The sequence below is a fragment of the Clostridium sp. Cult2 genome, assembly GCF_021655075.1.
Classification (GTDB): domain Bacteria; phylum Bacillota; class Clostridia; order Tissierellales; family Tepidimicrobiaceae; genus Schnuerera.
This window is the reverse complement of record NZ_PPXX01000021.1, coordinates 1-42,554: the sequence shown is the minus strand read 5'-3', so window position 1 is coordinate 42,554 and position 42,554 is coordinate 1. Positions and strand designations below refer to the sequence as shown.

Below are 42,554 nucleotides of genomic sequence, written 5' to 3'. Positions count from 1 at the left end.
TGGTTTATTAGGTGTGCATTTTTTTATTATTAGTTTTTCAAAAAATATTTAATATTATTTTGCTAAAATCTATTGACTTTAATTAGCTGGTCTTATTTTAAATATTTTAATCTAAAATTATTTAAAACCTAAAACCAACATTAAAATCACATGAACAACCATTAATGCTAAAGCAACAGGAACTTGTGATTTTATAACCTTTCTTTCATCCTTCATTTCCAAAAGGGTAGCTGGTACAATATTGAAATTAGCTGCCATAGGAGTAAGTAATGTACCACAATAACCTGCAGTCATAGCAAGTGCTGCTATTACTCCTGGATTTCCACCTTGACTCAATACAAAAGGTCCACCAACCCCTGCTGTAATCACAGCAAAAGCTGCAAATGCATTACCCATTATCATTGTAAATACTACCATTCCAATAACATAGGCTATAACACCTAAGACTATATTACCCATTGGAACAACACTAGATATTCCTTTAGCTATAACCTCTCCAACTCCTGCAGCATTAAACAATGCACCAAGGGCTGCCAAAGTTGGTGGTAATAGACAAGGAGAACCCATTTGTTGTAATAGCCTTCCTCCTGCTCCAATAGCTTCTATTGGCTTTGCTTTTGTCATTATTAACCCAGTTATAAGTGCAGCTGTAGCTCCTATACCTACACCTACAAGTCCTCCTAAATCAGTAAATTGGGCAATAATAAATGCAAATACAGCTATCATTAGAGCTGGAATAAATATGAAATTACCTATTTCTTCAGATTTTTTCTGTTTAAATTCGTCAGACTTTCCTTTAATAGATCCTGCCTTTACCTTATCTATTGCCGTAATAATTGACATTAAAATTAGTATAATCCCTACTATATTTGCTGGTATATATTCGCCAAATATAAGTATTAATGCTAAAAAGCCCCAAAACATAGTAGTTCCTACACGTGCAGGATGTTTCTTATCCTTAAATGATAGAATAGCTGTGGCAGAAGCAATCAATCCGCATAATATATATAAAATTTTTAATAGTATATCACCCATTATTATAACCTCCTCTAGTTTTTAGTCTTTTCCATTTTCCTCGCTTCAAACCTTTTATCCAATTTCTTATCAAACATTAAAAATTGTATTATTGCAAATATTGTTGCCACAAAAGCTATTGGTATTGCACCTTTAGAAACTTCTAGAGCTGTTGTTTCATAGCCTAATTCATTAAGAGTTCCTACCATGAGTAAAACTCCACTAGATGCAATAAATACATTTTGTGCATAGAAGTTCCCGTAATTTTCAACTGCTGCTGATAAACCCTTAATATCTTCCCTATCCTTCTCTGTCAGTTCACCATATTTATTCTCTGCTGCTCCTTCTGCCATTGGATTGATAAGTGGCCTAATAAACTGTACATGGCCTCCAAGACGTAAAGAAAAAGCTGCTGCAAATGCTCTAATTACCATATAAACAGATAATAATTTCCCCGTTGTTGCATTTTTAATATTACCAATAAGAGATGCAGATCGTTCCCTTAAACCGTTATCTTCAAGTAATCCGATAACTGGTAAACTGGCTAAAAACACTAGCATATTCCTGTTTTTTACAAATGCTTCTCCTAGTGTTGTCAGTATCTCATTAAAAGACAGTCCACCAACAAAACCTGTAACAACCCCTGCTACAGTTACTACTGCAATTGTGTCTAGCTTAAGCATGAACCCTATAACTACTATTAACACGCCTATTAGTTTAATCATTTTCATCCTCCTCTTGTTGTTTTAAATTATATAAAGATTGATTTCTCCCATTTTTAAATTATTGTATATATATTAACAAAGTTTTATTTAAAAAGAAAGAAACCAATGCTTATCACTAAGCTGATATTTTTTGCCAATCCCCTGTAACTATATGTTCAGGCTCGTATATATCCATATTTTTAATATTTATAAAAATATAGGCATATGCTTTTTCTCTCTCTCCATTTTCCATGAAAACATTGACTTCTTTTCGTTCATACATTACTTCATTACTGTTTTCAAAATATTTTTCCATATCATCTAATTCTTTTAGAAAAGTAAGATTCTCATCATCATTAAACTCTATTAATTGCCCCCATACCTTCTCATTCCCTTCTACTAAGGCCGGGCAGTCTTTTTTATTTAAATGGTATAGTACTCCTTTTGTATAGGCTTTTCTTATATTAATCACATTAGCTTTTTCAAAATATTTTTTATAGTTTCTATATCCCTTCATTAAAGTTCCATATACAAATAATTTAACTTTTGCCATATCCTACCCTCCAATTGCTGTTCTAAATATTAATGTCCTCATTTTCCATGCAGACTCTATTTTTCTCTTAATTCTACACAAACTTTAGCAAGTATAGAAATAGGGTCTACACATTTTTTTGATACACCTATCTTTTCAGCTAATACAGGTAGCTCAGTACATCCCAATATTGCAGGTATATCTTCGCCTCCGACATACTTGTTTATTAGGGATTCGAATTCCATTAATGATACATCAAATTCTGAAGATTTTACCCCATATATCCATTTCATAACTATTTCTTTATCTGTTTTATCAGGTTCTATTATATTTAAATCATATTTTTCGAATACCTTCTTATAAATTCCAGACATATAAGTGCCTTCAGTTGCCAAAAGTAAATAATCCTTGTTCCTTCCATATTTCTTACTTAGATAAAAGGCAGTTTCATCTATCATATGAATTATTGGTACTTTAACATATTGGCTAATATCATCATAAAAATAATGTGCAGTATTACAAGGTATAGCTATATAATCCACTCCCATTGTTTCTAGTTTAATTGCGGATCTTACCATTTCTATTTTTGGGTTTTCCCCATTACCAATAATACATTCTGTCCTATCTGGTATTTGCGCATTGCTATCAATAACAATATGCAAATGCTCCTGATCTTTAGTTGCTGGAGTAAATTGAATTATTTTTTCATATAAATTACAAGTTGCTGCAGGACCCATACCTCCAATTATTCCTAGAATCATCACATATCATCTCCGTAAACTAATATTTCTTAATCTTAAGTTTTGATTTATATATAATCTTTTAATGTCTCCCTCATTCTACCTTCAGTACCTATCACCTTTTCAGATGTAATCATAGAATTTAAAACCGCTTCCTCTTCACATTCTGCTACTGCTCTGAATACTATATTAATCTCATCTTCATTCATAATCTTCATATCAATTATTCCTTCATTTTCATTATGCTTAATTCTATTCGACGTAGAAAAGGCAATAGTTATTTCTCCACTCCCATGACCAATATAAGAGCCCAATCTTGCCAAGCCCACTCCTGTTCTCTTACATATCCTTCCTAGCTGTCTACTACTCATAGGTATATCAGTTGCTATAATCGATATTATAGAACCACTATCTGCCTCAGTTTTCATTTCTAATTCTTTAGAAATTGTACTTCCTATATTCTTACCACCAATAGTTAGGTCCTCTAATAATCCATAATTTGATAAAACTAAAACCCCTAAAGTATAAGGTTTTCCATCTATAGTCACTATACGAGATGAAGAACCAATACCACCTTTAAGCTGGTGGCAACTCATTCCTTTTCCTGCCCCTATATCTCCTTCTCTAAAATCCTCTTTAGCATCTTCAATAGCTTTATATACATGTTCCTTTTGTACAGCCCTTGACTGAATATTATTTAGGTAACTGTCATTACACTCACAGATTACTGGATTGAATGTTTTTAATTGGAAATTTTCTTTATTACATTCATTTATCATATATTCTACAACTGCATCGTGAACCAATCCAACATTGAGAGTATTTGTTAAAGCTATAATAGATTCAATGTTACCAAGTTCTTCAATCTGTACAAGTCCTGCTGTTTTCCCAAAGCCATTTAATACATAAGAGGCTGAAACTAGTTTATTCATATAAATATTATCTTCCATAGGAAGTATTACAGTTACGCCTGTCTTGTTCTCTTCAGTATCAATTGTACAATGACCTACTTTAACCCCTTTCACATCGGTTATTTTATTGAGTTTACCTTTGGGTAATCTACCAATTTTAATTCCATAATCCTCTATTCTTTTTTGTTTTATCATTCTAGTCTAAAATACCTCCTCTCTTTGAATTACTACTATTAATAGGTTCTGTTAATATATACTTGCAAATTACGTGCCATGTATATAATCCCTGTAATTAGTTCTTTTAAAAAAGTCCTTTATATAATCGGGCAATATTTTATCCCTTTTCTAACCTGTTTTGCCCGTTCCTATCTTTTAGATAATATGCTATAGCCTTTTCTCGTCAATACACTGCCCTTTCTTCCAGTATTAGGTTCAACAAAACCAAGGGATTGAGCATTTTCCAATAATCCCCTAATCTCCCCTTCGGTTAATTGTATTCCTTCTTCCTTAGCATATTCTGCTAAATAACGTCTTCCTAAACCATTTGAATTCATCAGTTTTTCAAGAACCCATAGCATATCCTTTCCCAATATATCTACCAATATGGAATCATTAGTTTCTTTAAAACTATCAATAATATATTCAGGAAGATCCATTCTATTTAATTTTTTTGTGCCTCTCCATAAACATACAATATACTCCATGGCATTTTCTAATTGTCTAACATTTCCTGGCCAATCATAGCTATACAGCGTCCTAATAGCCTCTTCGTCTAAAATTTCCTCCGCCCTAGTAATCCTACCTTTGCTATATTTATTAAGAAAGAAGTTTGCTAAAAGTAAAATATCCGCCCTTCTTTCCCTTAAACTGGGCACTCTAATAGGCAAAACATTAAGCCTATAATATAAATCCGATCTAAAATTCTCTTTTTTAATTTCCTCTACTAAATCTTTGTTTGTTGCAGCAATTATCCTTACATCTATGGGAATCTCTTTAAATGCACCAATTCTTCTCACCCGTCTCTCCTGAATAACTCTCAATAATGTACATTGGAATTCTAAAGGTGCATCCCCTATTTCATCAAGAAAAATCGTTCCATTATGGGCTTCTTCAAAAAGCCCTCTTTTACCACCCTTTGTTGCACCTGTAAATGAACCCTCTTCATAACCAAAAAGTTCACTTTCAATTAAACTCATTGGAACAGCTGGAAAGTTTACAGGTACAAAAGGCTCTGAGACCCTTTTAGACGCTGAATGAATGGCCTGAGCAAACAGTTCCTTACCTGTACCACTTTCCCCCTGTATTAAGATTGTAGAATCCGTATTAGCAAAGGTTTTAACTTTATCTATTAATCTACTCATAGTTTCGCTTTCATAGATAATGTCATCAAAGGTATAATAATTTTTTCTAACAGCTTTTGTCGTTCTTCTACGAATCTCATGCTCGTTCTTTTCAATTTGATCCGTCTCTTCAAAAGTATATATAATTCCATCTTCGCTACCCCTACCCCTAATAACATTGGCAGTAACGAATACCTTTCTACCCTGTATTAAGATAATATCTACACTATCGTAATTACTCTCAGTAGCTATTTCTGGCAATACATCTTTAATGTTTTTCCCAATTATCTCCTTGTCTGGAATTTCCAAAAGATTATACATTTCTTTATTGCTAACTATGATATTCCTATTTTTATCAACATACATAATTGCTTTTGATATACAGTTAGCAACAGTCTCTAACCTATTGCTCATGATTTTTATATTCTTAGCACTATCATTTATTGTCTTAAGTAATTCAATTATATCCTGAATGTATTTAGAAGAAAGGCTATCCCCTAACTTGTCCATTAATTCAAGTTTTTCAGCTATATCAGATAATGTAGTAATATCGATTTGACGAGTTCCAATATCGATTACTCTATTAAATCCATAGGGAATAAGTTCTGGTTCTCCTACCGTCACAGCAATATCAATTTGTGGATAGGTCATTTGCCCAGGATAATAGGGATAATATTTTATATGATTTATTCCTAAAGCTTGTAATTGGGCTATGGCTTCATGTGCTGTTCTAGCTCTATCATTTATCAGTAATACTTCAGTCCCCTTTGGAAGATTCAATAGTTCAGAAATATTTATATGATTTATTACCCTTCGTGCCACTACATAGCCTGTACAATCTTTAATTATATTTTTAATTCTTTTGTCTATTATTTCAGAAGATGATAAAACAATGATTGAATCCGTAACATCAAAATTCAAATCATCCTCTAAACAATAACCTTCAACTTTTACGTAATTACCAAAATTTTTTTCAAGCTGAGAAGCCAAACTAACAGACGTTGTTCTTCCACGACTAATCAATATGAGTTTTGTCATTTGTTTACCACCTTTCTAAACTATTAACTTTTATGAAAATACTTAATAGTAGTGCTAGCAAAAATTGAATATGGCATAACTATAGACCCTATGATAATTATTAATTGACAAAAACATTCGCCAAATGGGGGTCAAAATTATGCCTATTACTATTGTAGATTACATGGAAGAGATAATCAACTTTTTATAGAACACAATTTATGGAACTAAAAAAAGAACCAATCCCGAAGGACTAGTTCCTTAATAAGTTAGTGCCTGGCTTGGATACTTTCTTCCTTTCTTCTGCTCCTTGGTGTATATTTGGGTACCTTCCCTATAAGCAGCCATCTATTTTCTAAAGTTCCAATTAATAGCACAAATACAAATGTTAGACCTAAACCCAGTCCACATATTAGTATTAATGATGATACTCTACTATATCCTATGTGTCGAGAAAAGTTTCCTATTAGATGTCTTTTTATCTCTTCTAATATTAATGGATGGGAAAAATATATTCCAAAGGAATAGGTACCAAATATCTTTAAACTACTATGTTTCCCAATCATCTTTCTTGTTAACCAAATGAGTACAGGCATGGTAAATAGAGCATAAATCATAGTATGAGGCCTAATGGAACCAAATTTACCATAGTAGTCTCTACCACCATTAATCCAAATATTATAATATACTTGTCCAACATAAAGACTAGTTACAACAATGTATCCAATGAATATACTCTTTATATTCTTCTCAATAAAATCTACCAGTCTTCTATAATGCATACCCATTAGCCCACCAGTTATAAAATAGAAAGACCAGCTAAACAAAGTCTTCCAATAATATCGATTAAATATTCTTAATATCCCTGTTGCATTAGGGTTTTTGAAATAATATCCATATGTAAGAATCATACCTTGAAAAATAATGAAAAAGGCAAATACCCTAAAGGGCTTCTCTTCCATTGGTTTTGTCAGATATTTGATTAATAAAGGTAATATTATGTAGAATTGAAATATTAAAAATATGAAATATAGATGGGAAAAACTCTCCCCTAATAACAATGCTTTCCCAAAACCTAATAATCTTTCACCGTTTATTGGTAACTTATATACACTGGAATTATATAAAAAATAAATAGCAGACCAAAGGATATAGGGTATTAGGATAAATTTTATCTTCTTCTTATAAAATCTACTAGTATCAAATTCATCCATAGACCTATAATTATAAAATAATACTAATCCTGAAATCATCATGAAAATAGGGCTACCAAATCTAAAAAACTGATTCAAAAATATACCTAAATACATTGCCTTAGAGCCATATTCCGAGTTAACTGCAAATCCGCCAGTAGCATGAATGATTAGTATCCCCATGGCAGCAATTGCTCTTATGTAATATAGTTCCTTTATTTCATCACGTTTCGCCATTTGAATTCACCTTCTATCGTTTTTTATATATTATATCATGGATACTATACCTAATGTAAAAAAGAACCCCATAAGTATCTCTACCTATGAAGTTCTTATTTTCACTAATAAGTTAGTGCCGGGCTTGAATATTTAAGTTAGTGTTGAGGCTGATATTTTCATTATGTATAGTATCATCTTTTCTGTATGTAGGGACTATTGTTTCTAAGTAGCTTTTTATGTCTTCTTCATTTCCGTTCTTTATCACTTCTTTTAGACTATCTATGGATTTTAATAATAGTTTGTAATCAAAGAATGTGGGTTTACCTATGAATATTTTATCGTGTTCAGTTTGGCTTATGCCTTCTTCGTCTAATAATAGTTCTTCAAATAGTTTTTCTCCTGGTCTAAGGCCAATAATTTTTATTGGAATATCTGCATTAGGTTCGAAACCTGAAAGTCTTATTAATTCCTTAGCCAAATCTATTATCTTAACAGGCTCTCCCATGTCTAATATGAAAATTTCTCCACCTTTAGCCATAGCTCCTGCTTGGATAACCAGTCTAACCGCCTCAGGAATGGTCATAAAATACCTTACAACCTCTGGATGGGTTACAGTAACGGGACCTCCTTCTTCTATTTGCTTCTTAAATAGAGGAATTACACTTCCATTACTACCAAGCACATTCCCAAACCTTACTGCCACAAACTCAGTATTGCTTATCTCGTTTATGGACTGAATAATCATCTCACAGATTCGTTTAGAAGCCCCCATTACATTAGTAGGATTTACAGCCTTATCCGTGGATATCATGACAAACCTTTTTACTCCATATTTATCTGCTAATTGGGCTAGGTTTAATGTTCCAAATACATTATTCTTGATAGCTTCTCCTGGACAATTTTCCATAAGAGGTACATGCTTATGAGCTGCAGCATGGAATATTACATGGGGTTTTTCCTCTTTCATGATTCTTTCTATTCTCTTTTTATCCCTAATGGAAGCTATAACCACCTTTAAATTTAAATCCTTATAATTCATTAAAAGTTCATTTTGAATATCATAAGCATTATTCTCATAAATATCTAATATTATAAGTTCCTTGGGTTTAAATCTAGCGATCTGTCTACACAGTTCGGAACCAATAGAACCTCCCCCACCCGTAACTAATACTACCTTATCCTTTAAATAAGTGCTAATTTCATCTACATTAAGCCTTATCTCTTCTCGTCCTAGTAAATCTTCTATTTGTACATCCCTAATCTTTTTAATACTTACCTGTCCATCTATTAATTCATACATTCCCGGGAGTATTTTTAATTTACATTTGGTTTTTCTACATACATCAACTATATCTCTTATGTCTTTCCTACCTGCTGATGGTATAGCAATAACTATTTCATCAATTCCCATTTCCTCTGCTAGTCTAGGAATCTCCTCTCTTTTCCCTAATACTGGTACTCCTCTAATTATTTGACCTTGCTTTTTTTCATCATCATCTACTATAACTACAGGTTTACTATTTAATTGAGTATGGTTATTGTATTCCCTAATAACCATAGCCCCTGCATCTCCACCACCAATTATCATTATTTTCCTATATCCATTTCTAGTAGGAACAATACTGCCATTTTTAATCCTACGTAAAGCCCTAATGCTAAACCTTGTCCCACCAATGAATATAATGTCTATCATAGTTGCTATTATGTACACAGATCTAGGCAGATGAGCTTGTCTAATAAATAGGTAACTTAAAGCACCAGCATTAGCCATAATACATGCTGCAATTATATTGATTAACTCACCTACACTAGCATATCGCCATACACTTCTATATAGTTTAAAATAATAAAAGGCTACTAATTTTATAACTGTCAACATTAGAGTATTATCCATATATACGGTTAAATATTTAATCTCAATATTCCCATCAAACCTTAGATATAAGGCTAATAGATAGGATAGGTTTATTAATATAATATCTAGAAAGAATAATAATATTGATTTTTTTCTATTTTTCATAATAAGAACTCCCCTGTATTAAATATTCTCCTTCCCTGATTCAACCTCTTCTTCAGTACTTTGCCAATATTCTTGGAAAAAGGCTACAAAAACGCCTATCATAAGCCCTAATACCAAAGATATGGCTACATTTAATGATTTTCTAGGAGCAACAGGTCTTGTTGAAGGAAATGCTCTAGATATAACTGTAATGCTAGATTCCCCTATCTTGGAAGATTCAGTAACCTTGAGCTCTTCATATTTTTTTACAAAGGCTTCATATGTAGTTTGAGCAATATTAACCTTCTGTTCAATTAAACTTTTTTCATGCTGTTTATCTTGTAATTCTGTTTGAAGTGTTTCTATATCCTTTTGCATTTCGGATATCTTGCCTTCTATACTTTCTATACTTCCTTTAACTTCAGCTAATTCTATCTTTAATGTTTTAGCACTATCATCAATAATTAAGTTCATTCCTGAAGTTTGCCTTATTGTCACATTTCCACCTTGACTAGGTTCCTTTTCAGCTACTTGAATAGCTGATTCTAAAGCATCTTTTCTAATGGATAATTCATTAAGTTGAGTTTTAAAATTAGTAATCTGTTTTAGTTTTGCATTTAACTCCAATTTAAGCTCATCTGCATTTCTAGGTTGGGATAATAATTCTTTTAACTCTATTAATGCTTCATCATATTTTTTCTTTTCCACTTCCATTTGTTCTTTTATATTATGAGAAGTCTTTGAAGCTCTATCTTTAGCATTGGATTCTACTACAGAAATAAAGTTTTCTCCCACTTTATTGATTATATTAGCTGCTTTTTCTGGGTCTGTATGCTGCATTTTTATAGTAATTAATTCTGTATCCTTTATTGCTTCAAGGTTAATTTTACTTGCTAGGCTCTCTATAGAATACTCATCCTGCAAGTTTAAGTCTTCTATAGTCTTAGACATAACTGCTGGAGTCTTTATCTGTTGCCTATAGGTTTCTTGGTTCATACTAGGATATCGGGATATGGCATCTAATACCTTCCCTACATTGCCATTACTGTCTCCCTCTATGTTTTGGAATTGTTCGCTAATATTTGATGTCATAAGGACCATCTTTGCCTCATATTGGGGACTTATAACAAAGAAACTTAATATGCCAGCAGTAATAACTGCAAATAAAGTAATTAAAATAATAAATTTTTTTCTCTTTATTAGTATTTCTATTAGCTCTCTTAAGCTGATTTCTTCCATGTGCCTTCCTCCAATTCTTAGTTTATGTTCTTAAATATTCTATTTCCTATTATATACTATTTTTCTACCTTTTCTTCTTTCAATTTTATATTAATCCCCATTCCTGTACCTAATAGTATCCAAAATACTGGTGCCACAGAAACTACACTATCGTTTAAGAAGCTAACCATCAAATAACTACATACCGCAAAGAATATACTTATACCCGCTACTTCATATAGGTTATTATATTCTTTTTTATTTATGTAAACCTGTATGCTTGATTTAATATATATGAAAAATATAGCTAATATGGATAATAAAGAAACTACACCAGTATTAATCCCAGTCTGTATATAATAGTTATGGGGCTTGTCTACTAAAATATTAATCCTACTCATACCTATTAGTTTACCAAAATAGTCGTCATTTGGAAAGTGTAGGGCATAGGTATCTGGACCATAGCCTAAAAATATGGTATCCTTCAACATTGGTATAGACCTAGACCAGATATAACCCCTACTAGAAGCCATCATCTCTCGTCCTTCAAATCCCCAACTAGGAGCTTTTTCTAAATCTACCATTTCCCCTTTAGGACTGACAAATTTGAATTCACCATTTTCATCAATTATTAGATTAAAACTTACTTTTCTTACATTGGTCAATATATTAGACTTTAACACCAAACCTTCTTGATATACTTGTTTTTCAAAGGTATGTTGGTTATAAGGTTCTTCTTTAAAAGTAATAGTGTTTTCTTTTTCTACTATTTCTATATTATTGTTATCTTTGTCCTTGAAATGGATACCCTCATCATCATGTATGATATTAATCTCATAGTCTTCAACAACTATTTTTGCTTTGTTACCATTTAAGTCAATATCCTTTAAACTACTTACTTTAACTGTACCGATGGAATCCTTTACAGCTATTAATCTCCTTTTTAAAAGTCCTTCAGTATAATGGTTTGCACCATAGAATATTACAGCTACAAGCACTACCATGCCTAATACTGCTTTCCACCTTTTGAATATAGAACCCCTGAACATCACTATTAATAAAACTATATATAAACTAAGACTTATAATTCCCGTTCTAGAACCAGAACCTAATAGATTGATTAGGGATAATATACTAACTATTCCAAAGAATATTTTTACTAATTTTTCTTTGGCTAATATCAATATAGTACAAGATAGTGTAAATAACATACTCATATAAACTCCCACATAGTTTGGATTAAATAGAGTTCCATATATTCGTTTTGCGCCACCAAATACAAACTTCATGTTTTCTATAGAATCTGCATATTTAGCGGGAACTATCAACTTCTTCCCAAAATCCGTCATAAAAAAGTCTAGTTTTGCATATTGGAAAATACCTATTATAGATATTATTATGGCAGATGTTCCTAATGAAAACAGCAAGTACTTAACTTGTTTTTCATTATCTATTAAATTGATTGCCAAGAATAGACAAAGGATATAACCAATTAAAACATACATATTCTCATATCTATCCATAAACCCTAATAATGCCACATCTCTATGGGTTGCAAAGATGGTAGATAAAATTGCAAAGGCGGTATATGTAATCATTGGATAGTATATATTGGTTTTCTTAATATATATATCCTGATAAAAATAATACTTTATGAAAAACATAGCTGTTCCTATAGATGTGAATACTATAAACCATACCATTTTATAATAAGCAAAAAAGTCTGGGTTTACATCTTGTCCAATTCTAAAAGCTGCAGAAGCACCTTCAAGGGGGACTACCTTTAGTCTAACTATTAAAGGAATTATGGCAACTATTAACATTAAAGGTAATGCTAATGTTAGGCTATAGTTGTATTTTCTTATTCTTGATTTTTTTCTATTTTTCTTCGCCAATTTCATACCTCCAGTTAGGTAATAATTATGTATTTATTATATCATATTGTCGATTAATGCTACAGTGATTTAGAGGATTTCTTATCCCAAAATAGAAAAGAGAGCCAATCCTTTAAGGATTGGCTCTCCTCTTATTTCTTTATCCTAATCTACAATAAGTTAGTGACTTAGTGTAGGGTGTGGATGTTTGTTTCATTATTTATGGTGCTGGAGTAGGTGCTGGAAATGTTACAGTAATTGTTTTAGTAGCATTTGAATCGCCTTTAATTACTTTCACATCATAAGTTCCTGTAACTTCTACTGTAAACTCTGATCCTACTAATGCTTCAATATATGCTTTTACTGCTGCTGTTTTTTCTTCAGATGTTGCTTCATTTAGTCCCTCTAAAGTAAAGTTTTCTACCTTAGCTATTGCGGCCGCAACTGCAAAGTAATCTTCTGCTCCTCCAACTACATCTTTTGTCCATTCATAATCATCATCTGCTTCTGCTACATTACCAGCTAAGTCTTCTATAAATGCAGGTTTATTAAGTTTAACTCCATAACGAGTGTCTTTTGCTCCTGCACTTAGAGATATTACTAAGTATATCTCGTCAGCTTTGTCACCAGTTCCAAAACCAACTGTATAATTGGTTTCTTTATATTCTTTTCCATCTATTTCTTTAACTACATCAAAATCTAAAACTAATTTTAATTGTTCAGTTTCACTTGAATTAACAGGTTCATCAAATTTTACTGTTAATGTTACAGCACCACTTGTAGTGGTTCCAAATGCACCAGTCACTTTGTCAATTGTTGGTGCAATTTCGTCTGTTATCGTATAGCCAGCAGTTGATACTGCTAATTCCTGTCCTGTAGCTGTTACTAAATAATCTGGATCGATTTTTAGTGTGTGGATATTTGCTTTTGCATCTAATTCGTCTACTGTAAGTGTTAATGTTTTTGTTCCTTCACCACTTACATCTGTTACATCTACACCATTAATTGAGAATGCATCTTCAACAGATATAACTTCCACTATTGGTTGAGTGAATTTAATTTCAACTTCATCTTTAGCCTCAGCAACTGGGGAGCCATCAACTGTTGGTGCGTCTGTACTAATATCTTTATATTCACCATAATTATTTAATAAGTTTCCTTTTGTATCTTTTGCTGCTAATACAGCTAACTCATAGTTTATTTTTGCAAAGTCAACTTCTTTTCCATCAACTTTCTTTGGTAATTCAATGATAACTGCTTTTCCATCATGAACTACTGTGATATCAACACCTGTAACATCTGAAAGTCTGTGTGATTTATTAGCATCTTTAACTCTAAATAAATAGTTTGCAGAGTTTGCTATGCTTTCTAAGTCCATAGATTTATCAAATGTAACAAATATTGTTCTTTCCTTTGCATCAGCTGAAGCTCCAGTGAATGTTGGATATTTGTAGTCATCTACAACTATTTTATGGTCTGATGGCATTATTGTGTTTTCTAATCTTGTCTTATCTTTAACTCCTGAAACAGTTAAAGTGTATGTTTTGTCTGCATCTAGCTTTTTATAAAGCGATACATTATATACTTTATTACTGCTCTTAGCTTCTACTGCAACTCCCTTAACTGGAACTTCTTTATCATTCGAATCATTTACTAGTTTAAAGTTTTTCTTTTCAGCTGTTACAGCTTTATTAAATTTAACTGTAATAACATCAGCATCATCATTTAATTCTACTTTTATAACTTCTGGTCTTGTTTGATCAATTTCAGCTGTAAATGCTCTTTCAACTTTAACTATTACATTTCCTGAGTAATCAGCAAACTTTTCAATATATAATGTTGTTTCATATACTGGGAATGGATTGTTTGTAAAGTCAAATACATATTTATTTCCAGATATTCTAGTGTATGATTGTGGTGCTTTCTTGCTAGAACCATACATCCAATATACATTTGAAGTTTTAACTGAGTTTGGATCAATATCTTCGCTAAACTCCACAACTACTCTTTCAAGAGTTCCATATACATCTATAACTTCTGGTTTTACAGTATCTTCTACTACTTCAAATACGTGTGTAGTTTCGATAGATTTAAGTCCTGCAAAATCCTCTAAACCTTTTACAGTTACTTCGTTTTCGCCAACTTTTAATCCACCATAAGGTCTTAAAATTATTTCCCTTCCTACTACTTCTACTCCACCGTAGTATGAACTACCATTAAGTTTATAGTTTTTTGTACTCTTTGCAGTTTTTTCTGTAACTGGTTCAGACATAATAACTTTTAGAGCTTTTGTTCCAAGTCCTACTACTGGATCTACTACTTCTGGTATAGCATTATCTCTTGCTGTGAAATTATGAGTTTCATCAAGAACAGTCTTGTCATCTTTAACACCTTTAATTACAAGGTCATATGCTTTTTTGTTTGTCATTGCTTCTTCTAATAAGATGATAGCTGTTTTTGCTTCTTCATCATAAGTTATGTCTTTAATGTCTTTTGGTGCATCATAATTGTCTACATTAAGAGCTGAATCAACGTCTACATCTTTATTGAATACAACTTGAATTTCTACTAAGTTGTCAGCTACTACTTCTTCAACTTCTAATACTTCTGGTTCTGGCATTTCAATGTCTAAGAATTCGGCTAATGTTTCGTCTGAATCTTTCATAGCTGTTCCAAGTGCTGTGAAAGTCATTACTGCCATTTGGCCTCTTAGAACATCGTCGTCAGCTTCAGCTTCAACGCCTTCTAGTAATCCTAGGTCTTTAGCTGTGTCGAATACTTTATCCCAATCGTCTGCTTCTTCAACATAGCCTAATGCTCTTAGAAGAACTACAGCGTATTCTCTTACTGTAATGTTATCTCTAGGTCCAAATTTTTCTTCATTATGACCTTTGAAATATTCATTGGATTGTGCCCAAGCAAGGAATCCGTTGTAATATGAGTCATTGTTGTCTGTCCATGTTGGTAGACCTTCTGCTTCGAATTCTTTTGCTTCTTCTTCTACTCCCATAAGTCTACTTAATAATACTACTGCGTCACGTCTTTCTAGTGGTTCACCAAGCATTAAATCGCCTGTTGTATCACCTTTAAGAACGCCTTTTTCTTCTAGGAAATCAGCTGCATCATTTGTTTCTGCTGCGAATGCAAATGAGAAACTTCCTAGAATCATTACTACTGCTAAAAGTAGTGATAGCTTTCTCTTCATTTTTCAAAGACCTCCTTTAATTTTATTAAAATTTTTGTCTTTATAAATGCAAATATATGTATTATTTGCAGTCTATAAAGTATTATAGCATTTACATGTTATAAGGTCAACAAGTTAAATGCTAATGTAATCTAATTGTAATATTGGAGGGAAGGCTTTTCCCTCCATTGATAACATTATACACTAAAAGATGCTGGAATACTATTACAATTGTGTTACAGATTTCGTAATACTTCTACCGCCCTTTCTAATTGTATGTCCTTTGTCCTATTTTTATTCTTGACTATTATATCTGGTTGGATTCCTTTTCCATTTATGTTTCTTCTGTTGGGGGTTAGGTATTCTGCTATGGTTAGTTTCATTACGTCTCCTAAGGGTAAGGGAATTATCTGTTGAACAGTACCTTTCCCATAGGTGGGGACCCCTATGATTGTCCCAACTTTAGTATCCTGTACTGCTCCTGCAAATATCTCTGAAGCAGAGGCTGAGTTTCCATTAACTAGGACTGCTAGCTTATATTTAGGTTTCTTTAAAGTAGAATAATAGGTTTGTTCCGCATCTTTTCCATATTTAATATGGACTATGGGACCTTCTGGGATGAATAGATTTAATGTTTCTACTACTTCCCCCAAAATTCCGCCAGGGTTGCCCCTTAAGTCTACTATTATACTGGAAATTTTTTCTTTGTCAAGTCTCTTCAGTACAGGTAATAGGTTTTCATAGGTGTTTTGATTGAATTGGCTTATCTTTATATAGCCAATCCCATCCTCTAATATCTGATATTCAATAGGGTTTGTCTTGATTTCAGCCCTTCTAATATTCATGTAGATTTTTCGTCCTTCCCTACTGATGCCTATTCTAACGGAGGTACCTGCTTTACCTTTTATTAAAGTAGTTACTTCATCTAAAGATTTACCTTTTATGTCTTGTCCATCTACGGAGATTAGCTTGTCCCCTGGTTTGAGACCTGCTCTATGAGCTGGGCTTCCCTTTATTGGGTTAGTTATTTTTATGGAACCCTTTTCTTCTGTAATATATACCCCTATTCCAACAAAATCACCAGTGACATCTTCAAATAGGCTTTGGAATTCTTCTTTAGTATAGTATTCACTATTTTTATCTAAAGCTTGGAATAAACCTTTAATGGCTCCTTCCATTAGTTCTTCTTCTGTAGGTTCATAGAAGTAATTATCTTGGATCATATCTTTTATATATAAAAAGTAATCCAAATCATAGGATGATTCTGCTGTGGATAATGCGGGTGTTAGTAGTATGGATAATATTAATAATAATGTAGTGATTCTTTTTTTGAACGTAAAGAAAGATTCTTCGCTGACGCTCAGAATGACGGAATTGTCCTTTCTATTCCTCATATTGATTCCCCCTAATTATTGAGTTGTTTTGCTTATAATCCATCCTTAATTATTGAGTATATTCTCTCTATAATCCATCCTTAGATCTTCCTGCATATAGTGGATGAGATTGACTATTAGTTTTGATGATTCTCCTTTGGTTATGGGTCTATTGGGATAGAAATAGTCTGTCCTATCTACCATATTTAGTTCTTTTGCTACATATATATAGTCCTTGGCCCATAGTGGTATATTGGCATCGTCTTTGTATCCTGTGGTGTAGTTCTTGTTTGCAGGAGCTATGTTGTTTTCTAGTCCTAATAGTCTTATTATGGTAGTATAGGCTGCTACTCGACTTAATGGTTCATCTGGATGGAAATATTCATTGTCTATACCTATCATTATACCCTTTTTTGCAACTTCTTCAATATAGTCAAAGTTTCTGTGGTTTCTATTTACATCTTTAAAAAGAGGTGGGGGTAGCTCTTCCTTTCGATTTCTCCTAGTTCTTCTTGTTCTTGTTTCTTCTTCCTCTCCTATGGGTATATCCATGGATTTAACTATGGCTTTGGCAAAGTCTCCCCTGCTTATAGGGGTATCGGGACCTATATAAGAACTATTTAGAGGAAATGCTTCCATACTTGCTAAGAGGAATAATTCGCCTTCCCATTCATGGCCTAAAATGTCTTTAGCTGCTGGTATATTTAGCCTTCTGTTAGTAGGAACTGTATCTACAGAAAAGGAGTCCTTTCCTATATTTCTTCCCTTTACTATGGTGTTGTTTACCATTCTAGGTAGGTCATAGGTGTATTTTAGCACATTTTCATGGGATTCCGTTATGGTTACTCCTTCTCTAAAACTAATTTGCCTTGGGGCATTTTCAGAGTAAGAGTAGTCTTTTGTATTATTATAGGATACTTCTACTGTAGCAGAACCTTCCCATCTATTGTCTGGATTTAGACTGTCTTCATAGGTTATTATATATTCAATGGTTTGGGTTTCTGTAGCAGACCAAGGGCTGCTATAGCCTACAAGTTCCCCTTGGCTTTCCACTATAACCCTTTCCGTGCCTCTATCTATGGTATAGGTCTTTCTAGCAGACATATTCCCTGAATTGTATTCAAGGAGTGGGGTCCCATAGGTAATGGTGCTTTGATTCCAAGGATAGTTCTGATTCTTATTGTTGTGTTTTACTTCATATCGTTTGCCATCTATATTTATGGTTTCAGAATAGCTATCTAAGGTTTGGATGTAACTGGTCTGATTATCCTTTTTCTCTAGAGTGGTAATTATGTTAATGCTCCTACTAAGTTTTGCATTTTCCTTTGGATTTTCCAAATTATATTTATAGGTTTCCCTTATGGAATTGTCTTTTTCTTTGGTTTTTATGGTTAAGGTTCCTTCCATTACTATAGGTCTTCCTGTAACGAATATCACCTCTTTATATATGCTTTCATTATTAATTCCCCCTTCGTATCCAGGGACATTCATGGATAGGATGGGGGTAGGGTTTAGTAGTATGATGATTGTCAGTATGAATGGGATGATTTTTTTCATAGTATGCCTCCTCCTATTAATCTTCTATTAGTATTACATAACCTTTGTCTTTAGATGATTGTTTGTTCTTTATTATATAGGCTTTGGTACCTTTTCTTAAGACATATAGTTTGTCCTTAGGTATGGGTAAATCGTTTAGGAGGATTACTCCTTCCTTTATATCTACAGTTTCATCAGAGGTGTTTTCCCACCGATTGTTTAATGTGTTGAAGTTCTTTACTTTGGTAAAGGTTATGGTATTATTATCATAGTCTATTTCCTTTATCTCCCCTAAAGTGGAATAATCCATATTTACATTTTGTCTATAAATGCTTATATGAGGAGTTAGGTTTAATGCTAATAACTCTTTTCCAAAGGTGGATTCCTTAACGATAAAATATGCCGTTCTATTTTTATAGAAATTATCCTCTACCCTTTTCCTTAATGTAGAATCTTTAATATCCTTTAAGTTAATGTATCTAGATGATATGAAGTAACTAGCTGGGATATATTCTTTAAGTTGGCTATCATATATTAATGTATCTTCTGTAAGGTCAAAGGTTTCTGAGGTTTTTAATTCCTTCCATTTATTATTCTCCGTTAATTTTAAACGGTCTAATCTATAGTTTATCTTCCCTATTTTTACTTTATATTGGTAGATGTCTTCTATTTTTCCTCTATAGATGGCTATTTTGGATCCATCTATTCTATCATCTAATATGGAGGTACCGCCTATGGAAACAAAATTAGCCATGGGGGTTCCTTTAACCATATCCGTATTGATAAATACATCTTGCTTCCTATCTATATTCAATATATCTACCAGTCTGTTATTTTTTACAACTATGGTGCCAGGGTTAAAGTTAATTAAAGTCCTATCTACTACCATCTTTTTTGTTCCATATTCTATATCCTCAACGGTAGCTTCATAGATTCTTGATGGTCCTTCCTTTACTTGAAGTTTAGCAATGTTTAAATTGCCAAAGGCTGTGTCATAAGCAATATAGGTTTCTTTGTTTTTAAGTTTATTTAGTTCTTTTAGGTTAATCTTTTGTCCTTCATAGTATAATGGATTCCCTTGAACTTTTAATGTGATAATATGTTTTTCATAAGGAGTCCAACCAATCCCTTCCTTATATATATAGGGGGTTTTTATATAGACTTCCTTTTTCCTTTCATCTACAGAATGGATTTTCCCCTTTATAATTCCTTTTATATGTTTTTCTTCATCTTGAACCCTTAAAGTGCTTACCTCTGTAGAATATATATCATCAAAGGTTAGTTCTACTTTATCTCCTGGTTTTACTTGGTTTAGGCTTGTTATTTCACCATTTCTTATAACGGTGGTATAAGGAGTTATTCTATACTTTTCCCTTGTATCCTTTACTTTTATCTCTATGGAGTTTTGGGATAGAAATAGTACATCCCCCATTCTAAACCGGCTTCCAGCCATAATGTAGCCATCCCTTTCTGGGTCTTCTTCTGGGTAGCCTATTACTTTTTTAGCAGTATTTTTTTCTAAAATAATATCTACTTCTTGTCCAAAGTATAGATGATATATATCCTTTTTTGTTCCTTCTATTTCTATTGTGGTGGAAGGAAGGATTTTCACATTATGCCTTTTACCGTTGTAGTCTAATAGGGTTATGGTATTTTCCTTATAATTCAATCCTTCTATATTCCCCTGCAGGGTCCTTTGGGAGGCTGGTGCTCCAAAGGAGGCAGGGGTTAGGGTTAATAGGAAGGTGAGGATTATTATTGAGATTAATGTTTTTTTCATGGTCTTTGCTCCTTTTTTATCTGTTGGATAGTAAAATGTATTTGCCTTTTCCTTTAATATCCGTTGATGTTCCTCCAGTGGATATATAATTTCCTGTTGGAGGGTTGAATCTATATAGTTTAGTATCTTTAGTGTTACTGTAGGTTATGGTGTCCTGTTTAAGCATTAGTTTTGCTGGCCTTAGTAGGTTGTTTATTTCTATTTTATTCTTTCCATATTGGTAGTCAAAGTCTATATTATAGGCTTTTGAGGCTACCCTTTTGCCCCTTGGAATATGGGGTTCTTTTGTTCTTTCTATGTGAATATTTATATAGGCATCTTTATTGCCTTTGTCCTTTTTACTTACTTCTAAGGTGTATAAATCCCTTATATTGATTATAGTTGTCATAGTTCCATCTTTTATGGTTAGGTTTTTATCCTTCCTTGCATATTCAATTGGGATGGATACTGTAAATTTGTCGTAGGATTTATACTTAGCTAGGGAAAAGTCTATGACCCTTCCTCTTAGATGGTTAGAGCCTATTATCTGTATTACTCTACCTTCTATTATTTCTTCTTTTCCTTTTTGTTCTATTTCCTTTTCTTTCTTATTTAATTCTTCATCCTTTTCTTTTAGTTTCTCATCTTCACGAAGGGTTAATGTTTTTACTTTAACTGTGGCAAAATCTAAGGCTCCACCATATTCATTTAAGGCTCGTACCATAAAAGTGTATTCTGTCTTTGGTTCTAGCCCCTTTACTAAGAATTCTGCCTCAGTAGTATCTCCTATGAAGGTATAATCCTTATCCTTTGAAAGTCTTCCGTATATTTCGTATCTAGTTGCCTTGTTCAATATATTTTCATCAGATTTAGACCATATTAACTGTACTGTAGATTCATAACCAGGTATTCCTTCCAATACTAAGGGTTTTGTTGGTAGTGGGATTTGGTATTCAAATTTATCATAAGGGTCTGAAATACCTCCATCTGGATTTATTATTATTAGATTGGTATTTTCTAAATCCTTACCTTCTTGGAATTTTACCTTTATTATATTGTTGCCTTCTACTGTCACTGAAGCTGCTTCTATTCCGCCTACTACTGCTACTTCCCTATTCTTGCCTTGGTTATCTACTCCAATTATTCCTTCTCCTTTTATGTCTATGCCTTCTTTTATTTCATTTTTATTGATTATTTTACCTCCAACTATTACATTAGCACCTGGCAGGAACATTTGCCCTGTTAAAGTGACTTCCGTTTCTGTGTCGTTGGTGAATATCTTATTAGGAGATATGGTTGCTATCTTTGGTTTAGATATATAGGTAAAGATAATATCCCCTTGAGACATGGAACCGTCTGGGTTTTCTATCCTTACCTGTACCGAACCTAGGATGTTGGATTTTGGGGATGTGATTTCTAGGGTTTTGTAGTCTATGAATTTAATATGTCTACTTTCCACTTCCTCGTCTCCAAAGTAAACCCTTAACCTTTCCCCTTCAAAACCTTCCATAGTCTGTCTAAAATCATTCCCAGTTATTTTAACTTTTGTGCCACCAGTGGCAGAACCTTTTTCCGGTTCTATAGTATATATTTCAGGATTGGATTCCCCTTTGGTAAATTCTATGAATATGGGAGGAATTGACCTTTCTGAAGTGGCTACGCCTCCATCCCTATTGGTTACTGTAACTCCATGGAGTTTACCTACTTCCGATTCTGGTACTGGTGGTATTGTGAAGGTTAGCTTCGTTGGCAGTCCATAGTCAATATGATTTTCTCCAATGGTTAATATATTGGATATATTTATCTTGGCCCCTTCTCTAAAGTCAGTACCATGAACAGTGATGATGCTGCCGCCTTTGTGGTCTACCTTTAGAACTCTAGCTCTACCATTTATTTCTTCTTTATATTCTTCTTTAGGGTTCCTTCCATTTCTAGTTATATTTGTGATAGCTGGTTTGCTATCGGGAGTTTTATATTCAAATTCCCCTCTACCTTCTCCTCCGTCTGGGTTGATTACAAATAGGGGGACCTTTCCTACGGTGTAGTAGGTGGGAGTCTCTACCCTTAATTGAATGGAACTTAAGTAGTTTACATTTTCTGAAAATCCCCTTTCCACTATAAACCTTCTATCCTCTATACTTACTTTAATAAGCTCCTTTCCTGGATAAGGGGTAGAACCATTCTTTAGAAGGCTTACAGGAATGTATTTAGTAGTATTGTCGTAGCCTAGTATTTCCTTTTTATATATTTTGTCTCCTTCTTCTATGGTTAGAACTATCTTTTCAACTACTCCGTTAAATTCAGCCGTAAGGCCTCCCGGTAATTTAACCCTAGCTCTTTTTTGGTCTATTCTACCAGAATTTTCCCTATCCCTTGGTATATCCTTATTGGTTATATTGCCGAATTTCACCGTGGCCATGTTCTTTTCAATAAATTGGGATTTATCGTCTTTAATATTATCTTGGTATACTTCTATTTCTGTAGCAGCAAATCCATTGCCATGGATTTCTATTCTGTCTCCTCCTTGCCTTCTCCCTTCATTGGGAACTATAGAATCTATTTTTACCTGAGTGGCTTCATAGGTAAAGGCTACCTTATTGGATATGCCACCGTCGTTGTTCACTAGGTACACATTGGTTTTTCCAGGATTTCCTCCAGGTGCAATTACCTTAATATATCCTCTACTAAACTCTACAATCTTTGCTTGTTTGTCCCCAATATATATCTTTGGTAGAATAGGGGAGTTATAGTAATGGCTAAACCTTTGGTGGTCTATAGGGGTTTTGCCTTTTAGCTGGTCTATTTCCTCTTCTGTATAACCATCTGGGATATTTATCAAATCATCCCAAACTCCATTATCATTTAGATCATTATATTTTTCATCTTCATCCTTCATTTGATTCCTATTTTTATCGTCATAGGGTTCGAAGAATCTAAAATCGAAACCAGTAATTTCTACTATATCCCCACCAGCTGCTGTTCCACTGGTAGGAACTATTTTCTGTATTCTAGGGTTGCTGGAGGGTACTACATAGTAAAAACCATCTTCTTTACTGGCAGTACTGCCATCTGGGTTTAGGACTACTACCGGTACAGGCCAACGATTGGTACCTTTGTCCTCCCTTAGGTCTCCATCGTATTTAGGAACTATTACGGTAATAGTCTTTCCATCAATGCTTACTTCCCTGTCATTAGCAGGTACTTCTACCCCATTTATATATACCTTTGGTTTGTTTCCTTCACTGGTTTCAAAATCCTCTCCTATTATATCTATGGCATAGCCTCCTTCTACAGAGCCTTCGTTAGGATGGATTCGTGTTATCTTTGGTTTTAAATCTGGTTGGGTAATGTATTCAAAACCTTGTCTACCAACTCTTGAGTCCTTTTTGGTGTCTGGATTTATGACGGAAAGGTCATAAAATCCTGGTGTACCTAAAATAGGTACTTCAAAATATATGGTGTTTCTGTCGATTACCTTTACCCTATTGCCTACTATGTTTCCATTTTCTATTTTGTATAGGCTGGCATGTTTTAATTCTACCACTGGAGTGGTGGAATTAGGTTGGTATATGGTTATTAAATTGGTTTCTACATCAATAGGATGGATATGGCCCCCTTGTTTATTGGCTACTATTTTGCCATCCCTTAGTTCTATGGTATAGGTATTAACCCCTCCATCGGATAAGATTATCTCTCCATTTGGCTTTATATCTACCGTATAGAATTTCCCTTCTTCTGTCCTCAATAATAAGCCATGATAGTAGTCGGCTACCTTTATGGTTTCACCATGGATTTGGAATAATTTTTCTTTGGGTTCAAATTCCTCTACTTCTATCCTTTTAGTAGTAGAATTCCTATTGTATTCATTTAATTCCATATTGCCTAAAAGTACTCTGGTACCTATTAATCTATAAGGATTTTGGGCTGTGGCTATAGGGTCTGGTTTTAGGAAGTTCTCTCCCTTTATAGTCACTATGGTACCAGTGTTTCCCCTCTTAGGATTAAAATCTATTATCTTTGGATTGGTGAAGGTGGATACATAGAAGAAGGGTTTAGTATCCATTCCACCTTTTGGATTCATCACTTGAAGTTGAGTTTCCCCTTCCCTTCCTGCTGGGGCAGTGAAGGTTATCTGTTTTCCATCTTCTCTTCTATTAATATTTTTAACCTCTTCTCCATCAATGAACACCTTAACTCCTAGTTGGAAATTAGCTCCCTCTATGGTTATTAACTCTCCTCCATCTATAGGGGATGTATCTGGATGTACATTAGTTATAACTGGATTTTCATCCTCTGTTGGTGCAACAAATTCTACAAAGTCCGTCTTCCGTTCCAAAAGTCCAAGTGCAGTGGAGTTTCTAATAGGGTTTTGGACTACTACATCGGCTTTCCCTAGATTGGTTACTTTAGAACCCTTTGGCAATATGATGAGTATCTTGTTGCCTAGTTCGTTGTTTTGGGTACCATCTAGTTTATTGCCTCTATTGTCTAAAACTTTTATGTCCAATTCCGAATTTGTATTTTTATCTAAAGTTATTTCTCCTATATAAATTCGAGGATATCTTACTATTTCTTTCCCCTTATCATCTATATATTTGTGGACCATAAAGTTTTGCCCGTGGATGGCTACCATTCTGTCTTCTGGTATTTCATACTCTCCATTAGCTTCAACTACTTGGATTTTATCTGGAACTATGGCATTTATAGTGGGTTTTACCTTACTGAGTATGTAGGTATATCCTCTTTTCAACTCTGCCCTTTCCCTTATGACTATGGTTTCACCACCGTCTTTGTAAAGAGTTGTTGTAGTCTCTACTACTACATCCTTAACTGGACTTGTGTCTCCGTCAGTTACTTGGGCAGTACGGACAGTCATACTATCTAAATCTTTGCTAAAGCTTACGTCAAAATCTTTCCCATCTTCTTTGGTTAGGAAGGTGGCTTCTCCACCTATTATTACTTTAATAGTTCTTTCAGCCTTTATTATATTTATAGGATTAGTCTCTTCCCCATATGTACCTGAACCATAGGATACAGTTAAAGTCTTTGGATTTCGAGCCTCTGTATCCGTTATTATTTTTAGGGATTCTTCATCATCAGGGGTAAATTCAGCTATATTTAAAGTAACAAAGAATTGTCCAGTAATGGTAGTAATAGAGCCTGTATCTGGTCCTTTATTAGGCTGCAAATCTAATATTTTGGATTTTATACTACCATCTACAATGGTGAATCTTTGTTCTAATACCTTTTCTTGAGTTACATATTTCATTGGGTCCTTTCCGTCTACGGTATTAGTCAACACCACATAGTACTCCCCTAAGGGAAGATTAGGTACTTCTATAGTTAGTACATTATATTCTTTTTCCCCCTTGATTACTTGAGTCTGGAAAGTCCTATTTTTGCCCTTATTTTCTTCTCTATAATAATCGGTACCGTCAATGTCCTTTAAAAAGAATACATCGTATTCTTCCAAATTCTTAGTACCTACTATATAAGGGGCTTCAAAAAATACGGTTTCCCCTGCCACACCTCTAGTAGGTCTCATCTCTAATTCATCTACTTCTATTTTTTGATATAGATTGAATTGGTCTTTGTAGGTATAGATAATACTTATATTTACATCTACATCTGGATTATTTTCATTAAAGTAATATTTCTTAGTGGTTTCTTTCTTAAATACTATATCCTGTAATCCTAAACTACCTGTTAAACCATTTATTTGAGCTTCCGTAGGATTACTAAAGTGAGAATAGGGTATCTCTATTGGATTTCCCATATATTCATGATAGGCTTTTACATTTAGTCCGTCTATCTGGTCAAAATTACTCCCTTTTAATGCTAGAGTTCCATTTTTACTTTCTACTTTTCTGGAAACTTGGGATAACGTAGGCATCAATCCCTCGTCTAGTTGAATTTCCGCAGAACCTATTACCAAAGTATCTCCTACTTCATCTTCCTTTAAATCAAATTGCAATATGTTTTCCGTATTTATGGTAGGTCTAGTTAACATTTTTAATTCTTTATTAGTGATTATTCCTACAGGAGCATCTTTTAAGGACCTACCCCTTATGAGGATTCGCCGCTCCTCCATATGTCGGTCCCTATTATATATCTTATAAAGGGTTACATGATTAACCCTAAATCCCTTTTCATCATAAGCATAGGCCTTCCTCATCCCTAATGGAAAGAAAGGCAATATAATGGATAATATCAATAAAAAAGATAAAGTCCTCTTTAGTTTGTCCAAAATCATCACTCCATTCTTGGGACAGCGGGGACGGTTCTCCCTGTCCCATTTCTTAGTTACCATAATAGTTATTCTGCTTATACCAAAATTATTTTTGTTGAATAGATCCTTCGTTGGTAATCTTATACTGCCACTCTCAGGATGACAATTTCTAACCACGAGGATCATTTCCTAATTCACAATTAGCCCTAAAGGCTACTAATATTATCGGCAAAAACCTCTTTTTCTTAAATTTATTATACAAAATTTCTCATGGGTTGCCGATAGTATTAATGGAGTATATTGAAAGGAGTAATTCTATGGATAGAAAAATTGCTAAGCTTATTCTTTTAGTTATATTTTTTACAGTTTTCTCTCCTATTGTTTCTGAAGGGGTAGGCTATGTTAAAGAAATTGATGGAGATTTTTATGGTCTATATATGGAGGTTGAAGGAAAGAAGATTATATCCAATAAGCAACCCTTTATATATGATGATGAAATCTGGGTTCCTTTATGGGACTTGGCTAAGGGATTAAACTTAAGCATTGAAATAGATAAAGTGAATAAAATTGCTAATTTGGATTCTAAGGGTAGACTTAAAAGTGATTCAAAGGATATACAGTCTTTCCAAAGGGGTTATGAAATAGAAGCTAAAGGAAGGATAATAGATGGATTAGAGAATGAAATATATCTTTTGGAGAAAGGTAAAGAAAGAGAGCAGGCTAGCCTAAAAAATAAAACTACTAAAAACATTAAGGTTTATTTTGGTGATGTGAAGGTTTATTTAGATAATGAAAAATTATCCTTTAGTAAAGAACCTTTCTTTTTCAATGATGATATATATGTACCTATAATGGATATTGGAAGCTATTTATATATTACTCCTACATTGGATAAAAAATATAATAAAATCCTAATAGATGCTAATGGAATTTTAGTATCTAAGGATTATCCTTCAAATTTGGATAATTTAGTAAGTATTAGGAATGGTAGAAATCATTTGTTAGATATAGAAATAGAAAATTTGGAGAAAAGAAAGGAATTATATAAAAGTTTAAATATTCCCTATAGAAATATTAGCAATGTAAAAACATTGGAAAACCATTTGAATAGATATATGGATAAGGTAGGAAGTTTGATTATGGATATTGAAATCAAAAAATCCTCTGGCAATTGGTTAGATATTACCTTTAGTTTCCCTTCCTCTAAAGTATATAATTGGTATAGGTTGAACAGAAAAGAAGTAGAGGATTATATTTGGGATATATATTCAGCCATACTCATTCTATATAATGAAGATGCCTTAATTAAAGGTAGTGTAAGAAACCCCTATTATAGTAAATATTCTAGCTCTTCTTATAGAGATTATGTAAAGTTTCAATCTAAGGGGAAGGATTTGTCCTTTGATTTCTCAAGAAGTAATTTGAAAAAGGATTATAGAATTGATTCCAATTATTTTGAAGATATTCTTAATAAGAATCTAAACAAATATAATAATGTAGAATTTAAATATTCCGCTACCCAAAGGGGAGATACTGTTGATTTAGATATAATGGTAAATTCAAAGAACTTTTTCAATTGGTCCATATATACTAAATTGGGATATCTGAAAAGGCTTAATTATGAAATAAGAAGAATAAACCCGGATTTATATATAGATGGAAATATTACTTATACAGAAGATTATGATAAAAATATTAGATTCAATATTCATGATAATAGGATAATATCCGTGGATTTACTCAATGAAACTGAAGATTATATAAATAGTATGTATAGCAGCTTCTCCTATGGGAGATATATTTTTGGTTTGAAATATAGTATATATGAAAAGGATATAGATGAGTTAGGATTAGTAGTTGAAGGAAACTTCTCCATTTATGATGATAGCTGGATTTATGCAGGAAGTAGTGGGTTAGACAGGTTGAATGCTAGGGTAGAAAGCGCCGTTAATTATATAACCAGCTTATGGGATAGGGATGTGTTTGTAAAGATTAATTTGGGACAGTAAAGATTAATTTGGGACAGTAGGGACGGTTCTCGCTGTCCCATTATTTTAATATCCTAGCTATTGTACTCTTGCTCAATCCTATTAAATTTGCCATCTCTCTCGTTGATATACTTATATTATCGCCTATTTCTCTTATTATCTCAGTTCTAATATTTCTATCTTTCAATTTAGGTAAATCTTCTAGTTTCAAATTATAACCTTTAAGTATTTCCTTAATCTTTTCCCTTTGGATTTTTTCTATATCTTCTTCCTCTTCATATATATCAATAAAAATCTCTTTGCAATCTATTGCAGAAAATTTTTTAAACTTTTCTATGGCTTTGGATTTGTTTTCTGAAAAAATACTTAATGCAAATTCTGGAGATATAATTTCTTCTTTATTTTCAGCTTTATTTATGTAGATATTATAGCTACTCCAAATGTAATCTGATGGTTCTTTAGTTATCAATGCTTTTACTGGATTGTTATGTATATACCTTAGACAAGATAGTATATAATTTTCAGATTCAATCCTTTCACTCCTAAACCTATCCTGGAATAAATGACCTACTCTATCATATTTTTTATTAAAATAATATGAATAGCTAACACCTATCCTTTTCATAGTTCTTGATATTGAGTCTTTCTCTTCTTTTATTAGTAAGTGTGCATGATTATCCATTATACAATATCCATACAATGTATATTCTTCTTCTGACTTCATCCTCGCCAATGTCTGTAAAAATCTTACTTTGTCATCATTATCTAGGAATATATGCATCCTATTGACTCCCCTCACCATAACATGATATATCCCAGTAGTTGATAAAGCTCGTGAATATCTAGGCATGACGATTCACACTCCTTATTTATTTTTTGGGACAGGGAGAACCGTCCCCGCTGTCCCGAAATAGTCGGTTTTTAGTATATAGTCGGATTTGTTTATTTCTTCTATTGCTTTTTTGTGTTCTTCTATATAGTTATTTACATCTAATGGTTCTCTTGTTTTAATATTGTAGACTCTGCTGTTTTCAAATACTCCGTCTCTGGACATTTCTAGCAGTATTTCATCGGTTATTATGGAACCTTTTAGGGCATAGGTTTGTGGAGCTACTAAGTTTTGTCCTTCATAGTTTAATAAATCCACACCAAACATAAGACCCTTTTCATTTTCATAGCCCATAATATTCAATATAGTTGGCATAAAATCTAGCATACTGCTTATTCTATTTATGGTTTCATTAGATTCCAAGCCAGGGATTTGGATTATTAGAGGTACTTTCATCATTTCATCTAAATCGTAAGTATATCCCAAATAATCTGTCATCAACTTCTGTGCTTCCTCCTCTAGACTGTTTACTGCAAAATGGTCACCATAGATGGCTAGTACGGATTCATCATATAATCCTTCTTTCTTTAATTCTTCAATGAATTCACCTAAGGCCTTGTCCATATAATGGATTGCTTGAAGATAGTTGCCTAATATTGTGTCTTTATGTTCTTCCTTAATATCTAAATACTGATATTTTTCTGGTATATTAAAGGGATTGTGGCTTGATAAGGTAATTATGAATGCATGGAATGGATTATCATCTATACTATCCAATTCCTTTAAATAGTCCATAGATTGTTTAAAAAATTCCTCATCAGTAATTCCAAATCCTATTTTTTCTACTACATCATAATCCTCTTGGGATACAAATCGCTGAAATCCTTGGTTTAGATAGGCTTTCTCCCTGTTCCAAAATTCCTTCTCATATCCATGGAATACCCAAGAAGTATATCCATTATCCCTAAGGACCCAAGGCAATCCATAGAAGGTATTGTTCTCATATTGGGTATAGGTGGGTTCTTCCATGGAAGGATATAGGGAATTATTGGTAACAAATTCCGAATCAGAGGTATTCCCTCTACCTAATAATTGATAATAGTTGTTAAAATAAAGGCTTCCCTTTTCTTTTATCAATCTATTTAGATTTGGAGTAATTTCCTGTCCTTCATAGTAATGGTTTATTATAAAGTTTTGCAATGCTTCTACTTGGATGACTATTAGATTCTTATCTTTTCCTAGTCCAGTATACTTTCCTTCCACAAACTTATTTCGCTGTTTTAGTTCATCTATGTCCTTTTTAGTTAATGTTTCAATACTTTCTATATCCTCTTTCATTATAGCTTTTTTAATATCCTTAGCATGGTAGGTGAATAGTTCTTGATTGGTTACTGGACCAAAAAGGCTTATTTTACTTAAAAGCACTAAGAAAATAACTAAAATAAAGCCTATCCCTCCAGGGATTCCCCATTTAATATATTTATTATAGGTATTGAATTTTCTTCTTTTCCTTGAATATATAAAAGATAAGGGTAAATCCAGTAAAAACAACAGATTTTTAAAGGATAGTAAAGTCTTTACACTATCCCCTACTGCTGCCACCTGATCGATTTGCTTTATCATCCTTATGGATGGCAAAGTATTAAAATAGGTATAGTAAACCACATCTACAAACATAATTGCGGATACTATGGTATAGAAATAAAAAGCTAATCTATATTTTCTTTTTCCATTACTAAGATATATCCATGTAAAGAAGAATAATATTATCAATATACTTATTAGCAATACTATAGGCTTATTATATTTAACCTTGGTAATATTCATAAACAATAGGATTTTTAGTATTAGCAATAAGGGTAACATATATATTCCTCCATCTATATTTTGACTTCTAGTGAATATGGGACAGGGAGAACCGTCCCTACTGTCCCACGAAAATGCCATCAATATTTCCATACTCTTCTATATCTACAGTCTCGTCTACTCCATCTAAATAAACAGGAATATCTATTTCATGTAATTCCTCTATTAAGGATGGGTTGGCGGATTTTTCATCCATTATGACTCCAGTTAATGGATTTCTTTTTAAGAATTCAACAATTTCTTCTCCACTATATTGGCTCTTTGAAACATTGAGTAAAATGTTTTTATAGGCTTTATTGGTCAACTTTGTATATTCTTTAAAATTGGCCATTTCAACTATAAACCTATCCTTTAGTTTAGGATAATCCTCTTTAATCTTTAAAAAGATAGATTCGTCTTCTTCCTCCGTCCTAAGAATTGTATAAGCCTTTTCATGTTCTTTCATCCAATTAGCTAAATTCTCAATATTATTACCACCTTTTAATAATACATTTCCATCTTTAGACCAATGGACTTTAACTGCCAACAGTCGGCTCCCTTTTTTATAATTATCTCTCAATTCTTCCAAAGGGTTAGTATAACATTCTACTATATGCTCATCATTAGGTATATTTTTACTCCTTGAATAGGTTAGTTCTACCTGTCCATGATTTTCAACTAATGTTTTAATCAAATCATTTTTGAGTATATAATCTGATTTATTTATCTCAGCAATTATATTCTCATATTGGTTTCTATAATCTTCCACATCTAATGGTTCTCTAGTTTTCCTATCTAAAGCTTTACTGTTTTTAAATAATCCATCATTTGACATATAGAATAATGTATCATCATCTATGAAGGAGCCTTTCAATACATAGGTTTGAGCTGCCACAAAATTTTCTCCTTCATGGTTTAATAAATCCTTCCCAAACATAATTCCTTTTTCGTTTTCATACCCCATAATGTTCAATATGGTAGGTAGAAAATCCAACTGGCTACCTATTTCCGATATGGTTTCGTTGATTTCTTCCCCTGGAACATGGATTACCAGAGGGACTCTAAACATTTCATTTACATCATAGTTAATATTTAAAAAATCCGACATCAATTCTACTCCTGAAGGATTGAATCCAGTTATAGCAAAATGATCTCCATAAAGGGCTATTACAGAATTATCATAGAATCCTTCTTTCCTCAAATCTTCAAAGAATTGACCTAAAGCTTTATCTGCATAATGGATTGCTTGAAGATAATCTCCTAATATAGTCCCCTCATGTTCTTCTTTTATATCTAGATATTGATATTCTTTTGGAATATTGAAAGGTGTATGGCTAGTCAAACTGATAATAAAGGCATGGAAAGGATTATCATCTATACTGTCCAATTCCTTTAAATAGTCCATGGATTGTTTATAGAATTCTTCATCAGTTATTCCAAATCCTATTTTTTCTACTACATCAAAGTCCTCTTCCGATAAAAATCTTTGAAAACCTTGATTTACATAGGCATTGTTTCTATTCCAAAAATCCTTTTCATATCCGTGAAATACCCATGAGGTATATCCATTATCCCTAAGTATCCATGGCAATCCATAAAAAGTATTCTGTTCATATTGATTATAGGTAGGGTCTTCCATAGAAGGATATAGAGAATTATTGGTGACAAATTCTGCATCTGAGGTATTCCCTCTACCTATTTGTTGATAATAGTTGTCGAAATAAAGGCTTCCCTTTTCCTTTATCAATCTATTTAGATTAGGGGTTATCTCCTGATTTTCATAGAAACGATTTATTACAAAGTTCTGCAATGCTTCCACTTGGATTACTATTAGGTTTTTATCTTTTCCAATTCCTGTATATTTGCCTTTCTCCAATTTAGCTGGTTCTATTAATTCTTCTAAATCCTCTTTAGTAAATGTACTACTCCCTTCAGCTATTTCTTCCCCAAATAATGAGTTTTTTATATCCTTAATATGATAGGTATATAATTCTTGGTTACTTATAGGAGTCATTAAACCATTGGAATTCAAAAGGGATAGAACCAATAGGAGGATTAGACCAATTCCAGTCGGTACTCCAAACCTAATATATTTATTATTAGTTTTATATTCTTCTATATTGGGATTTTTCTTAAAATATATTAAAAGTAAGGGTATGTCCAAAATAAACATGAGATTTTTAATATCCAGCAATGCCTTAATGCTATCTCCTACAGCCCCTAATTGATTAAATTGTTTTATCATCCTAATGGATGGTAAACAGTTAAAATAGCTATAATACATTACATCTACAAACATGATAGAAGATAATATTATATATAGGGAAAATCCCCAAACCCTTTTCTTCTTTAAATTACTAAAATAGATTAATGTGAAAAATAACAAACTTATCAGTATACTGGTTAACAGAACCAAAAGTCTGTTGTGTTCTACATTTGTTATATTCATAAATAATATAATTTTTAATATTAATAGTATTGCAAATAACATTCACATTCCTCCAACGAGACATAATATTTTGATATAATAATAATTTACACCAATACTGACTTCCATGCAAGTTTTTGAGAAATATTGGATTGTATGTTGGAAAAATCTTTAAATGATTGTATAATGTATAAGTACAACTTGAAAAGAAAGGAGATAATCATGAGGTTTAAAACGAAAGATTTAGTCACTGCGGCTTTATTAATAGCCATTGGTATTATCCTTCCTATGATAGTACATATGTCAGGGATTAATGGAGCTATTTTTCTTCCTATGCATATTCCCGTATTGATTTCTGGACTAATATTAGGTTCATCTTTAGGACTTATTGTAGGTATTATTTCTCCTACTCTTAATCATTTTCTAACTGGAATGCCACCAATCCCAATTATTTGGGTTATGTTGGTAGAGTTGGCAGTCTATGGTCTTATATCTGGCTATCTATATAGAAAAGTCAAAATGACCTTAATGCCTTCGTTAATTATTAGTATGCTAATTGGTAGAATATGTGCTGCATTGGTGGTGTTAATTCTTGGGACATTTTTTTCTATTCCAATGCCTCCTTTAGGCCTATATATTAAGGGGATTACCCTTACAGCCTTACCTGGAATAATAATTCAAATTTTATTGATACCATCTATTGTGAGAGCTTATGAAAGGGATAGATAAAATAATAAGTTCTCTTTTCGGTGCCTGGCACCAAAAAGGGAACTTATTTTAATTTGCTATGAATTTTAATGATATTTCTGCTTTTAATCTTTCAATAGGATTCTCTAAGTCAATATTGCAAATTTGTTGTATCTTTGCAATTCTATATCTTACGGTATTACTGTGAACGAATAGTTTCTTTGCAGCTAAATTACAATTGGATTCACTTTCTAAATAAACTTTTAGTGTAGATATTAACTCCTCACTATCTGGCTCTTCTAATAAGGGGGCTATATTACTAAAATTGTTTTTAAAATCCTTTTCTTGAATACTTTCCAGCCGTAATAATCCAAAGGGTCCTAAATCTTCAAAGGCTATCATTTCCCCATCTGTGTAAATATAAGAACCAATGTCTACTGCTTTCAAAGACCCTATATAGCTTTTCTTTATGGAACAGATATCATCTACCATATCTCCTATTCCTAATTTTATTTTTCTATCTGGGAAATTGTTTTTTATTTCTTTAAATATACCTTCAAAATCTCTTTTTACGTTCTTAATTATATCTTTATTGTTATAATTTTGGACATCATATATGAGAATTATGGTATTATCATCTGTTATTCCAAATATAGACTTGTCCTTTGGAATATTAAGCAAAAAAGTGGTAGATATTTTTTCACGGCTATTATAAAAAGATGGATTATTCTTATTCTGTTTTATACAGATACATATGAACTTATTTTCAATATTTAGCTTAAAATCTTGTACACTATTTATTGCTTCTATTAGGCTTTGTTTTGAATCTAGTTCACCATTTATTAAGGACCTAATGAGGTCATCATAAAATCGCCTTTCAAAAGAATTCATTAGATAAATCTGCTCGTACAACTCTAAAAGCAACATATAGCTAAGTCTTATGACAAACAAATCATAGTAATCAATTTTCTCAAAACGTTCCCATACGATTAGTTTTGATACTGTCACACCCTTAATTACTATGGGTATGGTTATAAAAGAACATTTCTCTTTATCTTCTATATTAGTTATCCTACAAATATTTAGTTTGTCACATAATATTTCCTTTTGATAATTAAATGGATAATCGTCCTCTTTAGTAAAAGGAATTTCACTTTTCACAAATTGTTGTTCTTTAGGATAATTGAAGATTTCTTCTTCCAAAATATCCACTATTGTTAATGGATATTTTAATTCTTCCGAAAGACATATCATGGTTTTCTCGATTTTTTTGTGAAAATTATCGCTTCTTAATACAAGTTTATCAGCATTCTTTCTATCAATAATATGAGTTATATATCTATTCATCACAATGGAATTAACAGCATTTATTATATCAATCCAAGCCACACCATTTGGAACATTGATTAACGGGAACCCTAAATCATTACATAAATCTATTACCTCTTTTGGAACCTCTCCCAAATATCTGTCCCGTTTTATTGCCATGCAAGTTGAGTTTTGTTTGTATAAAAATAATATTACCTCTTTAAAATAATCGGAATTATCTTTGAATAAATATCCAGAGGAAAGCATAAACTCCTTTCCTTTAACCCATTTATGTCCATCAGGTGCATCGAAAAGTGATACAGCTTGTATTTCTCTATCTAATCCTTTTCCACCTGCAATCAATTGATATTCTGCAAAGAATTTTGTGTTCAATACCTCTCCTATTGTTACACCCATGCTATATTATCTCCCCTATTTTATATATTAATTTTATTATAACATATTAAATAATATTAGACATTATAGACCAAAAAACAACTTCCCAGTTTATGCTACTTATCAAACTAGGAAGTTGTTTTTATTATTCTATAAACAATCTTTTTACAATTTATAGCAGAATATATCTTATAATACAAGATATTTTTCAATGATTGCTATATAGAATTGCACTGCTTCTAATAGGCTATCTATTGTTACATGTTCATTTGGTTGATGTGCCATATCCCCATCCCCTGGTCCATAAAATATACAAGGTATTTGCTTATGGGGTAAAAATATGGATGCATCGGTATAAAAGTTTACTCCTTGTCCCTTAATGGTTTTATTGAATTCTTCTTTAACGGTTTCTTCTGCCAATTTTACGAATGGATTATCTCCTTTTGTTTCTACAGCTGCCCTATCGTTTAAAATCTTAATATCCGCTTTAAAGCCATCTACCTTTTTAGATAAATTATCTATAATTTCTTCGAAATCCTTTATTATTTCCTTATGTTCTGTACCTGGTACTGTTCTCATATCTATAGTTATTCTGCATTTATCCGGTACAACATTGGTCTTTACTCCTCCATTTATAGTGGATATATTCATAGTAGAATGTCCGAGGATTTCATTTTCTTCACATTTAAACTTATAATTTAATAATTCAGATAATAAGGCCTTGGCATTGACTACAGCATTTACACCTTTTTCTGGGAATGCACCATGGGCTGTTTTCCCATAAGTAGTTATTTCAACCCAAAATGCACCTTTTTCAGCTATATTTATTCCATTTGAACTTGGTTCTCCAATTATTATGGCTCCTACACCATTTAGTCCTCCATCTTTTACAAATTTTACAGCACCAATACTATCAGTTTCCTCTCCTGCAGTAGCAGAATAAATAAAATCACCTTTTAGTTTCCATCCAGCTTTTTTTACTGCTTTAAGAGCTATTAATGCTGCTGCAAGCCCTCCTTTCATATCCACAGAACCTCTTCCATATATCTTTCCGTCTACTAATTTCCCACTATATGGGTCGTGTTCCCATTCAATATCTCCTGGAGGAACTGTATCTAAATGGCCATTGAACAAGAGAGCTTCTCTTTCTCCAGTACCTTTTAATCTACCTATTACATTACCCCTATTATTTCCTAAATCATCAATTACTGCCTCTACACCAATTTCATCTAGTTTCTCTTTTATGAATTTTGCCAAAGGTAATTCATCACCTGGTTCATTAACTGTTTTAAAAGCTATCATCTGTTGAAGTAGTTCTATGGTTTCATCTTTATCAATATACTCTAATACATTTTTGTCTTTCATATTCTTTTCCTCCTAATTCTCTCTACCATAACTGATATCTTTATATTGTTGGCTACTTTTCTTTTTATATGATTTTGTTGCAAAAAGTATTGTACTGAATACACATACAGGAATTAAAAGCCATACTGGCAATACTTTTACAACTCCTAAAAGGAATAATGTTAAACTTATAGCAAATGCTCCATATTTAGGATATTTAACTGCAAACATGGCGAACATTGAGCCAAATATAGATGGTAATACAAAGTCAAACGCTTTTAATACCACAGGAGGAAATATATTCATCAAACTATTTCCTGCTATAGCTGCTATTGTAACTACTATTAGATTTGTAATAATAGAACCTGCAATTCCTAAAGTAGCTACTAACTCTGCCTTTTTAGTACCTGGAGCTACCTTTAACGCTTCCTGAGCAACTGCTGCACAAGGAACTCTCATATTTCCTATGTTCCCTGCTAAACATACCATATAGGTCCCTGCTACTCCTAAAACTGGAAAATAGGATATAGGTTCAACAATATAATAACTTCCATAAATTGAGGCTATTAAAAACCATCCTGTAAATATTGATTTTAATGGTGGTAATGCTCCGTATCTAATCCATAGATAAAGTGGTGGAAGAAAAGATAAAGCTACTGTCACAAACAATGTCCATCTTCCTGTTTTTACAATTGGTTTGGTAAAGTCTTCATAATAAGCTTGTTTTGCATTATTTTCCATTTATATCCCTCCTGTTATCTTATACATATATAACTCCTGCAACCATCCCTACAACCATTGCAATTCCTAAATTATATTCCACAAGCTTTGGAAATTTTTGCGATAACATTCCTAATAATATCATTGCTATTCCTGCTGCTAATGCTGATACCAATCTTCCTCCACCTGCTATTAAATGGCCTCCTAAAAGATATGCCATAGCACCTAACATGGCAGCTCCACTTATTTCTCCTATAAGTTTTGAATCTCCTTTTGCAAATTTGTTTCTCATTCCCTCTAATTTATGGGTAAACAAACCTGCAAATACAAGCCAACCGATACCATTTAGAGTCATTGCCCAAACGGAGTTAGCATATTCTAAAACTCCATAACCTTCTCCGCCAAATTCAACTCCCATTGCCTTTGCTCCCATTGTAGAAGCTGCTAATTCTGTAGGTGCAGATCCTATTACTGATAATCTTAACCAAGTCATAGGCCCTCCTACTACTGCCATCATTCCAAGCATTACAACAAATACCGCTACGGCAGGTCCTATTGCTGCTACTGCACCAATTCTAAATGCATCTTTACATTCTTGCTTTGTAAGCTCTGCAGATTTTGCAGCTACAAATGCTCTTTTAGAAAATATAATTGCTTGAACTCCTACCATCGCTACTACTGGTAGGCATATTAACCAAAGAATTGGATCATTTGCTACTTTTAAATATTCCTTCATGCCCATTCCCTCCTAAATATTTATTGTCTGTACTTTTATACTACTACATATTTATACAATAAGATTTGTGAGTATTTTAGAGATTTAATACTGATTTTGTAGCTTTGTAATTTTTGTACATTCCTTCGTTAATAGTTTAACTATTCTATAATTTTGCATTTTCCTACAAAAATTATAGTTTTTTTAAAATATTTATACAACAAAAAAATTAAACAGCCTCCGTCCGATAAAATATCGAACTTTGGCTGTTTAATTTTTTTGTTCTTTCAATTGTCCCCTTGAAAGAATGCTGTTCACTTATTTTAGTTATATTTATATTCAGATATAGCTTTTCTCAATTCTAATTGTTTTCTAAACAATTGCCTATATATGGCATCCCTTTTTGCATCTGGTATATTGGTATATTGAAAATCTAAGTATTTATAAGGACCAAAGTTATAGCTTTTTACTATATTACCGGTAATATCTACATCTAATTCTTCAAACAACACATTCACTTTTATAGGCTTCCCATAGGGTATATCTATAGCTTTGTTATTATATAAACAGAAAGATAATGAATCTCCACCTATTCGTGTAATTTCCATGAATGTTTTTCTATTTCCATCAGGCCAATATATTATGCCTTCCAAGCTCCAAAGAAGATTAAATGCATTAGGAGATGGAATTAATTTTATAGAGGAGAGATAAAAAGTATTGTTATTAAAATCCTCCACTTTGATTTCATAATAATTTAAATTGCTTAAATCCTTAACTACCATTTCCATATCTGTAGCTTCTGATAAATCAATACTTTCTACTTGTCCTTCATCCGTTGGTTTGAATACAAAGTAATCTTCCACTTCTAATAAAGTACCTTCAAGGATAATTATATCCTCACTAAAACTAATTATTAATGAGCTTAAACTAATAGCGTGAAAGGAACTTTCATGAATCTGTTTTTGAGCTCTTGTCAATCTCTCCACCATAATATCAACTAATTTGGGATGAAATTGTTTCCCTTTGTTCCTATATAGTTCCCTTATAACTGCATTTATTGATTTGGCTTTTTTATAAGGCCTGTCTGTCATCATGGCATCTACTGCGTCAGAAATACCTATTATATAGCTGTTAAAAGGTATTTCTTCTCCTTTTAAACCATCTGGATATCCTTTTCCATCATATCTTTCGTGATGGTATTTAACCATATTGGGAATATCGTTTAATCCAGATATATGTCCAAATAAGTTTTTAGCAATTCTATAACTATCTAAAGGATGTTTTTTTACAACTGAGTATTCTTCTTCTGTTAATATTCCCTTCTTATTTAATATACTAGAATCTATCATGCATTTCCCTGCATCATGTAATAAACCTGCAAAAACTAGTTTGTACAATTCTTCATAGGAATATCCTAATGCTATCCCAATTTCATTACACCAGTTAGCCACATTATAACTATGGTTAGGCAAAAATTGGTCCTTATGTTTTAAAATATCCGTAAATACATCAATCATATTTATTGCATCATATACCTGTTCATATCTTGCTAAACATATTGTAAGTAGTTTTGAGATATCAGAAATTTTCTCATTTGTTATTTTATCCTGAGAAAAAACCTTTGAAGGAAATTCTTTATATGTAGTAGAACCTAGGTATAAACAACCTATTAATTTCATGGGTAAGTCATCAGAAAAATCTGATTTAAATATGGGAATAAGGACTTCAGATTTCATATTTTCTAATATAAGGGATGATTTACCATGGTGGTGATTTACCACTATATCCTTTTTATCTATCAATTCCTTTATTGAATTGTATTGCCTTTTGTTCAAAAAAATAGTATGTGAAATAATATCTTCACATAAATCATTTTCCTTAGTGCTTATTCCCCTAATGAAAGCTATATTCCTAGCATCATTAAATAAAAAAGATATACCTATATCATAATCTAATAGTTCGATTATTTCTTTTTGTTTTCTTTTTAATTTACGTTCTGTAGTGCTGGCTTGACTTTTTAGCCATCTACTGGCATTTAAATCCAATTTTACTGACATATACACAGCCTCCTAACAAATAGTTCTTTTGTGCTATTTATTATAGGCCTATTATACTATATTGTTAATTTATTTACAATATTCGACATATTCCAAATTCTATTATTAAAACCTCCTAATTTGATTTTAGAAGAATCTAAATTAGGAGGTTTGTTTTATATAAATTCTATGAATTTGTTGTTTTTCAATATACTCATATATTGGATAAGCCTTTCATATATAGGTTCTGCTTCTTCTTTGAATTCAGCTTTTACTAATTGGGATATTTCATATATGGTTTTTTCTCCATCTATCTGATTCCATATAAAAGAACCCATCTTATCCAAATCTATTTTATATTTATCTGGGGTGAAAAATAGTTTTCTAACTATCCTTTCAAATAATGAATCCCTATATATTATTATTTGAGTTAATCCGTCTTCTTTTTCAATCCAATGGATTTTTTCCGATTTTTTTGGTATATAGTCTAGATAGTTTTGAGCCTTTTTATTTTTATTAAACATATTTCTCCCCTATTATTTTTCTACTTTAGCAAAGAAGGATTTCCTTATCAATAGGAATGCTAAACCTGCAAAGAAGATAATAGAACCCCATTGACCTAGTACAGCGTTACCAAAGGCAATTTTATCTGCAACGGTAATAGTATCTCCTGCTGCATCTATTCCTACTGGTATTATGGCCAATATTGCCAATAGTATTCCTATTAAGCCTTCTCCTGCTATAAGACCGGAAGAGAATAATACTCCACCTTCAACTTTTTCTCTAAGGATATTTTCTTCTTCTTTTCTCTTTTCAAGTATTCCTCTAATGATACCACCTAGCATAATTGGTGTACTTAAGTGAATTGGTAGATATAGACCTACTGCGAAAGGTAGTATTTGTATACCCAATAATTCAACAACTATACCTATGCCTATTCCTGTAAAGATTAGAGCCCAAGGTAAGTTTCCACTCATTACTCCCTCAATAACTAATTTCATTAGAGTAGCTTGTGGTGCTGGCAGTTCAGATGAACCAAAGCCCCATGCTTTATTTAGTAATAATAATACAAAACCTATTGCTAAACCTGAAGCTACTGCACCAACCAATTCTCCATATTGTTGTTTCCTTGGAGTAGCTCCAACTAAGAAACCAGTTTTTAAGTCCTGGGACATATCTCCTGCCATAGCTGCTATGATACAGATTACTGAACCTACAGCTAAAGCCCCTATCATACCTTCTTCTCCATCAAAGCCTATGGCTTTGAATATGATGGAAGTAATTAATAATGTGGCTATAGTCATTCCTGATACCGGATTATTACTACTACCTACTAAACCTACAAGTCTTGCAGATACTGTTGCAAAGAAGAATCCAAATACTGCGATTATCAATGCTCCAGGAATACCTACCGGT

The 42,554-nt window shown here is 32.6% G+C and carries 27 protein-coding genes; 2 read left to right on the top strand and 25 right to left on the bottom strand.

The annotated features are described in order from the left end of the window. Positions 1-117: 117 nt before the first annotated feature. From C3E90_RS02610 to C3E90_RS02540, 15 genes are all read right to left on the bottom strand, one after another. Entirely contained in the window at positions 118-1,035 is a 918-nt protein-coding gene (locus C3E90_RS02610) for a DUF979 domain-containing protein (protein ID WP_236913999.1), read from the bottom strand. A gap of 14 nt (positions 1,036-1,049) precedes the next feature. Next, on the bottom strand, positions 1,050-1,736 hold the full coding sequence (locus C3E90_RS02605; RefSeq protein WP_336513000.1) for a DUF969 domain-containing protein: 687 nt from the start codon (positions 1,734-1,736) through the stop codon (positions 1,050-1,052). Positions 1,737-1,854: 118 nt separating this feature from the next. Next, positions 1,855-2,271, bottom strand: a complete 417-nt coding sequence (locus tag C3E90_RS02600; RefSeq protein ID WP_236913996.1) for a gamma-glutamylcyclotransferase family protein — start codon at positions 2,269-2,271, stop codon at positions 1,855-1,857. Between the two features lie 56 nt (positions 2,272-2,327). Further along, entirely contained in the window at positions 2,328-3,011 is a 684-nt protein-coding gene (locus C3E90_RS02595; RefSeq protein ID WP_236913994.1) for an aspartate/glutamate racemase family protein, read from the bottom strand. Positions 3,012-3,058: 47 nt separating this feature from the next. Then, entirely contained in the window at positions 3,059-4,096 is a 1,038-nt protein-coding gene (locus C3E90_RS02590; RefSeq protein ID WP_236913993.1) for a DmpA family aminopeptidase, read from the bottom strand. A gap of 170 nt (positions 4,097-4,266) precedes the next feature. Further along, complete coding sequence (locus C3E90_RS02585; protein ID WP_236913992.1) at positions 4,267-6,279, bottom strand: sigma-54 interaction domain-containing protein; 2,013 nt, start codon at positions 6,277-6,279, stop codon at positions 4,267-4,269. Positions 6,280-6,527: 248 nt separating this feature from the next. Then, a complete protein-coding gene (locus tag C3E90_RS02580) occupies positions 6,528-7,688 on the bottom strand; it encodes an acyltransferase (protein WP_236913991.1) in 1,161 nt (386 codons plus the stop codon). Positions 7,689-7,800: 112 nt separating this feature from the next. Further along, positions 7,801-9,690 carry a polysaccharide biosynthesis protein gene (locus C3E90_RS02575; protein ID WP_236913990.1) on the bottom strand — a complete coding sequence of 630 codons (1,890 nt, stop codon included), beginning with the start codon at positions 9,688-9,690 and terminating at the stop codon, positions 7,801-7,803. An 18-nt stretch (positions 9,691-9,708) separates the two neighbouring features. Then, the gene (locus C3E90_RS02570; protein WP_236913989.1) at positions 9,709-10,908 is read right to left on the bottom strand and encodes a GumC family protein; all 1,200 of its coding nucleotides are present in this window, start codon (positions 10,906-10,908) and stop codon (positions 9,709-9,711) included. 56 nt (positions 10,909-10,964) lie between these two features. Beyond that, positions 10,965-12,782 carry an O-antigen ligase family protein gene (locus C3E90_RS02565; RefSeq protein WP_236913988.1) on the bottom strand — a complete coding sequence of 606 codons (1,818 nt, stop codon included), beginning with the start codon at positions 12,780-12,782 and terminating at the stop codon, positions 10,965-10,967. A 199-nt stretch (positions 12,783-12,981) separates the two neighbouring features. Further along, entirely contained in the window at positions 12,982-15,825 is a 2,844-nt protein-coding gene (locus C3E90_RS02560; RefSeq protein WP_236913987.1) for an Ig-like domain-containing protein, read from the bottom strand. A 356-nt stretch (positions 15,826-16,181) separates the two neighbouring features. Further along, positions 16,182-17,339 carry a S41 family peptidase gene (locus C3E90_RS02555; protein WP_236913986.1) on the bottom strand — a complete coding sequence of 386 codons (1,158 nt, stop codon included), beginning with the start codon at positions 17,337-17,339 and terminating at the stop codon, positions 16,182-16,184. A gap of 45 nt (positions 17,340-17,384) precedes the next feature. After that, the gene (locus C3E90_RS02550) at positions 17,385-18,875 is read right to left on the bottom strand and encodes an S-layer homology domain-containing protein (protein WP_236913985.1); all 1,491 of its coding nucleotides are present in this window, start codon (positions 18,873-18,875) and stop codon (positions 17,385-17,387) included. 16 nt (positions 18,876-18,891) lie between these two features. Beyond that, entirely contained in the window at positions 18,892-20,634 is a 1,743-nt protein-coding gene (locus C3E90_RS02545) for a hypothetical protein (RefSeq protein ID WP_236913984.1), read from the bottom strand. A 16-nt stretch (positions 20,635-20,650) separates the two neighbouring features. Further along, positions 20,651-26,860 (bottom strand): IPT/TIG domain-containing protein, encoded by a 6,210-nt coding sequence (locus C3E90_RS02540; protein WP_236913983.1) that lies wholly within the window; start codon positions 26,858-26,860, stop codon positions 20,651-20,653. A gap of 299 nt (positions 26,861-27,159) precedes the next feature. Here C3E90_RS02540 and C3E90_RS02535 point away from each other — a divergent pair, with 299 nt between their 5' ends. Continuing rightward, positions 27,160-28,851: a hypothetical protein gene (locus C3E90_RS02535; RefSeq protein WP_236913982.1), complete on the top strand. Its 1,692-nt coding sequence runs from the start codon at positions 27,160-27,162 to the stop codon at positions 28,849-28,851. A 40-nt stretch (positions 28,852-28,891) separates the two neighbouring features. Here the strand turns inward: C3E90_RS02535 and C3E90_RS02530 are convergent, their stop codons facing one another. Genes C3E90_RS02530 through C3E90_RS02520 form a run of 3 tightly spaced genes read right to left on the bottom strand, consistent with a single transcriptional unit; the run spans position 28,892 to position 33,995 of the window. Then, complete coding sequence (locus tag C3E90_RS02530) at positions 28,892-29,680, bottom strand: transposase (protein WP_236913981.1); 789 nt, start codon at positions 29,678-29,680, stop codon at positions 28,892-28,894. A gap of 15 nt (positions 29,681-29,695) precedes the next feature. Continuing rightward, on the bottom strand, positions 29,696-31,525 hold the full coding sequence (locus tag C3E90_RS02525; RefSeq protein WP_236913980.1) for an LTA synthase family protein: 1,830 nt from the start codon (positions 31,523-31,525) through the stop codon (positions 29,696-29,698). A 58-nt stretch (positions 31,526-31,583) separates the two neighbouring features. Next, positions 31,584-33,995, bottom strand: a complete 2,412-nt coding sequence (locus tag C3E90_RS02520; RefSeq protein ID WP_236913979.1) for a sulfatase-like hydrolase/transferase — start codon at positions 33,993-33,995, stop codon at positions 31,584-31,586. A gap of 159 nt (positions 33,996-34,154) precedes the next feature. Here C3E90_RS02520 and C3E90_RS02515 point away from each other — a divergent pair, with 159 nt between their 5' ends. Beyond that, a complete protein-coding gene (locus tag C3E90_RS02515; RefSeq protein ID WP_236913978.1) occupies positions 34,155-34,661 on the top strand; it encodes an ECF transporter S component in 507 nt (168 codons plus the stop codon). A gap of 48 nt (positions 34,662-34,709) precedes the next feature. Here the strand turns inward: C3E90_RS02515 and C3E90_RS02510 are convergent, their stop codons facing one another. The 7 genes from C3E90_RS02510 to C3E90_RS02480 form a co-directional block, all read right to left on the bottom strand. Beyond that, positions 34,710-36,344 carry a PucR family transcriptional regulator gene (locus C3E90_RS02510; protein ID WP_236913977.1) on the bottom strand — a complete coding sequence of 545 codons (1,635 nt, stop codon included), beginning with the start codon at positions 36,342-36,344 and terminating at the stop codon, positions 34,710-34,712. A gap of 168 nt (positions 36,345-36,512) precedes the next feature. Continuing rightward, entirely contained in the window at positions 36,513-37,688 is a 1,176-nt protein-coding gene (locus tag C3E90_RS02505; protein WP_236913976.1) for a M20 family metallopeptidase, read from the bottom strand. A 12-nt stretch (positions 37,689-37,700) separates the two neighbouring features. Then, entirely contained in the window at positions 37,701-38,408 is a 708-nt protein-coding gene (locus C3E90_RS02500) for a hypothetical protein (RefSeq protein ID WP_236913975.1), read from the bottom strand. Between the two features lie 19 nt (positions 38,409-38,427). Continuing rightward, positions 38,428-39,123: a DUF5058 family protein gene (locus C3E90_RS02495; RefSeq protein WP_236913974.1), complete on the bottom strand. Its 696-nt coding sequence runs from the start codon at positions 39,121-39,123 to the stop codon at positions 38,428-38,430. Between the two features lie 302 nt (positions 39,124-39,425). Further along, entirely contained in the window at positions 39,426-41,159 is a 1,734-nt protein-coding gene (locus C3E90_RS02490; protein WP_236913973.1) for an HD-GYP domain-containing protein, read from the bottom strand. 155 nt (positions 41,160-41,314) lie between these two features. Continuing rightward, entirely contained in the window at positions 41,315-41,662 is a 348-nt protein-coding gene (locus C3E90_RS02485; RefSeq protein ID WP_236913972.1) for a PqqD family protein, read from the bottom strand. 12 nt (positions 41,663-41,674) lie between these two features. Further along, positions 41,675-42,554 (bottom strand): OPT/YSL family transporter (locus C3E90_RS02480; protein ID WP_236913971.1); only part of this gene is annotated, 880 nt, incomplete at its 5' end.

Excerpts from the sequence above, each read along its gene's own strand:
- C3E90_RS02610 (WP_236913999.1), bottom strand. The coding sequence starts at position 1,035 with ATGGGTGATATACTATTAAAAATTTTATATATATTATGCGGATTGATT.
- C3E90_RS02600 (WP_236913996.1), bottom strand. The coding sequence starts at position 2,271 with ATGGCAAAAGTTAAATTATTTGTATATGGAACTTTAATGAAGGGATAT.
- C3E90_RS02595 (WP_236913994.1), bottom strand. The coding sequence starts at position 3,011 with ATGATTCTAGGAATAATTGGAGGTATGGGTCCTGCAGCAACTTGTAAT.
- C3E90_RS02590 (WP_236913993.1), bottom strand. The coding sequence starts at position 4,096 with ATGATAAAACAAAAAAGAATAGAGGATTATGGAATTAAAATTGGTAGA.
- C3E90_RS02585 (WP_236913992.1), bottom strand. The coding sequence starts at position 6,279 with ATGACAAAACTCATATTGATTAGTCGTGGAAGAACAACGTCTGTTAGT.
- C3E90_RS02580 (WP_236913991.1), bottom strand. The coding sequence starts at position 7,688 with ATGGCGAAACGTGATGAAATAAAGGAACTATATTACATAAGAGCAATT.
- C3E90_RS02575 (WP_236913990.1), bottom strand. The coding sequence starts at position 9,690 with ATGAAAAATAGAAAAAAATCAATATTATTATTCTTTCTAGATATTATA.
- C3E90_RS02570 (WP_236913989.1), bottom strand. The coding sequence starts at position 10,908 with ATGGAAGAAATCAGCTTAAGAGAGCTAATAGAAATACTAATAAAGAGA.
- C3E90_RS02560 (WP_236913987.1), bottom strand. The coding sequence starts at position 15,825 with ATGCTTGGTGAACCACTAGAAAGACGTGACGCAGTAGTATTATTAAGT.
- C3E90_RS02555 (WP_236913986.1), bottom strand. The coding sequence starts at position 17,339 with ATGAGGAATAGAAAGGACAATTCCGTCATTCTGAGCGTCAGCGAAGAA.
- C3E90_RS02550 (WP_236913985.1), bottom strand. The coding sequence starts at position 18,875 with ATGAAAAAAATCATCCCATTCATACTGACAATCATCATACTACTAAAC.
- C3E90_RS02545 (WP_236913984.1), bottom strand. The coding sequence starts at position 20,634 with ATGAAAAAAACATTAATCTCAATAATAATCCTCACCTTCCTATTAACC.
- C3E90_RS02535 (WP_236913982.1), top strand. The coding sequence starts at position 27,160 with ATGGATAGAAAAATTGCTAAGCTTATTCTTTTAGTTATATTTTTTACA.
- C3E90_RS02530 (WP_236913981.1), bottom strand. The coding sequence starts at position 29,680 with ATGCCTAGATATTCACGAGCTTTATCAACTACTGGGATATATCATGTT.
- C3E90_RS02525 (WP_236913980.1), bottom strand. The coding sequence starts at position 31,525 with ATGTTACCCTTATTGCTAATACTAAAAATCCTATTGTTTATGAATATT.
- C3E90_RS02520 (WP_236913979.1), bottom strand. The coding sequence starts at position 33,995 with ATGTTATTTGCAATACTATTAATATTAAAAATTATATTATTTATGAAT.
- C3E90_RS02515 (WP_236913978.1), top strand. The coding sequence starts at position 34,155 with ATGAGGTTTAAAACGAAAGATTTAGTCACTGCGGCTTTATTAATAGCC.
- C3E90_RS02510 (WP_236913977.1), bottom strand. The coding sequence starts at position 36,344 with ATGGGTGTAACAATAGGAGAGGTATTGAACACAAAATTCTTTGCAGAA.
- C3E90_RS02505 (WP_236913976.1), bottom strand. The coding sequence starts at position 37,688 with ATGAAAGACAAAAATGTATTAGAGTATATTGATAAAGATGAAACCATA.
- C3E90_RS02500 (WP_236913975.1), bottom strand. The coding sequence starts at position 38,408 with ATGGAAAATAATGCAAAACAAGCTTATTATGAAGACTTTACCAAACCA.
- C3E90_RS02495 (WP_236913974.1), bottom strand. The coding sequence starts at position 39,123 with ATGAAGGAATATTTAAAAGTAGCAAATGATCCAATTCTTTGGTTAATA.
- C3E90_RS02490 (WP_236913973.1), bottom strand. The coding sequence starts at position 41,159 with ATGTCAGTAAAATTGGATTTAAATGCCAGTAGATGGCTAAAAAGTCAA.
- C3E90_RS02485 (WP_236913972.1), bottom strand. The coding sequence starts at position 41,662 with ATGTTTAATAAAAATAAAAAGGCTCAAAACTATCTAGACTATATACCA.